General features: G+C 69.8%; 55 protein-coding genes and 2 tRNA genes (2 of these 57 only partly in view). 43 read left to right on the plus strand and 14 right to left on the minus strand.

All coding sequences use genetic code 11. From position 1 onward, the window contains the following. Together H8N03_RS10000 and H8N03_RS10005 are read left to right on the plus strand one after the other, a co-directional pair. Positions 1–822: the 3' portion of a DUF4382 domain-containing protein gene (locus tag H8N03_RS10000; protein ID WP_187076016.1), read on the plus strand. It extends 396 nt beyond the left edge of the window; only the last 822 of its 1218 coding nucleotides appear in the window; its start codon lies beyond the left edge, outside the window; it ends in the stop codon at positions 820–822. 101 nt (positions 823–923) lie between these two features. Next, positions 924–1244 (plus strand): hypothetical protein, encoded by a 321-nt coding sequence (locus H8N03_RS10005; RefSeq protein ID WP_187076017.1) that lies wholly within the window; start codon positions 924–926, stop codon positions 1242–1244. Here the strand turns inward: H8N03_RS10005 and thpR are convergent. Beyond that, positions 1229–1750 (minus strand): RNA 2',3'-cyclic phosphodiesterase, encoded by a 522-nt coding sequence (gene thpR, locus H8N03_RS10010; protein ID WP_187076018.1) that lies wholly within the window; start codon positions 1748–1750, stop codon positions 1229–1231. The genes H8N03_RS10005 and thpR overlap by 16 nt on opposite strands. 76 nt (positions 1751–1826) lie before the next feature. Here thpR and H8N03_RS10015 point away from each other — a divergent pair, with 76 nt between their 5' ends. The 3 genes from H8N03_RS10015 to H8N03_RS10025 are packed head-to-tail and all read left to right on the plus strand — an operon-like array spanning position 1827 to position 2725. After that, the gene (locus tag H8N03_RS10015; RefSeq protein ID WP_187076019.1) at positions 1827–2198 is read left to right on the plus strand and encodes a hypothetical protein; all 372 of its coding nucleotides are present in this window, start codon (positions 1827–1829) and stop codon (positions 2196–2198) included. Positions 2199–2206: 8 nt separating this feature from the next. Continuing rightward, a complete protein-coding gene (locus H8N03_RS10020; protein ID WP_187076020.1) occupies positions 2207–2467 on the plus strand; it encodes a DUF5985 family protein in 261 nt (86 codons plus the stop codon). After that, on the plus strand, positions 2468–2725 hold the full coding sequence (locus H8N03_RS10025; RefSeq protein WP_187076021.1) for a DUF5985 family protein: 258 nt from the start codon (positions 2468–2470) through the stop codon (positions 2723–2725). It begins immediately after the preceding gene. A gap of 4 nt (positions 2726–2729) precedes the next feature. On the opposite strand, the gene H8N03_RS10030 is transcribed toward H8N03_RS10025, so the two are convergent. Then, entirely contained in the window at positions 2730–3362 is a 633-nt protein-coding gene (locus H8N03_RS10030; RefSeq protein ID WP_187076022.1) for a CDP-alcohol phosphatidyltransferase family protein, read from the minus strand. Between the two features lie 150 nt (positions 3363–3512). Between H8N03_RS10030 and H8N03_RS10035 the strand changes: the two genes are divergently transcribed. After that, on the plus strand, positions 3513–4784 hold the full coding sequence (locus tag H8N03_RS10035) for an MFS transporter (RefSeq protein WP_187076023.1): 1272 nt from the start codon (positions 3513–3515) through the stop codon (positions 4782–4784). Positions 4785–4805: 21 nt separating this feature from the next. Beyond that, positions 4806–7604 (plus strand): 7TM diverse intracellular signaling domain-containing protein, encoded by a 2799-nt coding sequence (locus H8N03_RS10040; protein WP_187076024.1) that lies wholly within the window; start codon positions 4806–4808, stop codon positions 7602–7604. Here H8N03_RS10040 and serB read toward each other — a convergent pair. From serB to mfd, 4 genes are all read right to left on the minus strand, one after another. After that, a complete protein-coding gene (serB, locus tag H8N03_RS10045; protein ID WP_187076025.1) occupies positions 7561–8283 on the minus strand; it encodes a phosphoserine phosphatase SerB in 723 nt (240 codons plus the stop codon). The genes H8N03_RS10040 and serB overlap by 44 nt on opposite strands. Before the next feature lie 105 nt (positions 8284–8388). Then, a complete protein-coding gene (locus tag H8N03_RS10050; RefSeq protein ID WP_187076026.1) occupies positions 8389–8724 on the minus strand; it encodes a TfoX/Sxy family protein in 336 nt (111 codons plus the stop codon). 8 nt (positions 8725–8732) lie between these two features. Next, on the minus strand, positions 8733–9356 hold the full coding sequence (locus H8N03_RS10055) for a hypothetical protein (RefSeq protein WP_187076027.1): 624 nt from the start codon (positions 9354–9356) through the stop codon (positions 8733–8735). A gap of 100 nt (positions 9357–9456) precedes the next feature. Next, positions 9457–12900, minus strand: a complete 3444-nt coding sequence (gene mfd / locus H8N03_RS10060) for a transcription-repair coupling factor (RefSeq protein WP_187076028.1) — start codon at positions 12898–12900, stop codon at positions 9457–9459. A gap of 167 nt (positions 12901–13067) precedes the next feature. Between mfd and ispD the strand changes: the two genes are divergently transcribed. Further along, positions 13068–13763: a 2-C-methyl-D-erythritol 4-phosphate cytidylyltransferase gene (gene ispD, locus H8N03_RS10065; protein WP_255428154.1), complete on the plus strand. Its 696-nt coding sequence runs from the start codon at positions 13068–13070 to the stop codon at positions 13761–13763. Then, on the plus strand, positions 13763–14242 hold the full coding sequence (gene ispF / locus H8N03_RS10070) for a 2-C-methyl-D-erythritol 2,4-cyclodiphosphate synthase (RefSeq protein ID WP_187076030.1): 480 nt from the start codon (positions 13763–13765) through the stop codon (positions 14240–14242). Before ispD ends, ispF begins: the two co-directional genes overlap by 1 nt. A gap of 157 nt (positions 14243–14399) precedes the next feature. Here the strand turns inward: ispF and H8N03_RS10075 are convergent, their stop codons facing one another. Together H8N03_RS10075 and ompR are read right to left on the minus strand one after the other, a co-directional pair. Continuing rightward, entirely contained in the window at positions 14400–15878 is a 1479-nt protein-coding gene (locus tag H8N03_RS10075; protein ID WP_187076031.1) for a sensor histidine kinase, read from the minus strand. 85 nt (positions 15879–15963) lie between these two features. Continuing rightward, the gene (gene ompR, locus H8N03_RS10080; RefSeq protein WP_187076032.1) at positions 15964–16695 is read right to left on the minus strand and encodes an osmolarity response regulator transcription factor OmpR; all 732 of its coding nucleotides are present in this window, start codon (positions 16693–16695) and stop codon (positions 15964–15966) included. Between the two features lie 166 nt (positions 16696–16861). Between ompR and H8N03_RS10085 the strand changes: the two genes are divergently transcribed. From H8N03_RS10085 to H8N03_RS10100, 4 genes are read left to right on the plus strand one after another with little or no spacing between them, the layout of a single operon-like run. Then, positions 16862–17128 carry a hypothetical protein gene (locus H8N03_RS10085; RefSeq protein ID WP_187076033.1) on the plus strand — a complete coding sequence of 89 codons (267 nt, stop codon included), beginning with the start codon at positions 16862–16864 and terminating at the stop codon, positions 17126–17128. Next, entirely contained in the window at positions 17125–17826 is a 702-nt protein-coding gene (locus H8N03_RS10090) for an SIMPL domain-containing protein (RefSeq protein ID WP_187076034.1), read from the plus strand. Before H8N03_RS10085 ends, H8N03_RS10090 begins: the two co-directional genes overlap by 4 nt. Before the next feature lie 60 nt (positions 17827–17886). Further along, a complete protein-coding gene (locus H8N03_RS10095) occupies positions 17887–18870 on the plus strand; it encodes a diacylglycerol/lipid kinase family protein (RefSeq protein ID WP_187076035.1) in 984 nt (327 codons plus the stop codon). Then, complete coding sequence (locus H8N03_RS10100; protein WP_187076036.1) at positions 18867–19685, plus strand: metallophosphoesterase family protein; 819 nt, start codon at positions 18867–18869, stop codon at positions 19683–19685. Before H8N03_RS10095 ends, H8N03_RS10100 begins: the two co-directional genes overlap by 4 nt. Positions 19686–19824: 139 nt before the next feature. Here H8N03_RS10100 and H8N03_RS10105 read toward each other — a convergent pair whose 3' ends face one another. Continuing rightward, on the minus strand, positions 19825–20595 hold the full coding sequence (locus H8N03_RS10105; RefSeq protein WP_187076037.1) for a 3-hydroxybutyrate dehydrogenase: 771 nt from the start codon (positions 20593–20595) through the stop codon (positions 19825–19827). A 72-nt stretch (positions 20596–20667) separates the two neighbouring features. On the opposite strand from H8N03_RS10105, the gene H8N03_RS10110 reads away from it, so the two are divergent. From H8N03_RS10110 to H8N03_RS10140, 7 genes are all read left to right on the plus strand, one after another. Next, a complete protein-coding gene (locus tag H8N03_RS10110; RefSeq protein ID WP_187076038.1) occupies positions 20668–21600 on the plus strand; it encodes an alpha/beta fold hydrolase in 933 nt (310 codons plus the stop codon). Next, complete coding sequence (locus tag H8N03_RS10115; RefSeq protein ID WP_187076039.1) at positions 21572–23776, plus strand: RelA/SpoT family protein; 2205 nt, start codon at positions 21572–21574, stop codon at positions 23774–23776. The genes H8N03_RS10110 and H8N03_RS10115 overlap by 29 nt, the downstream gene beginning before the upstream one ends. Positions 23777–23913: 137 nt before the next feature. Next, complete coding sequence (locus tag H8N03_RS10120; protein ID WP_187076040.1) at positions 23914–24465, plus strand: hypothetical protein; 552 nt, start codon at positions 23914–23916, stop codon at positions 24463–24465. A gap of 41 nt (positions 24466–24506) precedes the next feature. Then, a tRNA-Val gene (locus H8N03_RS10125) sits at positions 24507–24583 on the plus strand. 211 nt (positions 24584–24794) lie between these two features. Further along, complete coding sequence (locus tag H8N03_RS10130; RefSeq protein WP_187076041.1) at positions 24795–25172, plus strand: hypothetical protein; 378 nt, start codon at positions 24795–24797, stop codon at positions 25170–25172. Between the two features lie 132 nt (positions 25173–25304). Further along, the gene (locus H8N03_RS10135; protein ID WP_187076042.1) at positions 25305–25865 is read left to right on the plus strand and encodes a YSC84-related protein; all 561 of its coding nucleotides are present in this window, start codon (positions 25305–25307) and stop codon (positions 25863–25865) included. A 96-nt stretch (positions 25866–25961) separates the two neighbouring features. Further along, positions 25962–26207: an SHOCT domain-containing protein gene (locus tag H8N03_RS10140; RefSeq protein ID WP_222622922.1), complete on the plus strand. Its 246-nt coding sequence runs from the start codon at positions 25962–25964 to the stop codon at positions 26205–26207. A 27-nt stretch (positions 26208–26234) separates the two neighbouring features. On the opposite strand, the gene H8N03_RS10145 is transcribed toward H8N03_RS10140, so the two are convergent. Further along, a complete protein-coding gene (locus H8N03_RS10145; protein WP_187076043.1) occupies positions 26235–27368 on the minus strand; it encodes a C40 family peptidase in 1134 nt (377 codons plus the stop codon). A 186-nt stretch (positions 27369–27554) separates the two neighbouring features. Between H8N03_RS10145 and H8N03_RS10150 the strand changes: the two genes are divergently transcribed. The 4 genes from H8N03_RS10150 to rimO all read left to right on the plus strand — a co-directional run bounded on the left by H8N03_RS10150 (position 27555) and on the right by rimO (position 31667). Further along, positions 27555–29183, plus strand: a complete 1629-nt coding sequence (locus H8N03_RS10150) for a mechanosensitive ion channel family protein (protein WP_187076044.1) — start codon at positions 27555–27557, stop codon at positions 29181–29183. Positions 29184–29217: 34 nt separating this feature from the next. Beyond that, positions 29218–29616: a hypothetical protein gene (locus H8N03_RS10155; RefSeq protein ID WP_187076045.1), complete on the plus strand. Its 399-nt coding sequence runs from the start codon at positions 29218–29220 to the stop codon at positions 29614–29616. Between the two features lie 121 nt (positions 29617–29737). Continuing rightward, a complete protein-coding gene (gene phaR, locus H8N03_RS10160; RefSeq protein ID WP_187076046.1) occupies positions 29738–30247 on the plus strand; it encodes a polyhydroxyalkanoate synthesis repressor PhaR in 510 nt (169 codons plus the stop codon). Between the two features lie 28 nt (positions 30248–30275). After that, the gene (gene rimO / locus H8N03_RS10165; RefSeq protein WP_187076047.1) at positions 30276–31667 is read left to right on the plus strand and encodes a 30S ribosomal protein S12 methylthiotransferase RimO; all 1392 of its coding nucleotides are present in this window, start codon (positions 30276–30278) and stop codon (positions 31665–31667) included. Positions 31668–31870: 203 nt separating this feature from the next. On the opposite strand, the gene H8N03_RS10170 is transcribed toward rimO, so the two are convergent. After that, a tRNA-Leu gene (locus H8N03_RS10170) sits at positions 31871–31955 on the minus strand. Positions 31956–31973: 18 nt separating this feature from the next. Between H8N03_RS10170 and rnr the strand changes: the two genes are divergently transcribed. Together rnr and H8N03_RS10180 are read left to right on the plus strand one after the other, a co-directional pair. Continuing rightward, positions 31974–34235 (plus strand): ribonuclease R, encoded by a 2262-nt coding sequence (gene rnr, locus H8N03_RS10175; protein WP_187076048.1) that lies wholly within the window; start codon positions 31974–31976, stop codon positions 34233–34235. A 28-nt stretch (positions 34236–34263) separates the two neighbouring features. After that, entirely contained in the window at positions 34264–35025 is a 762-nt protein-coding gene (locus tag H8N03_RS10180; RefSeq protein ID WP_187076049.1) for an SDR family oxidoreductase, read from the plus strand. A 70-nt stretch (positions 35026–35095) separates the two neighbouring features. Here H8N03_RS10180 and H8N03_RS10185 read toward each other — a convergent pair whose 3' ends face one another. The 3 genes from H8N03_RS10185 to H8N03_RS10195 form a co-directional block, all read right to left on the minus strand. Then, a complete protein-coding gene (locus tag H8N03_RS10185; RefSeq protein ID WP_187076050.1) occupies positions 35096–36529 on the minus strand; it encodes an NAD(P)H-hydrate dehydratase in 1434 nt (477 codons plus the stop codon). A 158-nt stretch (positions 36530–36687) separates the two neighbouring features. After that, on the minus strand, positions 36688–37962 hold the full coding sequence (locus tag H8N03_RS10190; RefSeq protein WP_187076051.1) for a D-amino acid dehydrogenase: 1275 nt from the start codon (positions 37960–37962) through the stop codon (positions 36688–36690). Beyond that, positions 37962–39302, minus strand: a complete 1341-nt coding sequence (locus H8N03_RS10195) for an amidase (RefSeq protein WP_187076052.1) — start codon at positions 39300–39302, stop codon at positions 37962–37964. Before H8N03_RS10195 ends, H8N03_RS10190 begins: the two co-directional genes overlap by 1 nt. A 179-nt stretch (positions 39303–39481) precedes the next feature. On the opposite strand from H8N03_RS10195, the gene rpsB reads away from it, so the two are divergent. The 17 genes from rpsB to carA all read left to right on the plus strand — a co-directional run. Next, on the plus strand, positions 39482–40234 hold the full coding sequence (gene rpsB / locus H8N03_RS10200) for a 30S ribosomal protein S2 (protein WP_187076053.1): 753 nt from the start codon (positions 39482–39484) through the stop codon (positions 40232–40234). 87 nt (positions 40235–40321) lie between these two features. Beyond that, positions 40322–41215, plus strand: a complete 894-nt coding sequence (gene tsf / locus H8N03_RS10205; RefSeq protein WP_187076054.1) for a translation elongation factor Ts — start codon at positions 40322–40324, stop codon at positions 41213–41215. A gap of 102 nt (positions 41216–41317) precedes the next feature. After that, entirely contained in the window at positions 41318–42037 is a 720-nt protein-coding gene (gene pyrH, locus H8N03_RS10210) for a UMP kinase (RefSeq protein WP_187076055.1), read from the plus strand. Positions 42038–42063: 26 nt separating this feature from the next. Continuing rightward, positions 42064–42627, plus strand: coding sequence for a ribosome recycling factor (frr, locus tag H8N03_RS10215; RefSeq protein WP_187076056.1), 564 nt, complete (start codon positions 42064–42066; stop codon positions 42625–42627). Between the two features lie 91 nt (positions 42628–42718). Continuing rightward, positions 42719–43459 (plus strand): polyprenyl diphosphate synthase, encoded by a 741-nt coding sequence (gene uppS, locus H8N03_RS10220; protein WP_187076057.1) that lies wholly within the window; start codon positions 42719–42721, stop codon positions 43457–43459. 11 nt (positions 43460–43470) lie between these two features. Continuing rightward, positions 43471–44325: a phosphatidate cytidylyltransferase gene (locus H8N03_RS10225; protein ID WP_187076058.1), complete on the plus strand. Its 855-nt coding sequence runs from the start codon at positions 43471–43473 to the stop codon at positions 44323–44325. Continuing rightward, positions 44322–45512 carry a 1-deoxy-D-xylulose-5-phosphate reductoisomerase gene (gene ispC / locus H8N03_RS10230; protein WP_187076059.1) on the plus strand — a complete coding sequence of 397 codons (1191 nt, stop codon included), beginning with the start codon at positions 44322–44324 and terminating at the stop codon, positions 45510–45512. Before H8N03_RS10225 ends, ispC begins: the two co-directional genes overlap by 4 nt. A gap of 16 nt (positions 45513–45528) precedes the next feature. Then, complete coding sequence (gene rseP / locus H8N03_RS10235; protein ID WP_187076060.1) at positions 45529–46908, plus strand: RIP metalloprotease RseP; 1380 nt, start codon at positions 45529–45531, stop codon at positions 46906–46908. 67 nt (positions 46909–46975) lie between these two features. Then, positions 46976–49270 carry an outer membrane protein assembly factor BamA gene (gene bamA / locus H8N03_RS10240; protein WP_187076061.1) on the plus strand — a complete coding sequence of 765 codons (2295 nt, stop codon included), beginning with the start codon at positions 46976–46978 and terminating at the stop codon, positions 49268–49270. Beyond that, complete coding sequence (locus H8N03_RS10245) at positions 49270–49779, plus strand: OmpH/Skp family outer membrane protein (RefSeq protein WP_187076062.1); 510 nt, start codon at positions 49270–49272, stop codon at positions 49777–49779. Before bamA ends, H8N03_RS10245 begins: the two co-directional genes overlap by 1 nt. Positions 49780–49793: 14 nt before the next feature. Beyond that, complete coding sequence (lpxD, locus tag H8N03_RS10250) at positions 49794–50762, plus strand: UDP-3-O-(3-hydroxymyristoyl)glucosamine N-acyltransferase (RefSeq protein WP_187076063.1); 969 nt, start codon at positions 49794–49796, stop codon at positions 50760–50762. Positions 50763–50770: 8 nt separating this feature from the next. Beyond that, complete coding sequence (gene fabZ / locus H8N03_RS10255; RefSeq protein WP_187076064.1) at positions 50771–51208, plus strand: 3-hydroxyacyl-ACP dehydratase FabZ; 438 nt, start codon at positions 50771–50773, stop codon at positions 51206–51208. An 8-nt stretch (positions 51209–51216) separates the two neighbouring features. Further along, on the plus strand, positions 51217–52005 hold the full coding sequence (lpxA, locus tag H8N03_RS10260; protein ID WP_187076065.1) for an acyl-ACP--UDP-N-acetylglucosamine O-acyltransferase: 789 nt from the start codon (positions 51217–51219) through the stop codon (positions 52003–52005). Continuing rightward, positions 52005–53153, plus strand: a complete 1149-nt coding sequence (gene lpxB / locus H8N03_RS10265; RefSeq protein WP_354005101.1) for a lipid-A-disaccharide synthase — start codon at positions 52005–52007, stop codon at positions 53151–53153. The genes lpxA and lpxB overlap by 1 nt, the downstream gene beginning before the upstream one ends. Further along, on the plus strand, positions 53125–53784 hold the full coding sequence (rnhB, locus tag H8N03_RS10270; RefSeq protein ID WP_187076066.1) for a ribonuclease HII: 660 nt from the start codon (positions 53125–53127) through the stop codon (positions 53782–53784). Before lpxB ends, rnhB begins: the two co-directional genes overlap by 29 nt. Further along, positions 53781–54554, plus strand: a complete 774-nt coding sequence (locus H8N03_RS10275) for a TrmH family RNA methyltransferase (RefSeq protein ID WP_187076067.1) — start codon at positions 53781–53783, stop codon at positions 54552–54554. Before rnhB ends, H8N03_RS10275 begins: the two co-directional genes overlap by 4 nt. A 153-nt stretch (positions 54555–54707) precedes the next feature. Beyond that, positions 54708–55553 carry the 5' portion of a glutamine-hydrolyzing carbamoyl-phosphate synthase small subunit gene (gene carA, locus H8N03_RS10280; protein WP_187076068.1) on the plus strand. The gene runs 327 nt beyond the window's last position, so only the first 846 of its 1173 coding nucleotides appear in the window; the start codon lies at positions 54708–54710; its stop codon lies beyond the right edge, outside the window.

Consider the following 55553-nt stretch of genomic DNA (forward strand, 5'->3'; position numbering starts at 1 on the left):
GCGCAGCCGCTGACCACGCCGAGTGGCCAGCAGAGCGGCCTGAAGATCAAGGCGGACTTCGAGGTGGCCGAGGACGAGGTCAGCGACCTCCTCCTGGACTTCGATGCGTGCAAGTCGATCGTGCTCACCGGCAACGGCAAGTACATCCTCAAGCCCGTCGTGCGCCTCTCGTCCAAGCCCGCCGGCGCGATCCAGGGCTTCGTGAGCAGCAGCGTCGCGCAGGGCACGGCCACCGCCACCCTGAGCAGCATCAACGTGTCCGCGCAGCAGAACGGCGCCGTGGTGCGTTCCACGATCCCGGACGCGACCGGCAAGTTCGTGCTGTCCTACCTGCCCACCGGCACCTACACCGTGGTGATCACGGGCAGCGGCCTCGCGGCCGACACGACCCAGGGCGCCGCCACCCGCGTGGTGGACAGCGTGCCGGTCGGCACGTCCACGGTGAGCCTGAACACGAGCACCAGCACGATCGCGCTGAGCGCCTCGGCCCTGGGCACCGTCACCGGCACGATCAGCGCGAGCACCGCCGTCGGCACCTCCACGATCGCGGACAACGCGTTCGTCGCCGCGCGCCAGACCGTGGGGACCCGCCTGGTGGAAGTGAACAGCACCCGTCCGGACGATGCGCAGAAGTACACGATGCTGCTGCCGCTGGCCGCGCCGGAGTTCCAGCTGTTCTCGGCCTCCGGCCTGCCGGCGCCGACCGCGGATGCCGCCAACGCCGGCAAGTACAAGATCCGCGTCACGGGTTCCGGCCTCGCCACGAAGGAGTCGGCGGCGGACCTGACCTCCGGCTCGAAGACGGTGGACTTCGCCTACTGAGCGTCGCGCACGCCACGCGCGAGGGCCTGCCATCCGGCAGGCCCTTTTTCATGGCGTTCCTGCCTCTTGCAATGGCGGCCGCGCATCCCCAAGTGCCAGCCATGAACACGACTGCCACCAAGAACCTGGTCATGCTCGCCCGCATGCTGGAGCGCCTGGACCGCAGCGCCGAAGCGGTGGACGCGCAGCAGTACCGCGGGGTGGTGGAGCACCTGGCCGAAGCCCTGCGCAGCGCGCCGCACGACGCGGCACTGGACGCCGTGCTGGAAGCATCGCCGGCCACCGCCGAGCTCTACGAGAACCTGCAGTACGGCCACGCCGGCCTGTGCCGCTCGCCACTGGAGCGGGCGCTGAACGCGGAACTCGCGGCCCGCGCCGCGATCGACGCCGCGCGCAAGTCCGCGGCTCAGCCGAAGGCCTGAACGGTCTCGTAGCCGCGGCCGCCGCCCAGGGTGCGCACCAGCGCGTACCCCGGTGCGCCGCTCCATGGCAACGGCGCGAAGGCGAGCGGCCGCGCCCCGGAAGCCTTGCGCGCCAGCGTCACGTGCGGCCGCCAGGGGCGTGATTCCACCGGCAGCTGCAGCGCTTGCAGCCGCTCCGCCAGCCTCCCGTGCAGGTCCGCCAGGGCCGCCGGAACGCGGCTCGCCTCCAGCACCGCGATGCCGCCGTGCCACACCTTCGCCTCGTCCAGCACCAGGCCCGCGCCGTCGGCCGGCCCCACGTCCAGTCCCTCGCGCAGCTCGGGCAAGCGTGCCGCCGCCACGTTCCCGATGAAATGCAGCGTCACGTGCAGCCGCTCGGGGCGCGTGCGGCGCGCGCGCTCCGGCCACGACCAGCCGTCCGCATGGGCGACCAGCTGCTCCCGGCAGCCGGGCGCCGGCCAGAGCGCGAGGAACAGGCGCAGGTCGGCGGCTTCGACAGCAGGCATGCCGCCGATTCTGGGACAGGCGTGCCGCGCGCGGGCCCCAAAGCAGCCGGCAACCGCTACAGTGGCGGCCAGAACAATGAGCGTCCCCGAGTTGAGCGCGGACCTGCGCCGCTACATCCTGAGCAGCGTGCCTTCGGTCCCGTACCTGGAGGCCCTGCTGCTGCTGCGCGCCGAAGCGTCCCGCGAGTGGGACGCGGGACAGCTGGCGCGCCGCCTGTACGTGCCCGAGCGCAGCGCGGCCGAGCTCATTGCGCAGCTGCGTGAAAGCGGGGTGGCCGCGGGCGAGGGCTGGGTGCGCTACGCTCCCACGGCCGAGCTTGCAGAGCTGCTCGACCGCCTCGCGCACGCCTACGCGGCCGACCTGGTCACCGTCTCCAGCCTCATCCACTCCCGTATCGACCGACGCGCGCGCCAGTTCGCCGACGCGTTCCGTTTCCGCAAGGACTGAAGCGAAGCATGGCAGCGCTCATCTACACACTCTGTGCCTTCACCTCCATCCTCTGCGCCGTCCTGCTGTGGCGCAGCTGGTGGGCCAGCCGGGCCCGGCTGCTGTTCTGGAGCGCCCTGTGCTTCGGGTGCCTCAGCGTCAACAACGTCCTGCTGGTCCTGGACCGCGTGGTCTTCCCGACGTCCGTGGACCTGGGTCTGTGGCGCCTGGCGTGGGCGCTCGCGGCGGTGCTCCTGCTGCTGTTCGGCCTGATCTGGGAGGAAGACTGAATGGAGCAGATGATCATGGGCGCGATCGCGGCCGGCTGGGTCGTCGCCGGCCTGTTCTTCTTCCGCTTCTGGCGGCAGACGCGCGACCGCTTCTTCCTCTGGTTCGCGCTGTCGTTCTGGCTGGAGGCCTGCGACCGCGTGGCCATCGGCCTTTTCCTGGACACGCAGGAAGACAGCCCCGAAATCTATGGCCTGCGCCTCATCTCCTACGGCCTGATCCTGTTCGCGATCTGGCAGAAGAACCGGCCGCGCACCTAGGGCTCTAGAGCTTGGGGATCCGCAAGGTCTTGCTGATCATCAGGCTGCCGGAGAGCACGAAGAGCAGGGCGAGCGGGTGCAGGTCCCAGGGGCCGAGGTCCATCACGCCGCCCCAGAGGCGCTCGCCGATGCGGCCTTCCCAGGCGGCCCACGCGAGCAGGCCGGTCAGCACCACGCTGGTCGGGATCGGCGTGCCTTCGAAGTACTTGACCTTGCCCGATTCGTCGCCCGCGAGCTGTTCCGCGGTGACGTTGTAGCGGGCGAGGCGGCTCACGCCGCAGCACACGAAGTAGATCAGCGCCGCGGCGTCCCAGCCGCCTTGCAGGCCGGCGGCGAAACCCAGGGCGGCGGGCGCCATGCCGAAGGAGATCACGTCGGACAGCGAGTCCAGCTCGCGCCCGAGCGGCGAGTGCTGGTGCCGCGCGCGGGCGATGCGGCCATCGAGCACGTCGAGGATGAAGGCAGCCGGCGCCAGGGCGGCGGCGACCAGGAAGTGCGCGCGTTCGCCCGTGGCCATGAAGAGCATCGCGAGCAGGATGGCGCCCACGCCGCAGGCGGCGTTGCCCAGGGTGAAGAAGTCGGCCAGGTGGAATTCCCGGACCATCGAGAAGTGGCGGCGCGTGCCGGTGCGTTGCATGGATCTGTCCTCGTTCTCCACCGAACTTAAGCTCCAGCATGGGCGCGGCCCGTCGGTGGCGGGCCGCTTGGCGCTGTAGTCGCCCGACTACGGTCCGGGCTTTCCTCAGGCTGACGCCGCGCTGCCCGGCGGCTACGATGCCCCGCGCCCATGCCTGTCGACGAACGCCACCTCATCGAGTCCCCCTACGCCTGGGCGCGCCTGGCCATGTCGCTGCTGCTCATGACGATCGGCGGCTCCGGCATGTACGCCATCACGGTGGTGCTGCCGCGCATGCAGGAAGACTTCGCCGTGGCGCGCGGCGACGCCTCGCTGGCGTACACGCTGACCATGCTGGGGTTCGGTGTGGGCGGCATCGTCATGGGCCGGGTGGCGGATCGCTTCGGCGTGATGGTGGTCGTGATGATAGGGGCGGTCGGCCTGGGCACGGGCTTCATCGCCGCGGGCCTGGCGCCGGGGCTCGCGCTGTTCGGCATCGCGCAGGGATTGCTGGTGGGCATGCTCGGCACCTCCGCCACGTTCGCGCCGCTGGTGGCGGACACCTCGCGCTGGTTCGACCGGCGCCGCGGGCTCGCGCTGGCCATCTGCATGAGCGGCAACTACACCGCCGGCGCGTTCTGGCCGCCGGTGCTGCAGTACTTCATCGAGGGCTACGGCTGGCGGCACGCGTACATCGGGCTGGGCGTGTTCTGCATCGCCAGCATGGTGCCGCTGGCGCTCGTGCTCCGGCGCCGGCCGCCGTCGCAGCCGCTCGCTGCGGCGGCGCCGGGCGGAAGCGCCGCACCGGCGCTCGCGTCGTCGCGCCCCCTCGGGCTCTCGCCGAACCTGCTGCTCGCGCTGCTGTGCGTGGCGGGCGTGTCGTGCTGCGTGGCCATGTCGATGCCGCAGGTCCACATCGTCGCCTACTGCGGCGACCTGGGCTTCGGGCCGGCGCGCGGCGCGGAGATGCTGTCGCTGATGCTCGGCATGGGCGTGGTCAGCCGCCTGGTCTCGGGCTGGATCTCCGACCGCATCGGCGGCCTGCGCACGCTGCTGCTCGGGTCGGTGCTGCAAGGCATCGCGCTGCTGCTGTTCCTGCCTTCCGACGCGCTGGTGTCGCTGTACCTCGTGTCCGGCCTCTTCGGCCTGTTCCAGGGCGGCATCGTGCCGGCCTATGCACTGATCGTGCGCGAGTACTTTCCGCCCGAGCAGGCCGGCGCGCGCGTGGGCACGGTGCTGATGGCGACGCTCCTGGGCATGGCGCTGGGCGGCTGGATGTCGGGCGCCGTGTTCGACCTGACCGGCTCGTACCGCGCCGCCTTCCTGAACGGCATCGCCTGGAACCTGCTGAACGTGAGCATCGTTGCTTTCCTGCTCTGGCGCGCCAGCGCGCTGGGGCTGGTCGTGCCGTGGACCCGCGCGGGAGGACGCGCCGCCGCCTGAGCTCGCTATAGTCGAGCTGCCATGCGCCGGCGCCACGTCCTGCTCCTCCGCTTCGTCCTGCTCTGGATGCTCGCCCTGCCGGTGGCCTGGGCGCAGGGCGGGCCGCTCGTGCTCGGCGCGGAAGGCCGCTACAACCTCGGCCCGCACGTCAACGTGCTGGAGGACCACGAAGGCGACCTCGACCTGGCCGGCATCCTGCAGCCCGCGCAGCAGGCCCGCTTCCACGCGGTGCAAGGCAGCGGGCCTTCGGCCAACTTCGGCATGACGCGCGGCGCCATCTGGCTGCGCATCGTCCTGCAGGCTCCCGCCGGCAGCGACCCGGACTGGCTGCTGGAACTCGCGTACCCGCCGCTGGACCGCCTGGAGCTGTTCACGCGCGACGCCAAGGGGGCCTGGCAGCGGCAGGTGGGCGGCGACCAGGAGCCTTTCACGCGCCGCCCCATGGCGCACCGCAACCACGTGCTGCCGGTGCGCATCGCGCCGGGGCAGGCCACGACCTTGTACCTGCGGCTGGCCAGCGAGGGCGTCGTGGCCGCGCCGCTGCGCCTGTGGCGGCCGCAGGCCCTGTGGCACCAGGACCAGCTGGCGTACGCCGCGCTGGCGCTCTATTTCGGCTTGCTCGTCGGCCTGCTCCTCTACAACCTGCTGCTGTGGGTGTCGGCGCGCGACCTCTCCTTCCTGCTGTACGTGCTGTTCGTCGCCTCGCTGGGGCTGGCACAAGGCGCGCTGACCGGGCTGGGCTCGCAGTTCCTGTGGCCGGGGCTGGTGTGGTGGAACGGCGTGGTGCCGCACGTGGGCGTCGCGCTGGCCGGCGTGTTCGCGCTGCTCTTCGCGCGCCGCTTCCTGGAGAGCGCCACGTCGCTGCCGCGGATGGACCGCGTGCTGCGCGTGCTGGCCTGGCTCTGGGCACTGACGGCGGTCGCGGCCGCCGCGCTGCCCTACGTGTTCTCCGCGTGGATGCTGATGGTCCTGTCGCCGGTGGGCATCGCGGCGCTCGTCGCGACCGGCGTGCTGGCGATGCGGCGCGGCCACGGCGGCGCGCGCCAGTACCTCGCCGCGTGGGCGGTGCTGCTGCTCGGCGTGTTCACGCTGCTGCTGCACAACTCGGGCTTCATCCCGTCGAACGCCTTCACCTCGAATTCGCTGCTGCTCGGGTCCGCCGTGGAGATGGTGCTGCTGTCCTTCGCGCTGGGCGACCGCATCAACGTGGCGCAGCGCCAGCGCGAGCAGGCGAACGCGCGGCTCGCGGCGGAGCAGGCGCTGGTGGAGGCCTTGTCGGACTCGCAGCAGAAGCTGCAGACGGCGCTGCAGGAACGCGAGCTGATCCTGGAGAACTCCATCGTCGGCATCTGCTTCCTCACCGGCGACGGGCGGCTGCGCTGGGCCAACCGGGCAATGCTGGAGATGTTCGGCGCGGCCGACGGCGAGCAGGTGGAGTCGATGGAGCCCTTCTACCTCTCGCGCGAGCACTACCTGGAAGTGGGCGGCGAAGTCATCGCCGCCGCCGCGCGCGGCGAGGTGTACGAGCGCGAGCTGCAGGTGCAGCGGCTCGATGGCACGCGCCTGTGGATCCAGCTCTCGGGCAAGGCCGTCGGCCACGACGCGCGCAACCAGGGCACCGTGTGGATCATCCGGGACATCTCCCGCCGCAAGGACCTGGAGGAGCAGCTGCAGCGCACGATGCGCGAACGCGAGGCCATCCTGAACAACGCGGTGGTGGGCATCGTGCTGTCGGTGAAGCGCCGCCACGAGTGGGTGAACCAGAAGTTCGCGGACATGCTCGGCTACCCACGCCAGGTGCTCACGGGGCAGAGCTCGGATTACCTCCACCCCGACACGCAGACCTGGCAACGCTTCGGCGTGGAGGCGCGCGCGACGCTCATCGCGACCAACTCCTACACCTGCGAGATGCAGCTGCGCCGGCGCACCGGCGAGCTGTTCTGGGTGGAGATGGGCGGCAGCTGCGTGCGCCCGCACGACCCGGACTCGGGTGTGATCTGGACCTTCCTGGACATCACGCGGCGCAAGCACTCCGAAGCGCGGATGCGCGAGGCGCTGGAGCAGCAGCAGGCGCTCAACGAGATGCGGTCACGCTTCGTCGCGATGACCAGCCACGAGTTCCGCACGCCGCTGGCGGCGATCCTCTCGGCGGGCGAGCTGCTGCGGCACTACGGCGACCGCCTGCCGCCGGAGGAACGCGACGAGACGCTGGACGGGATCGCGCAAGGCGTGCAGCGCATGTCGCGCATGCTGGACCGCGTGCTGCTGCTCGGGCGCGCCGACGCGCAGATGCTGGAATTCAAGCCGGCGCGCATCGACCTGCGCGTGCTGTGCCCGCGCCTGGTGGACGAGGCGGGGCTGCAGCACCCGGGCGCAACGAGCCGCGTGGTGTGCGACGTGGCGCCCGACCTCGCGCCGAGCCTCTACGACGAGAAGCTGCTGCGCCACATCTTCGTCAACCTGCTGTCCAACGCGATCAAGTATTCGCCCGGCGGCGGGGAGGTGCGCTTCGAGGTGCGGCGCGACGAGGACGACACGGTGTTCCGCGTGCGCGACCAGGGCATCGGCGTCCCGCCGGCGGAGATGGACCACCTGTTCGAGTCCTTCCACCGGGCGAGCAACGTCGGCGACATCCAAGGCACGGGCCTGGGGCTCGCGATCGTGAAGAACGCGGTGGACATGCACGGCGGGACGATCGCCGTGGAGAGCGCGGTGGGCGAGGGCACGACCTTCATCGTGCGGCTGCCGGGTTACCTGCCGGCGCGGCGGGGGCCGGTTACCGCAGCACTTCCAGCAGGCGATCGAGCCCGCCCGAGTTGATCGCCACCATCGCCTGCTCGCGCACCTTCGGCTTCGCGTGGTAGGCGACGGAGAGGCCCGCTTCACCCATCATCGGCAGGTCGTTGGCGCCGTCGCCCATCGCGATGGCCTGCTTGGGCGAGATGCCGAGATTGGCGCAGGTCTCGAGGAACATCCTGCGCTTCTCCTCGCCGTCGCAGATGTCGCCCCAGGGCTGGTCGACCATCCGGCCGGTGAGCTCGCCGCAGTTCGGGCCGGAGCGGATCTCCAGCACGTTGGAGCGGGTGTAGTCGATGCCCAACTTGTCGCGGATGCGGTCGGTGAAGAAGGTGAAGCCGCCGGAGACCAGCAGCACCTTCATGCCCGCGGCCTTGCAGGCCTGCACCAGGCGCTCGGCGCCGGGGTTCAGCTGCAGCCGCTCGGTGTAGATCATCTCCATGTCCGCCACGGTCACGCCTTCGAGCAGGGCGACGCGGCGGCGCAGGCTCTCCTTGTAGTCGGCGATCTCGCCGCGCATCGCGGCCTCGGTGATCGCGGCCACTTCCTCCTTCCTGCCGACCGCATCCGCGATCTCGTCCACGCACTCGATGTTGATGAGCGTGGAGTCCATGTCGAAGGCGATGAGCTTGAAGTCCTTCAGGTGCAGGGGCGGGGTGAAGCCCTGGATTTGCAGGCCGGGGGAGAATTCTTGGGCAGGCATGGCTGGATTGTCGCAAAGAGCGCCATGGCCCCGTAGGCTGGGTTGCGCGGATGCGCACCCCAGCGATGCGCCACGGCGCTGGGGTTCGCTCGCGCGAAACCCAGCCTACCGGGAGCGCAGCGCCGCATCCACCGCCAGCTGCGCCCACGGCCGCATCAGCGCCGGCGAATCCATCGCCTCCGCCGGCGCCGCCCGGTACCCGAGCGACACCTGCCGCTTCCCCTTCGCCGTGTACGTGAAGGGCGCGCATCCCTCGGCCTCGAACCGCGGCAGCGTCTTCTCGTCCGCCTTCAGGTACAGCGTCTCCCCCACCACGATCGCGACGAACAGGTCGTCGACGTAGATCCCGTGCCCGCCGAACATGCGCCTCACGCGCACGGTGCCGTTGGCCGACAGCAGTTCGGCGCAGTAGCTGGCGAAGGCGTCTTTCGGTGCAGCCATGCGGCAGTCTACGGCGCCTTGCGCAGGTAGCGCGCATCCGACCACGTCAGCAGCCACTCCGGCTTGAAGGCGACGAAGATCGCCGTGAGCATGCCGGTGACGAAGGCGTCGCCCCACGCCATCAGCCAGCGCGCGACGCGGCTCAGGTCGGAGGACACGCCCGGCAGCGCCGCGCCGAAATGCTGCGCGAGGAGGCCCGAGGCGAACAGGCACAGCACGGCGCCGAGGAAACCGCGGCCGAGGATGTAGATGAATGCGTGGTCCGGCGTCCAGCGGCGCAGCAGGGCGCCCACGAGGACGGCCAAGCTTGCCGGGACAACGCCGAGCCACACGGTGAGGGACACGGCCTGTTCGACGGTGAGCGGCGAGATCGTCCACGCAACGGCGCCCACCGCCGCCAGGACGGGGACGGCGAGCGGCCAACCGAGCATCAGGAGCACGAGGACTGCGCCGGACCACTGGAGGGGGAGGGCGGAGTGCTGGAGGGCGGGAAGAGCCCAGAGCCAGGGCAGCACGACGAGGGTCGCGAGGGCGGGCGTGAGGAGCGCCGGGGCGCGGAGGAGGATGCCCCAGGGGCGGAACCAGAGGGCGAGCGCCAGTGCGAAGGAGGCAAGGGCGAGTTCGGCGGGCACGCCTCGATTGTGCTGGCCCGGCAGGAGCAGGCACTTGATGGGGCGCAAGCGACGCGCGTGCCCCCACCCCGACCCTCCCCCGGAGGGGAGGGAGGAAGACCTAAGCGGGTTCGGTCACCTTCGGCTGCCCCAGGGCCCGCAGCACGTCCCGCACCATCTGCGCCCGTTCCTTCGCGTCCACCAGCGACTTCTCGATGCGCAGCTTGTCGTTGCCGGCCAGCTTGATGTGCTTGTTCTTCTGCACCAGCTGGATGATGGCCAGCGGCTCCACCGGCGGGTTGGCCTTGAAGGTGATGTGGATCACGGTCGGCGCCGCATCGACCTTCACCACGCCATAGGGCCGCGCCAGCACGCGCAGGCGGTGCACGTCGATCAGCGTCTGCGCCTGCGGCGGCAGCTTGCCGAAGCGGTCCACGATCTCCTCCAGCAGGCGGTCGATCTGGTCCACGTTCTTCGCCGTCGCGAGCTTCTTGTAGAAGGAAAGCCGCAGGTGCACGTCGCCGCAGTAGTCGTCCGGCAGCAGCGCCGGGGCATGCAGGTTGATCTCGGTCGTGACCGACAGCGGCGCCAGCAGGTCCGGCTCCTTGCCGGCCTTCAGCGACTTCACGGCTTCGGAGAGCATCTCGTTGTACAGCTGGAAGCCGACCTCCAGCATGTTGCCGCTCTGGTTCTCGCCCAGCACCTCGCCGGCGCCGCGGATCTCCAGGTCGTGCATCGCGAGGTAGAAGCCCGAGCCCAGTTCCTCCATCTGCTGGATCGCGTCCAGCCGCTGCGCCGCCTGCTTGGTCAGGCTCTCGATGTCCGGGACCATCAGGTACGCATACGCCTGGTGGTGGCTGCGGCCCACGCGGCCGCGCAACTGGTGCAGCTGCGCGAGGCCGAACTTGTCGGCGCGCGAGATCACGATGGTGTTCGCCGTCGGCACGTCGATGCCGGTCTCGATGATGGTGGAGCACAGCAGCACGTTGAAGCGCTGTTGCACGAAGTCGCGCATCACGCGCTCCAGCTCGCGCTCCGGCATCTGGCCGTGCGCCACGGCGATGCGCGCTTCCGGCAACAGCCGCTCCAGCGCCTCGCGCCGGTTCTGGATGGTCTCCACCTCGTTGTGCAGGAAGTAGACCTGGCCTCCGCGCTTCAATTCGCGCAGCACCGCCTCGCGGATCACGCCGTTGCCTTCGTTGCGCACGAAGGTCTTGATCGCCAGGCGGCGCTGCGGCGCGGTGGCGATGACCGAGAGGTCGCGCAGGCCTTCGAGCGCCATGCCCAGCGTGCGGGGAATGGGCGTCGCGGTGAGCGTCAGCACGTCGACTTCGGCGCGCAAGGCCTTGATCGCCTCCTTGTGGCGCACGCCGAAGCGGTGCTCCTCGTCGATGATCAGCAGGCCCAGGTTCTTGTACTTGATCGAACCCGAGAGCAGCTTGTGCGTGCCGACCACGATGTCGATGCTGCCGTCCTCCAGGCCCTTCGCCGCGGCGTTGATCTCCTTCGTGGAGCGGAAGCGGCTCATCTCCGCCACCTTCACCGGCCACTTGCTGAAGCGGTCCACCAGCGTCTGGTAGTGCTGCTCCGCCAGCAGCGTCGTCGGTGCGAGGAAGGCGACCTGCCGCCCGCCCGTGACCGCGATGAATGCGGCGCGCAGCGCGACTTCCGTCTTGCCGAAGCCCACGTCGCCGCACACGAGGCGGTCCATGGGCCGCGGCGAGACCATGTCCTGGATCACGGCGTGGATCGCCGCGTTCTGGTCCGCCGTCTCGTCGAAGCCGAAGTCGTTGGCGAACTGCTCGTAGTCCTGCGCCGAGAAGCGGAAGGCGTGGCCCTGCCGCGCCGCGCGCCGCGCGTAGATGTTCAGCAGTTCGGCCGCGCTGTCGCGCACCTGTTCGGCCGCCTTGCGCCTGGCCTTGTCCCACTGGCCGGAGCCCAGCTTGTGCAGCGGCGCCTCGTCCGAGCCCACGCCCGTGTAGCGGCTGATCAGGTGGAGCTGGCTCACGGGGACGTACAGCGTCGCGTCGCCCGCGTACTCCAGGTGCAGGAACTCGGTGCTGCCCTGGCCGAGGTCCATGCTCGTGAGCCCGCGGTAGCGGCCGATGCCGTGCTGCGCATGCACGACGGGGTCGCCCACGTTCAGCTCCGACAGGTCCTTGATCAGCGCGTCGACGTCGCTGACCTGCTCCTGCTTCTTGCGGCGGCGCGTCGTGGCGCCGGTGGCGAAGAGCTCGGTTTCGGTGACGAGGTCGATCGCCTCCTCGACCCAGGAGAAGCCGCTCGCCAGCGCCCCGGTGGCGATGCCCAGCTTCTCCTGGCTGGCCTGGAACTCGGCAAGCGATTCGAAGGCGGGCAGCGTGAGCTGGCTCGCGCGCAGGAAATCCAGCAGGCTCTCGCGCCGGCCCGCACTTTCGGCCAGGACCAGCACGCGATGCGAGCTGCGCCCGACGTGGTACTTGAACTCCTTGAGCGGGTCTTCGGCCCCGCGCACCACGGACATGTTCGGCAGCCGCCGGAACTCGGCATAGCCTTCTTCCTGCGGCACCGACTTCAGCGCCAGCTGCGCGTGCTCGTTCGCGCGCACGAAGAACTGCTCGCTGCTCAGGAACAGGGCCTCGGGCGGCAGCACCGGCCGCTCCGGGTCGCCCTGCACCAGCCGGTAGCGGTCGCGCGTGTCCTGCCAGAAGCGCTGGAACGCGGGCTCCAGGTCGCCGTGCAGCACCACGCTGGACTGCGCGCCCAGGTAGTCGAAGACGGTGGCCGTCTCCTCGAAGAAGAGGGGCAGGTAGTACTCGATGCCGGCCGTGGCGACGCCGTTGCCCATGTCCTTGTAGATGCGGCTCTTGGTCGGGTCGCCTTCCAGCAGCTCGCGCCAGCGGCTGCGGAAGCGCGCCCGCGCCTCGTCGTCCATGGGGAACTCGCGGCCGGGCAGCAGGCGCACCTCGGGCACGGGATAGAGGCTGCGCTGCGAGTCCGGGTCGAAGGTGCGGATCGAGTCGACCTCGTCGTCGAACAGGTCGACGCGGTAGGGCACCGGCGAACCCATGGGGAACAGGTCGATCAGGCCGCCGCGCACCGCGTACTCGCCGGGGCTCACCACCTGCGTGACGTGGTTGTAGCCCGCCAGCGTCAGCTGCGCCTTGAGCTTTGCCTCGTCGAGCTTCTGCTGCACGCGGAAGTGGAAGGTGTAGCCCGCCAGGAAGGCCGGCGGCGCCAGGCGGTACAAGGCCGTGCTCGCGGGCACCAGCACCACGTCGGCTTCGCGCTGCAGGATGCGCCACAGCGTCGCCAGGCGCTCGCTGATCAGGTCCTGGTGCGGGGAGAAGGTGTCGTAGGGCAGCGTCTCCCAGTCCGGGAAGAGCGCGCAGCGCAGCTGGGGGGCGAAGAAGGCGATCTCTTCCAGCAGGCGCTGGGCATCGTTGGCGTCGGCCGTGACGATGGCGGTGAGCTTGCCCTCGCCGAGCTCGCGCTGGCCCAGCCGGGCGAGCAGCAGCGCATCGGCCGAGCCGACGGGACGCGGCAGCGTCATGCGGCGGCCGGATTGAAGCTTGGGTAAATCCATCGGGAGGAAGCGGAAATGCAAAACACCCCCGCGTCGCGAACGAGGGGGTGCGGGAAGATATTACCCCACCCGCAAAGTCCCTTGGGGGCCCTTGCAAGGCGTCAGGAGAGCACAAATTTCCTCATGGCGCCGCCCGTGGTGGCAGGCATAGAATGGACTCGACGGACATGAACGCGAACGCAACTCCTCCCCGTTTCTTCGCACTGATCCCCTGCGCCGGGCACGGCAGCCGCGCCGGCACGGCGGGACCCAAGCAGTACGAGCGTGTCGGCGGCCAGCCCATGGTGTGGCACACGCTGTCGGCCTTTGCCGGCGTGAAGCGCATCGCGCGCACGCTGGTGGTCGTGGCCGAGGGCGACGGCTTCTTCGAACGCAATCCCACCACCTCGGCGCTGGTCGTCCCGTGCGGCGGGCCGACGCGCGCCGCGAGCGTGGCCAATGGCCTGCGCGAGCTGCGCCGTGTCGGTGCGACGGACAACGACTGGGTGCTGGTGCACGATGCGGCGCGCTGCCTCATCACGCCGGAGCTCATCGACCGCCTCATCGACGCCTGCGTGGGCGACGAGGTCGGCGGCCTGCTGGCGCATCCGCTGGCGGACACGCTGAAGATCGCCGAGAACGGCCGGGTCGCCGGCACGATCAACCGCGGCGACAAGTGGCAGGCGCAGACGCCCCAGATGTTCCGCGTCGGCATGCTGCGCCAGGCGCTCGAAGCCGCCGGCGACAAGGTCACGGACGAGGCCAGCGCGATCGAGCACATGGGCCTCAAGCCGCTGCTGGTGGAAGCCGGCGGGCAGAACTTCAAGGTCACGTACCCCGAGGACTTCGCGATGGCCGAAGCGGTCCTCCGCGGCCGCCGCTGATGCAGCTGCGCATCGGCGAAGGCTGGGACACGCACGCCCTGGTGCCCGGCCGCAAGCTGGTGCTGGGCGGCGTCGAGATTCCCCATAAGCGCGGCCTGCTCGGTCACTCCGACGCGGACGCGCTGCTGCACGCCATCACCGACGCGCTCTTCGGCGCGGCGGGGCTCGGCGACATCGGCCGGCACTTCCCCGACACCGACGAACGCTTCCGCGGCGCGGATTCCATGGCGCTGCTGAAGGAGGCTGCGGTGCGCGTGCGGGCGCAAGGCTGGCAGGTCGTCAACGTGGACAGCACGATCGTGGCGCAGGCGCCGAAAATGGCGCCGCACATCGAAGCCATGCGCGCGCGCATCGCGCAGGCGCTGGAGATCGCGCCCGGCCAGGTGAACGTGAAGGCGAAGACCGCCGAGAAGCTCGGCCCCGTCGGCATGGGCCACAGCATCGAGGCGCGCGCCGTCGTGCTGCTGTCGGCTCAGTAGCTGATCACCAGCTGCAGCGCGTCGGAATAGCTGCCCACGCGCAGGTCCTGCCGTGGCGGGATGCGCGCGTAGATCGTGGTTGGTACGGAGGCGCGGCGGTGGTCGCTGGGGTTCGCTGGCGCGAAACCCAGCCTACGGGAACCGCGGAGCGCGGCGCTCAGGCCGCGGGCGTCTCGGACGCTTCCGGCGCGCGCGTGGGCCGGTGCTCGGAGCCGCCCGGCACGGGCGGCATCATCCGCGGCCGCTGCAGCTTGATGTGCGCCGCGAGCCCGCCCGACGTGGTGTTCGCGAGGGCGAAGATGCCGCCCATGCGCTGCACCGTCTTGTCCACGATGGCGAGGCCCAGGCCCGCACCCGTGGCCGCCGTGCGCGCCGCATCGCCGCGGAAGAAGGGCTTCACCAGGTTCGGCAGCGCGTCGGGCGACACGCCCATGCCGTGGTCGCGCACCTTCAGCAGCACCCACTCGTTGCGGGCGCGCGCGGCGATGTCCACCGTGGCCACGCCGGTCTCGGGCGTCTTGCCGTAGCGGCGCGCGTTCTCCAGCAGGTTGGAGACGACGCGCGCAAGTTCCACTTCGTCGGCCAGCACCTGCAGGTTCTTGGGCATGTCCACGGTGACCTTGATGTCGCCGTGGTCCTCGATGGCGTACATGCACGCCTCGATCACGTCGTTCAGCACCACGGGCTTGAGCTCCGCGTGGTCCGGCCGCGCGTAGTCGAGGAACTTGTCGATGATGGCGTCGAGCTGGTCGATGTCGGCGGCCATGTGCTCGCGCGCATCCGGGTCCACCACGCTCATCTCGGTTTCCAGGCGCAGGCGCGCGAGCGGCGTGCGCAGGTCGTGCGAGATGCCGGCGAGCATGACGGCGCGGTCCTGCTCGATCTTGGCGAGCTGCTGCGCCATGCGGTTGAAGCCGATGTTGACCTCGCGGATCTCGCTGGTCACCGCCTTCTCGTCGAGGCGGCTCGCATCGAAGTCGCCGTCGCGCACGCGGCTCGCGGCGAAGGACAGCTGCTTCAGCGGCCGGTTGATCAGCCGCGCGATCACCGCCGCCCCGGCCAGCGACAGCGCCGCCGCCGTGATCAGCCACACCAGCCAGGTCTTGCCGCCCACCTGGGAGAACTTGGTGCGGTCCATCAGCATCCAGTAGTCGTCGCGGTCGATCTTGAATCCGATCCACAAGCCCTCGTCGCCGTTCACGGAACTCGCCATGACCGTGCCGCTGCCCAGCCGGCTGACCAGTTCGTCGACGATGCGCCGGTCCATCGCGCTGCCGGCGAGCGGCGCGTAGCGGTCCTTGGGTTCGCGCGGCAGGATGCGCACGCCTTCCTGGTCGGCGAGGGTCTTGATCAGGGACACGCGGGCGATCGGGTCCGCATGCACCAGCGCCGCGCGACTGAGGTTCACGAGCGAGGCGATCTGCTGCGCCGTCTGCACCGCGCGCGGCTCGAACTCCAGCGCGCGGAAGGTCTGCAGCCAGGCGACGATGGAGCCGATCAGCAGCAGCGAGAGCAGGAAGAAGGTGCGCCAGAACAGCGACAGGCCCAGGCGGGGGCGCATCTCCAGTGGCGCCGGCGCCGTCTCGAGCGGCGCCGGGCTGGTCTGTTCGAGCTGGGTCACGACGGAACGGATCATGACGGGAATGACGGGTACTGCAGGGTCATTGCGTCATTGGAGCGCAGCGCGACCGTTTTGTCATGCGCCGCGCCCCGCAGGCACGTCAACCCGCGCCGTCCGGGACGAACACGTAGCCCACGCCCCACACCGTCTGGATGTAGCGCGGGGACGCCGGGTCGGCTTCGATCAGCTTGCGCAGGCGCGAGACCTGCACGTCCAGGCTGCGGTCGAAGGGCTCGAACTCGCGGCCGCGCGCCAGCTGCGCCAGCTTCTCGCGGGACAGCGGCTGGCGCGGGTGGCGCACCAGCGCCTTGAGCATGGCGAATTCGCCGGTGGTGAGCGGCAGTTCCTCGCCGTTCTTGCGCAGCGTGCGGGCGCCGAGGTCGAACGCGAAGGGACCGAAGCTCACGACCTCGTTCTCGGAGGAGGGCGCGCCGGGCGCTTCCTGCGCGGGGCGGCGGCGCAGCACCGCGTGCACGCGGGCCAGCAGCTCGCGCGGGTTGAAGGGCTTGCCCAGGTAATCGTCGGCGCCGACTTCGAGGCCCACGATGCGGTCCACGTCCTCGCCCTTGGCGGTGAGCATGATGATCGGCGTGCGGTCGTTGGCCGCGCGCAGGCGCCGGCAGATCGACAGGCCGTCCTCGCCCGGCATCATCAGGTCCAGGACGATCAGGTCCGCGGTCTCGCGAAGCATCAGCCGGTTCAGTGCCTTGCCGTCCTCGGCCAGGATCACCTCGAAGCCTTCCTGGGTGAGGTAGCGGCGAAGCAGGTCGCGGATGCGCGCGTCGTCGTCCACCACCAGGATCTTGTCGGTCCGTGCTGCAGCTTGGGTCATGGGTCTCCAGTCAGCCAATTTGTAACAGCGCCGATTCTGAACGGCGAAATCGCGATTTCCGGGTTTTCCCCCGTCCTTTTTCCCCGTGTTACAAATGTTGCCCCGACCGTGGCCCGTTGACAAGGGGGGCGGTGAACGAGGGGACGGCCGGGCCGTTCTACTCTGCATGAAGTACCTTGCGGCCGTGTTCGCCCTGGCGGGCGCCGCGGCATCCGCGGCCCCGCCGCCGCCCCATCCGGCCCTGGTGGCGCCCGACCTGCGGCAGGCGCTGCAGCAATACCATCGCGATGGGGCCTCCGGGCCCCGGCAGCTGACGCCCGTGGAGCGGGCGCAGCTGCGCCGCCAGCTGTCCGAGTACGGGCCGCCGCCCCGGCCCGAGGACGGCCCCGGCCGCGGCCGCAACGCTGATCCCCCGAGAAGAAAGGAACCATGACGAGAACGAAAACGATGCTGGCCGGCTGCGCGCTGGCCGCCGCCGCCCTGGCCGCCCCGGCGCAGGTGCTGCCCCCGCCCCAGAACGTGCTGCAGCTGCAGACGACCGGCACGGTGGAAGTGCAGCAGGACCTGCTGCAGATCACGCTCAGCACCGCGCGCGACGGCACCGACCCGGCGCTGGTGCAGTCCCAGCTGCGGACGGCGCTCGACGCCGCGCTCGCCGAGGCGAAGCGCAACGCGCAGCCCGGGCAGATGGACGTGCGCACCGGCAATTTCGCGATCTACCCGCGCAACAACCGCGAAGGGCGCATCAGCGGCTGGACCGGCACGGCGGAACTGGTCCTCGAAGGGCGCGACTTCCCCCGCATCACGCAGACGGCCGGGAAGATCCAGACCATGACGCTCGCCGGCGTGAGCTTCGGCCTGAGCCGCGAGCAGCGGGCGAAGGTGGAGACGGAGGCGCAGGCGCAGGCCATCGAGCGCTTCAAGGCCAAGGCCGGCGAGCTGGCCAAGGCCTTCGGCTTCTCGGGCTACACGCTGCGCGAAGTGTCGGTGAACACGAACGAGCCGGGCTTCCAGCCGCGCATGCGCATGCAGGCCATGGATGCGAAGGTCGCGTCGGCCGAAGCGGTGCCGGTGGAGCCCGGCAAGAGCGCGGTGACGGTGATGGTCTCGGGCTCGGTGCAGCTGCGCTGACGCGCATCGCTGGGTTCAGTCCGACAGGCCGCGGTGCGGCGCGCGGCTAAGCTGCTCCGCATGCCAGCGCTCCTGACCGAAGCCGAACAGGATCCGGCCGCCGCGCATGGCGCGGCGCCGGAGTGGTTCATCGTCATGAACCGCGGCTCCGGCGCCGCCGAGAAGGACGAAGTGCGGCGCACGATCGAGGCCGAACTCGAAGCCGCCGGCCGTCCCCATCGCTTCGTGCCCGTCGCCCCCGGGGAGATCGTCGCCGCGTGCCAGGAGGCAGCGCGGCTCGCGCAGGAGCACGGCGGCATCCTCGTCGCCGCCGGTGGCGACGGCACGATCAATTGCGCGGCGCAGGCGGCACTGACCGTGGGTTGCCCGCTGGGGCTCATCGCGCAAGGCACCTTCAACCTGTTCGCTCGCCAGCTGGGCCTGCCGCTCGACGCCGCGGAGGCCACGCGCGCGCTGCTGCGCGCTTCGGCCGAGAACGTGCAGGTGGGCTGGGCGAACCAGCGCGTCTTCCTCGTGAATGCGTCGCTGGGGCTCTATCCCAAGCTGCTCGCCGACCGCGAGGCGGTCAAGCAGAAGCTGGGGCGCCGCCGCTGGATCGCGATGCTCGCCGCGCTCAAGAGCCTGCTGGACTGGCGGCTGAAGCTCGTGCTCGACGTGGAGATGGATGGCGAGCTGCGCCAGCTGCGGACGGCAAGTGTCTTCATCGGCAACAACCGCCTGCAACTGCAACGCGTCGGCATCGAGGACGAGGTGGTGCAGCAGGTGGGGGACGGGCGCCTGGCGTGCGTGATCGTGCAGCCGCTGTCCACCTGGGCCAAGCTGCGGATGGCGGCGGCGGCGCTGGTCGGCAAGCTCGGCGAGGACCACCAGGTGCACAGCTTCGCCCTGCGCTCGCTCACCGTCGGCACGCGCAACGCGAAGCGCCTGAAGGTGGCCACCGACGGCGAGGTGCAATGGATGCAGCTGCCGATCCGCATCACGGTCGCGCCGAGGCCTTTGCGCGTGATGCTCCCTCCCGAAGAAGAAAGGCTGCCGCCGCGATGACCGTCCTGCTGCACATCTCCGACACGCATTTCGGCACGGAGGAGCCGCCCGTCGTGGCGGCCCTGCAGGCCCTGGTGCGCGAGCAGCAGCCGGACGCGGTGATCCTGAGCGGCGACATCACGCAGCGCGCGCGCAGCGCGCAGTTCGCCGCGGCGCGCCAGTTCTGCGATTCGCTCGGCGTGCAGCGGCTGCTCACGCTGCCGGGCAACCACGACATCCCGCTCTACAACGTGGTGGCGCGCCTGTTCTCTCCGTACGGCGGCTACAAGGCCTGCTTCGGCGACGAGCTGGAGCCCGAGCTGGAGTTCGGCGACGTGCTGGTGATCGGCGTGAACACCACGCGGCCCGAGCGGCACAAGGACGGCGAGGTGTCGGCGGCGCAGATCAACCGCGTGGTGAAGCGCCTGCACGGCGCCCGGCCCGAGCAGCTGCGCGTGGTGGTGACGCACCAGCCGGCCTGCGTGATGCGGCCGGAGGACGAGAAGGACCGCCTGCACGGCGGCGAGGCGGCCGTGCAGGCCTGGGCGCGCGCGGGCGCCGACCTCGTGCTGGGCGGGCACATCCACCTGCCGTTCGTGAGCGACCTGTGCGCGCGGGCCGAGACGGCGACCACGCGCCCGCTCTATTGCGTGCAGGCGGGCACGGCCCTGTCGCACCGCGTGCGGCACGGCTCGCCGAACTCGGTGAACGTCATCCGCTGGTCACCCCCGGCCAACGGCGATGCGCGCCAGGTGCGCGTGGAGCGCTGGGACTACGACCTGGCGGACAGCCGCTTCGAGCTGACGCATCCGTACGAGCTTGCGCTTGGGGAATGAACGCCGTTCGCGGCTGGCTTCGTAGGCTGGGTTGCGCGTATGCGCACCCCAGCGATGCGCCCGACCGCTGGGGTTCGCTGGCGCGAAACCCAGCCTACGGTTCGGCGCGTCATGATTGCGCCGCGCCCCGAGCCGCGGCTTACTGCGCGGCCCAGCCCCCGTCCATGTTCCACGCCACCCCGCGTACGTTCTTCCCCGCCTCCGAGCAGAAGAACACCGCGAGCTCGCCCAGCTCCTCGGGCGTGGTGAACTGCAGCGACGGCTCCTTCTCGGCCAGCAGCTGCTTCTTCGCTTCCTCGTTGGAGATGCCGGCCGCCGCCGCACGCGCGTCCACCTGCTTCTGCACCAGCGGCGTCAGCACCCAGCCGGGGCAGATCGCGTTGCAGGTGATGCCGGTGGGCGCCGTCTCCAGCGCCGTGACCTTGGTGAGGCCCACGATGCCGTGCTTGGCCGCGACATAGGCCGACTTCTCCGCCGAAGCGACCAGGCCGTGCACCGAGGCCACGTTGATGATGCGGCCCCAGTTGGCCTTCTTCATCGCCGGCAGCGCCAGGCGCGTGGTGTGGAAGGCGCTGGTGAGGTTGATGGCGATGATGGCGTCCCAGCGCTCGGGCGGGAAGTCCTCCACCTTGGCGACGTGCTGGATGCCGGCGTTGTTGACGAGGATGTCGACGCGGCCGAAGGTCTCGGCGGCGTAGTGCATCATGGCCTCGATGTCCGCGGGCTTGCTCATGTCGGCGCCGTGGTAGCCGACCTTCACGCCCAGCGCGGCCACTTCGGCCTTGGGCCCTTCGGCATCGCCGAAGCCATTGAGCACGATGTTGGCGCCCTGGCGGGCGAGGGACTTGGCGATGCCGAGGCCGATGCCGCTGGTGGAGCCTGTGACGAGGGCGGTCTTGCCTTTCAGCATGTTCTCTCTCCGGGATGATTTAGGATGACGTGAAACACCGAGCGTAATCGCCCGGACCCCGCGCGCGCATCCATGACCGTCCCTACGCTGAACTACGTAACGTGTCCCGACACGGCCGGCAGCCACCGCATGGCGTACTGGCTGTGGGGCGCCGCGGATGCGCCGCACGCCATTGTGTGCGTGCACGGCCTCTCGCGCCAGGGACGCGACTTCGACGTGCTGGCACGCTCGCTGGTGGAGGCGAGCCCGCATCCGCTGCGCGTCGTCTGCCCCGACGTGGTGGGCCGCGGCCGCAGCGACTGGCTGGCCGATGCCATGGGGTACGGCCAGCCGACCTACGTCTCCGACATGCTGCACCTGCTGCAGGACCTGCAGGCCACCGCGCCCGTCGCCACCCTGGACTGGGTGGGCACGAGCATGGGCGGCCTGATCGGCATGGGCATCGCGGCGGTGCCCCGCGCGCCGCTGCGCCGGCTGGTGCTGAACGACGTCGGTCCCGCCATCGAGTGGAGCGCCCTGCAGCGCATCGGCACGTATCTCGGGAAGACGGGCAAGTTCGAGTCGGTGCAGCAGGCAGCGGACGCCATGTGGGCGGTGTCGCAGGGCTTCGGGCCGCACACGCCCGGGCAGTGGCTGGCGCTGTCGCAGGCCATGGTGAAGCCGCTGCCCGCCGGCGGCTTCACGCTGCACTACGACCCGGCCATCGCCGTGCCTTTCCGGGCGCTCGACGAGAAGATGGCCATCGCGGGCCAGGCCGCCCTCTGGCAGCTGTACGACGCGATCCGCGCCGAGACGCTGCTGCTGCGCGGCGCCACGTCGGACCTGCTGTCGCGCGCCACCGCCCAGGAGATGCAGCGCCGCGGCCCGAAGGCGCGGCTGGTCGAATTCGCCGGGGTCGGCCACGCGCCGACCCTCATCGCACAGGAGCAGGTGGACGCCGTGGCGTCCTTCCTGCTCGCCAAGGATTCCGCTTCCCATGAAAAGCCACGCAGCGGAACAGGGTGACACCGCCACGGCGCTTCCGGACCTGGTCGCCGCCGTCGAGCAGGCGCTGCCGCAGCAGGCCAACGCGCTCGCGCGCGCCCGCGCCTTCGCCGAGCCGCTGATCGCGGCCGAGACGCTGGAGACGGGCGAGAACACGCTGGCCCACGCCGACGCCGTCGCCGCCATCCTCAAGTCCATGGGCGGCTCGGAGGCCATGCAGGCCGCGAGCTACCTGGTGTACGCCTGGGCGCACCTGAACAAGCCGCAGGAAGTCATCACCAAGGCTTTCGGCGAGAGCTACGCCGCGCTCGCGGCCGAGACGACGAAGCTGGTGCACGTGCAGCGGCAGGCGCGCGACGCGGACGACACGCTGCCCCTGCAGGACCACCGCCGCGAGCAGACGGAGAACGTGCGCAAGATGCTGCTCGCGTTCTCGCGCGACCTGCGCGTCGTGATGCTCCGGCTCGCGTCGCGGCTGCAGACCCTGCGCTACTACGCCGCGACCAAGCAACCCGTGGCAGCCGCCGTGGCACGCGAGGCGCTGCAGGTGTTCGCGCCCCTGGCCAACCGGCTGGGCATCTGGCAGGTGAAGTGGGAGATGGAGGACCTGGCCTTCCGCTTCCTCGAGCCGGACACGTACAAGCAGGTCGCGCGCTGGCTGGACGAGAAGCGCGTGGAGCGCGAGCAGTACGTGGAGCAGCTGCGCAGCCAGCTCGAAGCGGACCTGCGCGCGCAAGGCATCCAGGCGCAGGTGCACGGGCGCCCGAAGCACATCTACAGCATCGTCAAGAAGATGCGCGGCAAGTCGCTGGACTTCGAACAGGTGCTGGACGTGCGCGCGCTGCGGGTGATCGTGCCCGACGTGAAGGATTGCTACGCGGCGCTCGCGTGGGTGCACGAGCGCTTCTCGCCGATCCTCGAGGAATTCGACGACTACATCGCCAGGCCCAAGCCCAACGGCTACCAGTCGCTGCACACCGTGGTGCGCGACGCGGCGGGTCGACCCATCGAGATCCAGATCCGCACGCAGAAGATGCACGAGCACGCCGAGCACGGCGTCGCCGCGCACTGGGCGTACAAGGAAGCCGGCCACAAGGGCTATGCGGGCGTGAGCGCCAGCGCGGTGTACGACACCAAGATCGCCGTGCTGCGGCAGCTGCTCGCCTGGGAGCGCGACCTGGCCGGCTCGGTGGAAGGCCTGTTCGAGGACCGCATCTACGTGCTCACGCCGCAGGCCGCGATCGTGGAGCTGCCGCAGGGCGCGACGCCGGTGGACTTCGCGTACACGGTGCACACGAGCCTGGGGCACCGCTGCCGCGGCGCGCGCGTCGACGGCGCGATGGTGCCGCTGAACACGCAGCTGAAGAACGGGCAGACGGTGGAGATCGTCGCGGCCAAGGAGGGCGGCCCGTCCCGCGACTGGCTGAACCCGGAGCTGGGGTTCCTGGCCAGCAACCGCGCGCGCGCCAAGGTGCGCTCGTGGTTCAACGAGCAGCTGCGCCACGAGACGGAAGGCCGCGGGCGCGAGCTGGTGGAAAAGCTGTTGCAGCGCGAAGGCAGGACGGCGATCAAGCTGGAGGAACTCGCGTCGCAGCTCGGGTTCAAGTCCGCCGAGGACCTGTTCTTCGTCGTGGGCAAGGACGAATTCTCGCTGCGCACCATCGAGCAGCTGCTGCATCCGCACGCGCCCCTGCCCAGCGAGGACGAGGTGCTGGCGAAGAAGCTGCGCGGCACGCCGTCGAAGTCGCCCAAGGGCGGCGTGCTGGTGGTGGGCGTCGACTCGCTCATGACGCAGCTCGCCAAGTGCTGCAAGCCGGCGCCGCCGGACGCGATCAGCGGCTTCGTCACGCGCGGCAAGGGCGTGAGCATCCACCGGCGGGACTGCTCCAGCTTCCGCGAGATCGCCGCGCGCAGCCCGGAGCGCGTGATCGAGGTGGAGTGGGGCAAGTCCAAGGGCGAGGCGGCCGTCTACCCGGTGGACGTGGCGATCGAGGCGCTGGACCGGCAGGGGCTGCTGCGCGACATCTCCGAAGTGTTCGCCAAGGAGAAGATGAACGTCGTCGGCGTGCAGTCGCAGACCGTGAAGGGCATCGCCTGGATGACGTTCACCGTGGAGATCGCGGACTCGCAGCGCCTGGCCAGGGTGCTGGGCACGGTGCGCGAGGTGGGCGGGGTGCGATCCGCAAGGCGCCGCTGAGGGCGGGCGCATGGCGAGGCTGTGGCCGCTGCCGCTGCTCGCCGGGCTGCTGCCGGTGGTGGCCGACCGCGGTTGCCTGGGTCCTCTCGGTGCGCGAGGGGACCATCCCCGACTGCAATCCTTTCCTGGAAGGCTGCGTGTCCATCAGCCGCTCGGCGCGCCACGGGCTCGCGAACGTGCTGTTCCGCGCGATCGTGATGCCGGCTGCGCCGCTGCAGGCGGTTTGCTGGATGCTGGCGCCGGCCTGGCTGGCTTCGCTGGGCGTGCCGCGCGACCGCTGGCTGCGCGCGCTGCCGGCGCTGGGCATCGCGGCAGGCAGCGCGCTGGTGCTGTACGCCAGCTTCCTGGGCGTGGAAGGCGAGGGCTACCGCAACGTGCGGCGGTATGCGACCCCGCTGTATTTCGGCATCACCTGCATCTGCATGCTGGTGGTGGCGCAGCACGCCAGGCACGCGCACGCGCGCGGCGTCGGGCGCGCGTTGCTGCTGGTGTGCCTGTGCCTGCCCCTGCTGGGGCTGGTGCACGTGTTCGTGCCGCTGGTGCTTTCCACCGAGGCGCAGCGCGACGCCCTGGAGAACGTGACCGAGTGGTGGGGCGGCGCGATCTTCACCACCTTCTTCCTCGCGCTCGGCTGGGGCTGGCGGCGCACCGGCACACGCCTGCGGATCGAAATCGATGCGAGCCGCTGAGGACGGCGCAAAAGTGCTGCTAGAATAGCGGGCTCAACGACAGGCGCGTAGCTCAGCTGGTTAGAGCACCACCTTGACATGGTGGGGGTCGTTGGTTCGAGTCCAATCGCGCCTACCAATTCGAAGGCCCGGAAAGTCCAGTGAATGCTGGGTTTTCCGGGCCTTTCTTCCTGGGGCCCACGCATGCCTCAGCCGCGGCACCTTTACGAAGGAGAGACCGCTTCTTCACCGTCGGGACCTAGCATCGGCCTCGCATGCCATGCAGCCGTCAGGCGCCTCCTGACCTGCGAAGTCCCGTGCAGTGCGTGCGACCGTTCCAGGAGGTACCCGTGGCCAAGCGCGATCGCGACGCAGCGGCGTCCGTCCTGGTCGTCTACCGGCTCGTGGCCAGCCCCGTCCTGCGCGACGAGCATCGGTCCGCGAAGATCCTCGGAGCCCTCGCGCGGATGGAGCTGGGCCCGGTGAGTTGCGCGTGGTTCTCCCGGCGCACCGGGCTCGCGCCGGACGCAGCGCGTGCGCTGCTCGAGGACATCTGCCGGCAACGGTGCGCGCAGCGCATCGAGGTGGCGTGGATGGACTCCGCGCCGGCAGGCGAGGAACCCTCCCGTTCCAGCTGGTTCGACCTGCTCGAGCTGGAGGGTGGCGAGACGCACCGCAGCGGCCGCTTGCAGCGTGTCTTCCAGTTCATCCGTCGAACGCTGGGGTAACGACCCACTTGCGCCACCGAGGTGTCCGCCGCGGCGGGGAGGGACGGCCGCGCCAGTAGGACCTAGGTCCAATGGGGCGGTGCACCCCTGCCTCCGAATAATGCGGACGTCACCTCTTCCGCGGAGAACCCCATGCAAAGACGCCAGATCCTCTTCGTCGTCCCGGCACTCCTCGTGGCCAGCGCCGGCGCCCTCGCCCAGGGTGACAAGGGCACCAAGCAGATGGAGATCAAGACGAAGTCCATGCAGGCGCTGGAGGACTTCTACAAGGCCGATCCCAAGCTGAAGGACGCGGTCGCCAGGGCGCCGGGCTATGCGGTCTTCACCACCTACGGCATCAGCTTCGGCCTCGGCGGGGCCGGGGGCCGGGGCGTCGCCCACGACAACGCCTCGAAGAAGGACACGTACATGAGCATCGCGCAGGCAAGCGCCGGCGTGCAGCTGGGCGCGTCCGACACGCGCTACCTGTTCGTCTTCGACAGCCCCAAGGCCGTGAACGACTTCATCGACAAGGGCTGGGACGCCTCGGCCAGTGCCGCCGCAGGCGCGGGCGCGGGCGGCAGTGCCGCCAACGTCGGCGCGGGCGCGGGCAACGTGCAGGGCGGCAAGTTCTATGCGCTCACCAAGGGCGGCCTGCAGGCCGGGGCCGCGGTGTCGGGGCTCAAGGCGTGGAAGGACAAGGACCTGAACTGAGGTCCGGCGCCTGGCGCATGGCCCGCCGCCCTTGACCTTCGTCAATGGCGGCGAGGCGCAAGCGGTCGATGCTCGGAGTTCTCGGAGGAGCACGCCATGATGTGGGACGGCTGGGGTGGTGGATACGGCTACGGCATGGCCTGGTTCGGGCTGATGCATCTCTTCTGGTGGCTGCTGCTCATTGCGGGCGGTGCGGCGCTGGTGCGCTGGATCTTCCGTGCCGGCGGCGGCGCCCACCATCGCGGGCACGATCGTGCCGTGGCGATCCTGCGCGAGCGCTATGCCCGCGGCGAGATCGACAAGGGCGAGTTCGATGACCGGCTGCGCAACCTGAAGGACTGACGCTCGGGCGGGCTTCCCCGTGCTGCGCTACTCGCCTGCCAGCCAGCGGTAGGTCTGCAACACCCGTCCCTGGTCGCCGAGCAGCCACAACAGCGTTCCCGTCAGTGAGTCGAGGGCAGTCTCGCTGCGCTGCTGATCCAGCTCATCGATCGTGTCCTGCCACTCCGCCTCGTCCCAGGAGCGGCCCGCCAGCAGTTCGGCGTGCAGGCGCCGGATTTCCTCGGCTTCGTCCTCGGTCGCGGCCTGGAAGATGCGCGGCAGGTGCGGGTCCGGCGTGGAGAAGACGATGCCCGGGATGGTGGAGCGGGGTTCCACGCCGAGCCCCAGAGGCACCCGGAATTTCTGCAATGCGGCCATCAACGCTTCGTCCACGGAACGTGCTGCCTGCCTGTCGGAGTGGAACACGCTCGTCATCTGCCTGACGGCGTCGAAGTAGTGGTACGGCGGCCGGAAGCAGGCGTGCTGCTCCATCGCTGCCTCTGCGAGGGCAAGCGCTTCACGCTCGAAGGTTTCCGCGGAAACCTGCGGCAACCCACCGGCTGGTGCGCTGGGGATGCTCCACGCCGGCTGCATCTCTGCCAAGGCATGGTGGATCGCGCGCTTCGCCGCCAGCCGCTTTGCCTCTGGCACAGGCTCGAGTGCCCGGGACTTCAGGAGATCGCCGGGCGTGATGGCTTGCGCCGGCCTTGCGCGGCTCATGAGTCCCGCTGCGCCGAGCGCCTCCGCGACGAGCTGCGAGCAAAAGCGTCCTGGATCGTCCGAGGCCCTGCAGAACGGTGCAACCGCTCCCAACGCGCCCCGAACGGAATACGGCCGGTACACGAGGGAGCGGGCGACCTTCGACGCGTGCAGCAGTTGGTCGTGCGCAGCGGCAATGGGGCGGCGGACCTCCACCGCCGAATCCGCCGCATACACGAAGGAGCGCACGTGAAGCCTGCGAACTCCCTGGTCGACCGCCTCGACGATGAAGCCCCCTCCCACGTGGATCGCAGCATGGCTTGCGGAGCTGAGGGTGAAGGCCCGTATGCCGAGGCTGACCAGGCTCCTGCCCCTGGTGACGACCACGTCGCCTGGTTGAAGCTTCGTCGGATCCAGCACGCATGCGGTTCCGGTGTCGCCCGGAAGAACCGAGGAACGAAGGAACCTGCTTGCGGCACGCATGGGGAGGTTCTCCAGTGTCCAGGGGGACATGTTCGCGCCCCCAGCCCAGTCGCGGTCGTACGCCACTCGTCCTGCCCGGTCAATCCTCGGGATTTGCTGTTCACGGGCGCGGCGCGGCGCTTCCCCTCGTCCCGATTGGCCGCCGGGGCGCGCAGCGGCAAAGTCGGCTCAGCACCGATCTGCCCCATGCGTTCCCTGCTGGCCGTCCTCCTCTTCCTGCTGGCGCGCGCCGCGCTCGCGGCCGACGCCGCGCCGCCGCAGGAGGCGGTGCTGAGCGTGTGGAACCGGACGGTCGCCGTGTTCCGTTCCGATTTCCTCGGCGTCCCGCCGGCCGATCGCGCGCGGCGGGCGCAGCGCGCGATCGAGGAAACGCTGGCGGGCGGCGGTCCCGGCGAGGTGGGCGTGCAGCAGGTGCCGCAAGGGCGCGTGGTCTCGATCGACGGCAGCATGGTCCTGGTCCTCACCCCGCAGGACGTCGACGTGCTGCGCGGCGAATCGCTGGACCAGGCGACGCGCGGCACGGTGGCCGCGCTCACCCGCGTGATCGCCGAGACGCGCGAGGCCCGCGACCGCGGGCGGCTGCTGCGCGCCGCGGGCTACGCGCTGGTGGCGACCGCGCTCTACGCGCTGGCGATCTGGGGCGTGGTGCGGGTGCGCAGTGCGATGACCGCACGTGCCGCCGCCTGGGTGGAATCCGCCGCCCAGCGCAGCGCGGGGGCGCGCATGTCCCTGTTGCAGGGCCCGCGCGTGCAGCTGGCCCTGCGCTGGTTGCTGCGTGCCGCTTCCTGGGTGCTGCTGCTGGCCCTGACGTACAACTGGCTGGTGTACGTGCTGCAGCAGTTCCCGCGCACGCGCGCGGCCGGCGAGCAGCTCGGCTCCTTCGTGCTGGGCATCGGCGAGCAGATCGGCGGCGGCGTCGTGCACGCCTTGCCGGACCTCGCGGTCGCCGGCGTCATCTTCCTGCTGGCGCGCGGCGCGGTCGGACTGCTCAAGCCCGTGTTCGACCGCGCGGAGCAGGGCACCGGCCAGTTCGGCTGGCTGGACCGCGACCTCGCGCGGCCCACGCGCCGGCTGGTCAACCTGTCGCTGTGGCTGTTCGCGATCGTGATGGCCTATCCCTACCTGCCCGGATCGCAGACGGAAGCGTTCAAGGGCGTCTCGGTCCTCGTGGGCCTGATGGTCACGCTGGGCGGCTCCAGCCTGTTCGGCCAGGCCGCGAGCGGCATGATCCTGATGTACACGCGGACCATGCGCATCGGCGAGTACGTCCGCGTGGGCACCACGGAGGGCACCGTGGTGGGCCTCGGCACCTTCACCACCCGCATCCGCACCGGGCTCGGCGACGAGGTCACGCTGCCCAACGCGCTGGTCATGGGCAGCGTCATCTCGAACTACTCGCGCGCCGCGCAGGGGGCGGGCTACATGGTCGAGACGGGCGTGACCATCGGCTACGACACGGCCTGGCGCGAAGTGGAGGCGATGCTGCTCGAGGCGGCCCGGCGCACGCCCGGCGTGCTGGCGCAGCCCGCGGCGCGCGTGCTGCAGCGGGCGCTGGGAGATTTCTACGTGGACTACCGGCTGGTGTGCCAGGCGATGCCGGAAAACCCGCGCGAGCGCGCCGAGGTGCTGCACACGCTGCATGCCAACGTGCTGGACGTGTTCAACGAACGCGGCGTGCAGATCATGTCGCCGCACTACATGGTGGACCCGGCCGAGCCGAAGATCGTGCCGCCCACGCATGCTGCCGGCCGGCCTCGACCGGCGGTGCATGGATCGTCGGAAAGGAGTATCGCGACGCGCCCTGCCGGTTCGTAGAGTGCCCGGCACACATCGTCGACCCTATCCGTTCATGAAGCACCTCGCCTGCGGCCTCGCCGCGCTCGCCCTCCTGTCTTCCGTCGCTGACGCCGCGATCCAGCCCCTCAGCGTGCTCACGAAGCGCGGCGGCCCCCTGGAGACGGGGACCTACTCCTGCCGCCAGCAGTACAACCAGGCCGGCTACACGTACAAGGTCGTGGAGTTCAACAGCCCCACGCAGTACGCGTGGGTGCATGGCGGCAAGAAGGCCGGCAGCATGAAATACGACACGGGCAGCGGCAAGATCACCTTCACCGGCGGGCCGCTGGGCAAGGGCTTCGAGGCGCACGCCGGGCATCGCGCCGACGGCCAGCCGGTGATCATCCTCGTGGACACCGACCTCGCGCCCAAGGCCGACGCTTACGATTACTGCACGCGCAGGAAGTCCTGAAGCACGCGCGGCGGGCCGGGGAACCGTAAGGGTTCCCCCCCGGCCCGGCCGTGGGGCACCTCCCTAGAATCTGCTGCAACGCAACAGCGTGGGCCGAGATCCGCGCAGAGGAGCCCCGTTCGTGACCAGCAAGAAAGCCAACGGCCAGGCCAAGCCGGCCCAGCGCGTGATCAAGAAGTACCCGAACCGGCGGCTGTACGACACCGACACGTCCACCTACATCACGCTCGCCGAGGTGAAGCAGCTCGTGCTGGACGCCGAGCCCTTCGTGGTGCGCGACGCGAAGACCAACGAGGACCTCACGCGCAGCATCCTGCTGCAGATCATCCTGGAGGAAGAGGCGGGCGGCGCGCCCATGTTCAGCGAGGCCGCGCTGGCCAACATCATCCGCTTCTACGGCCATGCGATGCAGGGCTTCATGGGCAGCTACCTGGAGAAGAACGTCCAGGCCTTCACGGACATGCAGGCGCAGCTCGCCGAGCAGACGAAGAACTTCACGCCCGAGATGTGGATGCAGTTCATGAACATGCCCAACCCGATGACGGGCGGCATGGGGATGTTCGAGAAGATGCAGGAGCAGATGCAGAAGAACACCGAGCAGATGCTCGGCGCATTCGGCATCAAGAAATAGGTCTTTCCGCTTCGGGGACAATACGGGGATGAGCGACCTCCTCGCCCCGGACACCCCTGCCTCTGCCGTGCCCAAGGTGGGCTTCGTCAGCCTCGGCTGTCCCAAGGCCCTGACCGATTCCGAACTGATCCTCACGCAACTGAGCGCCGAGGGCTATGCCACGTCCAAGACCTTCGAGGGCGCGGACCTGGTGATCGTCAACACCTGCGGTTTCATCGACGACGCGGTCAAGGAAAGCCTGGACACCATCGGCGAGGCGCTGTCGGCCAACGGCAAGGTCATCGTCACGGGCTGCCTGGGCGCGCGCGCGGGCGACAAGACCGACAACATGGTCCGCGAGATCCATCCGTCCGTGCTGGCCGTGACCGGCCCGCATGCGACGCAGGAAGTGATGGACGCGGTGCACGCCCACCTGCCCAAGCCGCACGATCCCTTCGTGGACCTCGTGCCGGCCGCGGGCATCAAGCTCACGCCGAAGCACTACGCGTACCTGAAGATCAGCGAGGGTTGCAACCACCGCTGCACCTTCTGCATCATCCCCTCGATGCGGGGCGACCTGGTGAGCCGCCCCATCGGCGACGTGCTGAAGGAAGCGAAGGCGCTGTTCGAAGGCGGCGTGAAGGAACTGCTGGTGGTGAGCCAGGACACGTCTGCCTACGGCGTGGACGTGAAGTACCGCACCGGCTTCTTCGACGGCCGCCCGGTGCGCACGCGCATGCTGGAACTGGTGCAGGCGCTCGGCGAGCTGGCGGAACCGCACGGCGCGTGGGTGCGCTTGCATTACGTGTACCCGTACCCACATGTCGACGAGGTGATCCCGCTGATGGCACGCGGCCTCGTGCTGCCGTACCTGGACGTCCCCTTCCAGCACAGCCACCCCGAGGTGCTGCGCCGGATGAAGCGTCCCGCGAGCGGCGAGAAGAACCTGGAGCGCATCGCGCGCTGGCGCGAGATGTGCCCCGAGCTCGTGGTGCGCAGCACCTTCATCGCCGGCTTCCCCGGCGAGACGGGGGAGGAGTTCCAGCACCTGCTGGACTTCGTGCGCGAGGCGCAGATCGACCGCGCGGGCTGCTTCGCGTACAGCCCCGTGGAAGGCGCCGCCGCCAACGAGCTGCCCGGCATGCTGCCGCAGGAAGTGCGCGAGGAGCGCCGTGCGCGCTTCATGGCCGTGGCGGAGCAGGTCTCGGCCGAGCGCCTGAAGCGCCGCGTGGGCGCGACCATGCAGGTGCTGGTGGACTCGGCCCCGGCGCTCGGCCGCAAGGGCGGTCTGGGGCGCAGCTACGCGGATGCGCCGGAGATCGACGGCACCGTGCGCCTGCTGCCGCCCGCGAAGCTCAGCAAGCGGCTCGCCGTGGGCGAGTTCACGAAGGCGCGGATCGTGGCGACCGAAGGCCACGACCTGATTGCCGAGCCGATCTGACCGCGCTCCCCCGCTCGTCATCCCCGCGGAGGCGGGGACCCAGGGCGTCCATGAAACGGCCCGCAACGCGGGCCTTCTCGAGGGAGCCCTGGGTTCCCGCCTCCGCGGGAATGACGGAAGATCGCAGCGATGCTGCGGAAAATATCTCCAGAAACAACAAAGCCGGCTTGTGCCGGCTTTATGATGCCTCTCGTTGCGAGAGTTGGTGCCCAGGAGAGGACTCGAACCTCCACGATGTTACTCGCTAGTACCTGAAACTAGTGCGTCTACCAATTCCGCCACCTGGGCATTTCAGGAAAAACAAGATTGTACATTAAAAACGTAGAGCGAAACAACGGTGCCGGACTTCTCGACGAGATCGAGGGCGTGGTCCAGGGGCACCGCGATGGCCACGGATACGTGGTCCGCGATGACGGCGAAGCCGACATCTACCTTCCCCCCAACGAGATGCGCGCGGTGCTGCACCGCGACCGCGTGCGGGCCCGCATCGTGCGGCACGACCGCAAGGGCCGGCCCGAAGGGCGCGTCGTCGAGATCATCGAGCGGCCGCCGCATCCCATCATCGGCCGCCTGCTGCACGAAAGCGGCGTCTGGCTCGTCGCGCCCGAAGACAAGCGCTACGGCCAGGACGTGCTGATCCCCAAGGGCGCCACGGGCCTCGCGAAGGCGGGCCAGGTGGTGGTCGTGGAACTCACCGAGCCGCCGAGCCTGTACGGGCAACCCGTGGGGCGCGTGAAGGAAGTGCTGGGCGAGGTCGACGACCCCGGCATGGAGATCGAGATCGCCGTGCGCAAGTACGGCGTGCCGCACGAGTTCTCCGAGGCCTGCATCGCGCAGGCGCGCTCGTTGCCGGACAAGGTGCGCCCGCAGGACCACCGCAAGCGCGTGGACCTCACCGACGTGCCCCTGGTCACCATCGACGGCGAGGACGCGCGCGACTTCGACGACGCGGTGTACTGCGAACCCGCCAAGGTGGGCCGCGGCAAGGGCTGGCGCCTGCTGGTCGCGATCGCGGACGTCAGCAACTACGTGGAGACGGGCAGCCCGCTGGACGTGGACGCCTACGAGCGCGCGACCAGCGTGTACTTCCCGCGCCGCGTGATCCCCATGCTGCCGGAGAAGCTGTCCAACGGGCTGTGCTCGCTCAACCCCGAGGTCGAGCGCCTGTGCATGGTCTGCGACATGCTGATCACGGCCGCGGGCGAGATCCACGCGTACCAGTTCTATCCCGCCGTCATGTACAGCCATGCGCGCATGACGTACACGGAGGTGGCGGCCATCCTGGCGAACACGCGCGGCCCCGAGGCCAACCGCCGCAAGGACCTGGTGCCGCACTTCCTGAACCTGTCGGACGTGTACCGGGCGCTGCTGAAGGCGCGCAACGCCCGCGGCGCGGTGGACTTCGACACGGTGGAAACGCAGATCATCTGCGACGAGAACGGCCGCATCGAGCAGATCGTGCCGCGCGTGCGGAACGACGCGCACAAGCTGATCGAGGAGGCGATGCTCGCCGCCAACGTCTGCTCCGCGGACTTCATCCTGCAGGCGGAGACGCCCGGCCTGTACCGTGTGCACGAAGGGCCGACGCCGGAGAAGAAGGAGATCCTGCGCAACTACCTGAAGGCCATGGGCGTCGGCATGACGATCTCCGACGACCCGTCGCCGGGCGAGTTCCAGAAGATCGCGCTGGCCACCAAGGACCGGCCGGACGCGCAGCAGATCAGCACGATGCTGCTGCGCTCCATGCAGCAGGCGATCTACAGCCCGCACAACAGCGGCCACTTCGGCCTGGCCTACGAGGCCTACACGCACTTCACCAGCCCGATCCGCCGTTATCCGGACCTGCTGGTGCACCGCGTGATCAAGGCGATCCTGGCGAAGGACCGCTACCAGCTGCCGACGCTGCCGACCCCGGGCGAGGCGCACGAGAAGCTGGCGCGGCGCCTCGCCGCGCGCGCGTCGCCGCCCACGCAGCGCCTGCAGCAGAAGGTGAAGGCTTCGCCGCGCGAGATGCAGGCCTGGGAAGCCGCGGGCTTCCACTGCAGCGCCAACGAACGCCGCGCCGACGAGGCCAGCCGCGACGTCGAGGCCTGGCTCAAGTGCAAGTACATGCGCGACCACCTCGGCGAGGAGTACTCCGGCGTCGTGACCGCGGCCACGTCCTTCGGCATCTTCGTCACGCTCGATGCGATGTACGTCGAGGGGCTGGTGCACATCACCGAACTCGGGGGCGAGTACTTCAAGTTCGACGAGGCGCGGCAGGAGCTGCGCGGCGAGCGCACCGGCATCCGCTACGCCATCGGCACGCGCCTGCGCGTGCAGGTGAGCCGCGTGGACCTGGACGGCCGCAAGATCGACTTCCGCCTGGTGCGCGAGGACGAGGAGTTCCTCGCCCGCGCCATGAAGGAGAAGGGCGTCGCGGCCCGCGACGGCGAACCGGCCAAGGCGACCGCCAAGCGCGCCGCCAAGAAGGCGGCCGGGAAGGTCGCGAAGGCGCCCAAGCAGGTGGTGCGCGCCGCCAAGAAGGCGGCCGCGAAGGCCAAGGCGCCGCGCAAGACGCGGCGCTGATCCAACGAGACGAAGAGGAGACACCCCCATGGCAGTCCATTCCGCGGCGACCGGCAAGGTCGCGATCGTCACCGGCGGTGGCACGGGCATCGGCAAGGCGGCCGCATTGGCGCTGCTGGGCGCGGGCTGGCGCGTGGCCCTGGCCGGGCGCCGGGCCGAGCCGCTGCAGGAGGTGGCGAAAGGCTTTCCGAACCAGGCGCTGCCGGTGCCGACCGACATGACCGACCCGGACGCGGTGCGCGCCTTGTTCGACGAGACGGTGAAGGCCTTCGGCCGGGTGGACCTGCTGTTCAACAACGCGGGCCGCGGCCTGCCGGCGAACCCGCTGGAGGACATGTCCGTCGCCGACTGGAAGGCGGTGGTGGATACCAACCTCAACGGCATGTTCTACGGCATCCAGAACGCCTTTCGCGTGATGAAGGCGCAGGACCCCAAGGGCGGCCGCATCATCAACAACGGCTCGATCTCCGCGCATGCGCCGCGGCCGCATTCGATCGCCTACACGGCGACCAAGCACGCAGTCACGGGGCTCACGAAGGCGGCATCGCTGGACGGCCGCCGCTACGACATCGCCGTGGGGCAGATCGACATCGGCAACGCGCTGACGGACCTCGCCGCGCGCATGGCCAAGGGCGTGCCGCAGGCCAATGGCGAGATCGCCGTGGAGCCGCTGATGGACGTGGACATCGTCGGGCAGTCGGTGCTGTACATGGCGAGCCTGCCGCTGGAGGCGAACATCCTGTTCCACACCGTGATGGCGACGAAGATGCCGTTCGTGGGGCGCGGGTAGGGCGCGGTTGTGGCGGATACGAAGACCGCCGTCACGTAGGCTGGGTTGCGCGAAGCGCACCCCAGCAACGTCACGCCACGCGTGACGCCAACCCCGCCGCGGTCAGCGCCTCCCCTACCGGCCACGCATCCGCCGCGGCCCCATGCTGGTACGCCGCGCCGCTGGCGGCATCGAAGCTTCCTTCGCCATTCGCCAGCCGCGCGGCGACCATCCCCGCGAGCACGTCCCCCGTGCCCGCGATCGCGAGCCGCGCATTCCCCGTCGGGTTGATGCGCACGTTCCCGTCCGGCGCGGCGATCACGCTCCCCGACCCCTTCAGCAGCACCACGCATCCGAAGCGCCGCGCCAGGTCTCGCGCGGCAGCGAGGCGGTTCGCCTGCACGTCCGCGGTGCTCAGCTCCAGCAACCGCGCCGCTTCGAGCGGATGCGGCGTGAGCACGGTCTTCGCCCCCCGCCCGCCGCGAGCGGCGAGCTGCGCCTGGAACGACGTGTCGGCCGCGACGGCGTTGAGCGCATCGGCGTCCAGCACCAGCGCATCCGCCGCGAGGGCCCGCGGCATCGCGGCACGCACCGCCTCGCCGCCGCCGCACCCGCAGGCCACGGTCCTGTCCGCGAGATCGAGACTGTCCCACGGACGCACCATCAGGTCCGGCTGCTGCAAATCGAGCGCGGGCGCATCCGCATCGAGGAAACCCACGAACACGCGTCCCGCGCCGTGGTGCAGGGCGGCGCGCGCGCAGAGCAGGGCGGCGCCCGCCATGCCGGGCGCGCCGCCGATCACGGCGACGTCCCCGTAGCTTCCCTTGTGCGTGGCGTGCAGGCGCGCAGTGACCGCGGGCGGCGGGGACAGGTGCGCTGCGGGCGCGCTGCCGTCCCCGCCCACCTGCAGGTCGTCGAACCACACCTGTCCCGCGGCGTCGCGGCCCTTCGCCGTGAACAGGCCCGGCTTCAGCGCGAGCAGCGCCAGCGTGTGGGTGGCGCGCACGCAGGTGGTGGCATCGCCGGTGTCCGCGTTCAGGGCGGAGGGCACGTCGACCGCGAGCACGGGCGCGGGGCCGGCATTCATGCGCGCGATCCACTGCAGCAGCATGCCTTCGGGCTTGCGGGTGGCGCCTATGCCCAGCAGGGCGTCGATGGCCAGGTCGAAGTGTTCCGGCGGCTGCGGGGACGAGGCGACGCCCGCGGCGCGCGCGCGTTGCAGCGAGGCGCGGGCGTCCTCGGGTGCGCGTGCTTCCTCGCCGAGCCAGGTGACGATCGGGTGCTTGCCCCACTGCTTCAGGTGCAACGCGGCTTCGAAGCCGTCGCCGCCGTTGTTGCCGGGGCCGCAGGCGATCCAGATCGTGCGTGCATGCGGCGCCACGGCGAGCGCGAGGCGCGCGACGGCGAGGCCGGCGCGTTGCATGAGGGTGTGCGGGGGGAGCGCCGCGGCGGCGCGCTGTTCGAGGCGGCGGATGGCCGCGACGTCGTGGAGGGGCCAGGGGCGGTCGGGGAGGACGCGCTGCATGGGGGGATTGTGCACGGTGGGGTTCGTTTCACTCACCTTCCGTGGCTTCGCCACGCCACCCTACGAAGAGGGCGCCGCCCGAGAAGAGGGCGCCGCCCGAGAAGAGGGCGCCCGCCCGAGAAGAGGGCGCCCGCCCGAGAAGAGGGCGCCCGCCCGGGTCACGCCGTGAGGCGCTCGACGCCCAGCCCTTCGAGGTCCACCTCCGGCGCCCTGGCTCCCATCAGGTCCGCCACCGCGCGGGCGCTGCCGCAGGCAAGCGCCCAGCCGCTGGAGCCGTGGCCGATGTTGATCCACACGCCGGGGATGCCCGTGGCTCCCAGAACGGGCGGGCCGTCGGGCAGCATGGGCCGCGCGCCTTTCCACTCCTGCACCGCGGCGCCGGTGTTGGCCAGCTGCGCGGCGCCGGGGAACCAGTCGTGCAGCACCTTGTACAGGGTCTGGATGGCCGCCGGCCGCTTGTGGTTCGGCTGGCCGCCGATCTCGGCGCTGCCCGCCACGCGCACGCGGTTGCCCAGGCGCGAGATCGCCACCTTGTAGCGGTCGTCCATGACGCCGCTGCGCGGGGCATTCAGCGGCTCGCGGATCGGGGCGCTGATGGAGTAGCCGTGCACGGCCGCGAGCGGCACGCGCAGGCCGACCGGCCTGAGCAATTGCGCGGACGCCATGCCGCTGCACACCACCACCGCGTCGAAGCGCTGCGTGACGGGCACGGCATCGTCGCCGCGCGTGATGCGCAGCACCGTCGGTTGCGCGGTGTCCAGCGGCGCCACCGAGCAGTTGAACTCGAAGCGCGCGCCGAGCGCCTGCGTCTGGTTCTTCAGCAGCAGCGCGAACTGGCGGCAGTTGCCGACCTCGTCGTCGGGCAGGTGGATCGCCCCGGCGAAGTCCGTGTCGGGATTCAGCGCGGGCTCCAGCGTGCGCGCCGTCGCGGCGTCGACCTCCTGGAACTTGACGCCCGCGTCGCGCAGCACCTGCAGCCCGGGCTGCACCAGCTTGCGGTCCTTCTCCGAGCGCAGCAGCACCATGTAGCCCTGCGAGCGGTCGTATTCGAGCTGCAGGTCCTCGGTAAGGCGCCCGAGGCGCATGCGGCTGTAGAAGGCCAGGCGCTGCAGGCGGGAGCGGTTGGCGAGGTAGGTCTCGAGGTCGCACGCGCGGCGCCAGCGCATCATCCAGCGCACCTCGTGCGCGGCGAGCGGCCAGCACACGCGCACCGGCGCATGGCGGCTGAACAGGTAGCGGGCGACCTTGCCGGTCATGCCGGGAGCGGCCCAGGGCGTGACGTAGCCGGGCGCGACCACGCCGGCGTTGGCAAAGCTGGTTTCGAGCGCGGCGGCGCCGTGTCTTTCGAACACGGTCACCTCATGGCCGTCGGCGGTCAGCTCGTACGCTGTGGTCACGCCGATGATGCCGGCGCCCACGATGGCGATTTTCATCAGTTCGGGGAAGCGGAAGACAGCAGATGTTCGATCTGCAGCGAGAGGTTCAGGATCGTATCGTCGCGCATTGCACCATGCCACGCCATGAGGCCCACCGGCAATTCGTCCGGCGCGTGGCAGGGCAGCGACAGCGCGCAGCCGTCCAGCATGTTGACGACGCTGGTGTTGCGCAGCAGGAGGGCGTTCGTCCGGAAGAAGGCCTCGTCGCGTTCGGCGCCGGGGGCGACGTCCGCGATCGCGGGCGCGACCATGGGAACCGTGGGCGACAGCACGGCGTCGTAGCCCGCCAGCGCGGACTCGACCTCGGCGATCCAGGCGGTGCGCGCCTGGTGCAGCTCCACGTACTCCCAGGCCTTCATGTTCGCGCCGCGCTCGATGCGCAGGCGCACGCGCGGGTCGTAGCGGCTGCCCTGCTGCTCCAGCAGGCGGCGATGCCAGGCATAGCTCTCCGCCGCGGTGAAGCCGCCGGTGGACTGGATGGTGCCCAGGTCCTGGATCTGCGTGAGGGCGACTTCGGTGATCTTCGCACCGGCGTGCGCCAGGCGCGAGAGCGTGCGCTCGAAGGCGCGGGCGACGGTCGCGTCCAGGTGGTCCTGCATCTGCGTGCGGGCGATCGCGAGGCGGTAGCCGGAGAGGGGCTTGTCGCTGCGCGCCACCTGGCGGCCGGCGAGGATCTCGTGCGCCAGCACCGCGTCGCGCACGCTGCGCGTCATGGCGCAGACGGTGTCGAGCGTGGAGGACAGCGGGTACGCGCCTTGCAGCGGCGTCAGGCGCGCCGTGTTCTTGAAGCCGACGATGCCGCACAGCGCGGCGGGGATGCGGATCGAGCCGCCCGTGTCCGAGCCCATGCCGATGAAGGCCGCGCCGGTCGCGACCGACACCGCGGCGCCGGACGACGAGCCGCCGGGGATGCGGGGCGTCTTCGGATCGGCCGGGTTGGCCGGCGTGCCGTAGTGCGGGTTGATGCCCACGCCGGAGAACGCGAACTCCGTCATGTTGGTCCGGCCGACCACCACGCCGCCCGCGGCGCGCAGGCGGGCGATGGCCACCGCATCCGACTTCGCGACGGGGGCGTCCTTCAGCGCAACGGACCCCGCCCGCGTGGCCTCGCCCTCGAAGTCGAACAGGTCCTTGATCGACACCGGCAGGCCGTCGAGCGGCGTGCCGGGCGCGGTGCGCTGCGCCTCGGCCAGCGCCGCGTCCCAGCGGGTAGAGACGAAGACGTGCGCGTTCTCGGGTGCCTCGGCCGCGGCCCGGGCGGCCTGCAGCGCGTCGGCCGCGGTGGCGTGGCCCTGGCGGATGCGCTCTCGGGTGCTGTGCAGGTCGGGGCGGGGCATGGATGAGGCAGGGTGGGGAAGAGGGGCCTGTGCTAGAATCTCGCGGTTTTGCTGGACGGCACATGCAAGGTGCGGTGCCATTGTCAGCAAGACAAATCGCGAATCCCGCCCCTCAAAGGTGTCGCATACGAACCGTTGCGATTCAGGCCGGGATTCTAGACCCAACCTTCGGAGCTCCCATGACCGTATCCATGCGTGAAATGCTGGAAGCCGGTGTCCATTTCGGACACCAGACGCGCTTCTGGAACCCCAAGATGGCCCCGTTCATCTTCGGCCATCGCAACAAGATCCACATCATCAACCTCGAAAAGACGTTGCCGATGTTCGAGGAGGCGACCAAGTTCGCCCGGCAACTCGCCGCCAACCGCGGCACGATCCTGATGGTGGGCACCAAGCGCCAGGCGCGCGAGCTCGTCGCGACGGAAGCGGGCCGTGCCGGCATGCCCTTCGTGAACCAGCGCTGGCTGGGCGGCATGCTGACCAACTTCAAGACGGTCAAGACGTCGCTCAAGCGCCTGAAGGACATGAAGGCCCAGCAGGAAGCCGGCCTCGAGTCCATGTCCAAGAAGGAACAGCTGATGTTCCAGCGCGAGCTGGACAAGCTGGAGAAGGACATCGGCGGCATCCAGGACATGAACACCCTGCCGGACGCCCTGTTCATCGTCGACGTCGGCTACCACAAGATCGCCGTCGCCGAAGCGCAGAAGCTGGGCATCCCGATCATCGCGGTGGTGGACTCCAACCACTCGCCCGAGGGCATCGACTACGTCATCCCCGGCAACGACGACTCGGCCAAGGCCGTGACGCTGTACGTCCGCGAGATGGCCGACGCCATCCTCGAAGGCAAGAACAACGCCGTGACCGACGTGCAGCGCGCCGTGTCCGAGGGCGGTGACGAGTTCGTCGAGGTCAAGGAAGGCGCCGCCGCCTGACCTGCCGGCTCCAAGCCGCGACAAGGGGGGCTTTCGGGCCCCCTTTGCTATCGAGAACCAACTGAACTGAACCGAGTAGAGGACAAGATGGCCGCAATCACCGCAAGCATGGTCGCCGAACTGCGCGCGAAGACCGACGCTCCCATGATGGAGTGCAAGAAGGCCCTCACCGAGGCCGGTGGCGACATGGCCAAGGCCGAGGAAATCCTGCGCGTGAAGCTGGGCAGCAAGGCTGCCAAGGCCGGCTCCCGCGTGACCGCCGAAGGCGTGGTCGCCGCTTCCATCGAGGGCACCACCGGCGCCCTGCTGGAAGTCAACTGCGAGACCGACTTCGTCACCAAGAACGACAGCTTCCTGGCGATGGCCAGGGCAGCCGCCGAACTGATCGCGAAGAACAACCCGGCGGACATCGCCGCGCTGGGCGCGCTGCCGTACAGCCAGGACGGCTTCGGCCCCACCCTGGAAGACGTGCGCAAGGGCCTGATCGGCAAGATCGGCGAGAACATGAGCTTCCGCCGCTTCAAGCGCTTCGAAGGCGGCAACAAGCTGGTGAGCTACCTGCACGGCACGCGCATCGGCGTGGTCGTCGAGTACACCGGTGACGAAGTGGCCGCCAAGGACGTCGCCATGCACGTCGCCGCCATGAAGCCGGTCGCCCTGTCGTCCGCCGACGTGCCCGCCGACCTGATCGAGAAGGAGCGCAACGTCGCCACCGCCAAGGCTGCCGAATCCGGCAAGCCGGCCGACATCGCCGCCAAGATGATCGAGGGTTCCGTCCAGAAGTACCTGAAGGAAGTCTCGCTGCTGAACCAGCCGTTCGTGAAGAACGACAAGCAGACCGTCGAGGCGATGCTCAAGGCCGCCAACACCACGATCAAGGGCTTCACCCTGTACGTGGTCGGCGAGGGCATCGAGAAGAAGGCCGACGACTTCGCCGCCGAAGTGGCCGCCCAGGTCGCCGCCGCCAAGCAGGCCGCCTAAGCTGCCCGCAGACAACGGCCGTCCGGGGGGATGCTCCCGGGCGGCCGTTTCCCAATCCGCCCCGTTACACTCACCCCGTTCGCACCCAGGAGACCCGTTCCCATGCCCGCCCAGCCAGCCCACAAGCGCATCCTGCTCAAGCTGTCCGGCGAGGCGCTGATGGGGGACGACGCCTTCGGCATCAACCGCGCGACCATCGTGCGCATGGTGCAGGAGATCGCCGAGGTGGTGAACATGGGCGTGGAAGTGGCCGTCGTCATCGGCGGCGGCAACATCTTCCGCGGCGTCGCGGGCGGCTCGGTCGGCATGGACCGCGCCACCGCCGACTACATGGGCATGCTGGCCACCGTGATGAACGCGCTGGCGCTGTCCGACACCATGAACAAGCAGGGCCTGATCTCCCGCGTGATGTCCGCCATCGCGATCGAGCAGGTGGTCGAGCCCTACGTGCGCCCCAAGGCGCTGCAGTACCTGGAAGAAGGCAAGGTCGTGATCTTCGCGGCCGGCACGGGCAACCCCTTCTTCACGACGGACACGGCCGCCGCCCTGCGCGGCGCCGAGATCGGCGCCGAGATGGTGCTGAAGGCCACCAAGGTCGACGGCGTGTACTCCGCCGACCCGCAGAAGGTGCCGTCCGCCGAGCGTTATTCCCGCATCAGCTTCGACGAGGCGATGGCGCAGAACCTGGGCATCATGGACGCGACGGCCTTCGCGCTGTGCCGCGACCAGAAGCTGCCGATCAAGGTGTTCTCGATCTTCAAGCACGGCGCGCTCAAGCGCGTGGTGCTCGGCGAAGACGAAGGCACCCTGGTGTACGCCTGAACGGCCCGACAAGAGGAGCAGAGCACATGGCAACGATCCCCGAAATCAAGCAGACCACGCAGGGCAAGATGGACCAGACCATCGCTGCCTTCAAGACGACCCTGTCCAAGATCCGTACCGGCCGCGCCAACCCCGGCATCCTGGACACCGTGCACGTCGACTACTACGGCTCCTCCGTGCCGATCTCGCAGGTGGCGAACGTGTCCCTGCTGGACGCGCGCACGATCTCCGTGCAACCCTGGGAAAAGGGCCTGGGCCCCAAGATCGAGAAGGCCATCCGCGACAGCGACCTGGGCCTGAACCCCGCATCCATGGGCGACCTGATCCGCGTGCCGATGCCGCCGATGTCCGAGGAGCGCCGCAAGGAGATGACGAAGCTGGTGCGCCACGAGGGCGAGAACGCCAAGATCGCCATCCGCAACCTGCGCCGCGACGCGAACGAGCACGTGAAGAAGCTCGTGAAGGACAAGACGGCCACCGAGGACGACCTCAAGCGCGCCGAAGGCGACGTGCAGAAGGCGACGGACAAGCACATCAACGAGATCGATGCGCTGGTGGCCGCCAAGGAAAAGGAGATCATGGAGGTCTGAGGACCAGGGGTTAGGGGCTAGGGGCTAGGGGCTAGGGAAACAGCCACCAGCCGTCAGTCCCTAGTCCCTAGCCCCTCACCCCTAGCCCCTCATGAGCAAGCAGCCGCGCGCCGTCCCCCACCACATCGCCATCGTCATGGATGGCAACGGCCGCTGGGCCACGAAGCGCTTCCTGCCGCGCGTCGCCGGCCACAAGCGCGGCGTCGATGCGCTGCGCGCCTGCGTGCGCCACTGCGGCGACGTGGGCGTGAAGGTGCTCACCGTGTTCGCGTTCTCCTCCGAGAACTGGAACCGCCCCGCCGACGAAGTCTCCGGCCTGATGGAACTGCTGGCCGCCGCGCTCTCGCGCGAGGTGCCGCAGCTGCAGGCGGAAGGCGTGCGCATCCACTTCGTGGGCGACCGCACGGCGCTGTCCGAGAAGGTGCGCAACGGGCTCGCGCTGGCCGAGGCCTCGACCGCCGGCAACGAACGCCTGGTGCTGAACATCTGCTTCAACTACGGCGGCCGCTGGGACATCGCGCAGGCCGCCGCGAAGCTTGCCGCGCGCGGCGAAGCGATCACCGAGGCGAACCTCGATCGCGCCATGGCCCTCGCGCACGTGCCCGACCCGGACCTCGTGATCCGCACGGGCGGCGAGCTGCGCATCAGCAACTTCCTGCTCTGGCAGGCCGCGTACAGCGAGCTGTACTTCACCGACAAGCTCTGGCCCGAGTTCGACGCCGCGGCGCTGGACGCCGCGATCGCCGACTACGGCCAGCGCGAGCGCCGCTTCGGCAAGACCTCCGAGCAGGTGTCCCCCCCGGCCAAGCCGGCGAGCCGCAAGGCGGCCTGAGAGGGTCCGCGATGCTGAAGCAGCGCGTCATCACCGCCATCGTCCTGCTGGCCATCCTGCTGCCGGCCCTGTTCTGGCGCACGCCCGAGCCCTTCCTCGCCATCACGCTGCTGATGATCGCGGCGGGCGGCTGGGAGTGGGGACGGCTGAACGGACTGGGGCAGGGCACGAACGTCGTGCTCGGCGTGGTCACGCTGGCGCTGTGCGCCGGCACCTGGGCCCTGGGCTGGCCGGAGCGGCCGTCGGCGATGCTGTGGCTCGCCGTGGGCGCGCTGTGGGTCCTTGCGGGCGCCGCGCTCGTGAAGGCCGGCGTGGACGGCTGGCCGCGCATCCCGCGGGGCCTGCGCGTCGTCGGCGGCGTGCTCGCGCTCGTGCTCGCGTGGCTGGCCATGGCGCAGGCGCGCGTCATCGGCGTCAACTTCCTGCTGTCCGTGCTCGTGCTCGTGTGGGTCGCGGACATCTTTGCCTACTTCGCCGGCCGCGCCTTCGGCGGCAAGTTCACGCAGCGCAAGCTCGCCCCCGTCATCAGCCCGAAGAAGAGCTGGGAGGGCGTGTGGGGCGGCATGGCGGGCGTCGTGGTGCTCGCCATCGCGTGGGCACTCGCCGACCAGGCCGCGCAGGCCGCCGTGCCTTCGCTGTACTCCCGCCTCGCGTCCCTGAACTGGCTGGTGCTGGTGCTGGGGGCGCTCTTCCTCGGTGCCATGAGCATCGTCGGCGACCTCACCGAGTCGCTGGTGAAGCGCAGCGCCGGGATCAAGGATTCCAGCCAGCTCCTGCCGGGACACGGCGGCGTGCTGGACCGCGTCGACGCGCTGCTGCCGACGCTGCCCCTCGCGATGATGCTGGCCACTTTGGCCCAGAAATGAAGCAAAGACTCGCCGTCCTCGGCTCCACCGGATCGATCGGGGCCAACACGCTGGACGTGGTCGCCCGCCATCCGGACCGCTTCGAGGTGTTCGCGCTCAGCGCCTCCTCGCAGGTGGACCCCATGCTGCAGCAGTGCCTGCAGTTCCGCCCCGCCTTCGCGGTCATGGCGCAGGAGGAGGCCGGCCGCGCGCTCGCGGCCCGCATCGAGTCCAGCGGCCTGCCCACGCGCGTGCTGTGGGGCGCCTCCGCGCTCGACACCGTCGCCGCGCACGAGCAGGTGGACACCGTGATGGCCTCCATCGTCGGCGCCGCCGGCCTCGCGTCCTGCATCGCCGCGGCACGTGCCGGCAAGAAGCTGCTGCTCGCGAACAAGGAAGCGCTGGTCGTCGGTGGCGAACTCTTCATGACGGCCGTGCGGGAGGGCGGGGCGACGCTGCTGCCGATCGACAGCGAGCACTCGGCCATCTTCCAGTCGCTGCCGGAAGACCCGGCGACCTGGGACGCGCGGGTCGAGAAGATCATCCTCACGGCCTCGGGCGGCCCGTTCCGCACCCGCGCGCCGGCGAGCCTGCGCGACGTCACCCCCGAGGAGGCCTGTGCCCATCCCAACTGGGTGATGGGCCGCAAGATCTCCGTCGACTCGGCCACCATGATGAACAAGGCGCTGGAGGTGATCGAGGCGCGCTGGCTGTTCGGGCTCGCGCCCGAGCGGCTGCAGGTCGTGATCCATCCCCAGAGCGTGATCCACTCGATGGTGCAGTACCGGGACACCTCGGTCGTCGCGCAGCTCGGGACGCCCGACATGCGCGTGCCCATCGCCTACGGCCTGGCCTGGCCGGAGCGCGTGGCCTCCGGCGCGCAGCCGCTGGACTTCGCCGCGCTCGCCGACATGAGCTTCGAGTCCTTCGATACCCGCGGCCACCGCGAACGCTTCCCAGGCCTGCAGCTCGCCTGGGACGCGCTCGCCGGCGCCCCCGGCACGACGGCGGTGCTGAACGCCGCCAACGAGATCGCGGTGGCGGCCTTCCTCGAGCGCCGCATCCGCTTCGACCAGATCCATTCGGTAAACCTGGCAACTTTGGATGGGCTGCTGCCCTCCAAGCCGCAGACCCTGCAGGACCTGCTGGCGCTCGACGCCCAGGCCCGCCGCGAGGCGGACCAGGCGATCCGGCGCCTCGCGGCCTGAGGGCAGGAGGGGAACCATGCTGACCGTCGTCGCCTTCATCGTCGCCCTGGGGCTGCTGATCGCCGTGCACGAGTACGGCCACTACCGCGTCGCGGTGGCGTGCAACGTCAAGGTGCTGCGCTTCTCCATCGGCTTCGGCAAGGTCCTGTACCGCTGGAAGCCGCGCCGCCCGCGCGCCGGCCAGGACACCGAGTTCGTGATCGGCGCCTTCCCCCTCGGCGGCTACGTCAAGATGCTCGACGAGCGCGAGGGCCCCGTCGATCCCGCCGAACGCGAGCGCGCCTTCAACACGCAGCCGCTGAAATCGCGCGCCGCCATCGTGGCCGCGGGCCCGATCGCCAACCTGCTGCTCGCCATCCTGCTCTATGCCACCGTCAACTGGATGGGCGTGGAGGAGCCGCAGCCCGTGCTGGGCACGCCGGTGGCCGGCTCCATCGCCGCCGAGGCGGGCCTGCACGGCGGCGAGCGCGTGCAGTCCGCCGGCTTCGAGGGCGAGGCCATGCAGCCCCTGCGCTCCTTCGAGGAACTGCGCTGGATGCTCACCCGCGGCGCCCTGGACGGCCGCGACCTGCGGCTGGTGCTCTCCCGCGAGGGCGGGGGCCGCGGCGGCGAGGTGCTGCTGCCCCTGTCCCGCCTGGATGCCCGCGACGCCGACGCGCAGCTGCTGCGCAAGGTGGGCATCGTCTCGCCGTGGAGCCCGCCGGTGCTGGGCGACGTGATGTCCGGCGGCGCCGCCGAACGTGCCGGCCTGCGCAAGGGCGACACGGTGCTGCGCGTGGACGGCAAGGAGGTCGGCGACGCGCAGCAGCTGCGCGACCTGATCCGCGGCCAGGTGCAGGGCGGGCGCGGCATCGCCTCCACCTGGGACATCGAGCGCGCGGGCCAGCGCCTGCAGCTGCCCGTGACGCCGGACTTCGTGGCCGACCCGGCCGGCGGCAACGGCGTGGGCCGCATCGCCGCCTACGTCGGCGCGCCGCCCGCGATGGTCACGGTGCGCTACGGGGTGTTCGAAGGCCTGTGGAACGGCGCGGTGCGCACCTGGGAAGTCTCGGCGCTCACGCTCAAGATGATGGGCCGCATGGTGATCGGCGAAGCCTCGGTGAAGAACCTGAGCGGGCCGCTGACGATCGCCGACTACGCGGGCAAGTCCGCGAGCCTCGGGCTCACGCAGTACCTGCTGTTCCTCGCCCTCATCAGCGTGAGCCTCGGGGTGCTGAACCTCCTCCCTTTGCCCGTCTTGGACGGTGGGCACCTGATGTATTATCTTTGGGAGGCCGTCACGGGCCGGAGCATCTCCGACGCCTGGATGGAGCGCCTGCAGCGCGGTGGCGTGGCGGTGCTGCTGGTGATGATGTCGATCGCCCTGTTCAACGACGTCGCCCGGCTCTTCGGATAGACAACAAAGATGGCAGCAGCCGCCCCGCGGTGACCGCATCCGTCCCGCCGGCGCCTTTCCAGAATCAATGAAGAAACATTTCAAGCGCTTCCGCGTGCGTACCGTCTCGGCTGTCGCGGCCCTGGCTTTCGCCGCGAACTCCTGGGCCGTCGATCCCTTCACGGTGCGCGACATCCGGGTCGAGGGCCTGCAGCGGGTGGAGCCCGGCACGATCTTCGGCTCGCTGCCCTTCCGGGTGGGCGACCAGTACACCGACGACAAGGGCTCGGCCGCGATCCGGGCCCTCTTCGCATTGGGCCTGTTCAAGGACGTGCGCCTGGAAGTGCAGGGCGACGTGCTGATCGTCGTGGTGGAAGAGCGCCCCACGGTGGCGGACGTCGACTTCTCCGGCACCAAGGAATTCGACAAGGACACGCTGAAGAAGGCCCTGCGCGACATCGGCCTGACCGAAGGCCGTCCGTTCGACCAGGCCCTGGCCGACCGCGCGGAGCAGGAGCTCAAGCGCCAGTACATCAACCGCAGCCTCTATGGCGCGGAGGTCGTGACCACGGTGACGCCGATCGAGCGCAACCGCGTGAACCTGACCTTCACGGTGACCGAGGGCGAGCCGACCAAGATCAAGGACATCACGATCGTCGGCAACAAGTCCTTCAGCACCTCCACGCTCAAGGACCTGATGGACCTGAGCACCGGCGGCTGGCTGACCTGGTACACCAAGTCCGACCGCTACTCGCGCACCAAGCTCAATGCGGACCTGGAGGCGCTGCGCTCCTTCTACCTGCAGCGCGGCTTCCTGGAGTTCCGCATCGACTCCACCCAGGTCGCGATCTCGCCGGACAAGCAGGACATCAGCATCACCATCAACGTCACCGAGGGCGACCGCTACGTCGTCTCGGGCGTGCGGCTGGAAGGCGACTACCTGGGCAAGGACGAGGAGTTCAAGACCCTGGTGAAGATCAAGCCGGGCGAGCCGTACAACGCGGACCAGGTCGCCGAGACCACCAAGGCCTTCACCGAGTACTTCGGCAACTTCGGCTACGCCTTCGCGCAGGTCGAGGCGCGCCCGGAGATCGACCGCGCCAACAACCGCGTGGCCTTCGTGCTCGTGGCCGAACCCTCGCGCCGCGCCTACGTGCGCCGCATCAACGTCGCGGGCAACAACCGCACGCGCGACGAAGTGATCCGCCGCGAGTTCCGCCAGTTCGAGTCGAGCTGGTACGACGCCGAGAAGATCAAGGTGTCCCGCGACCGCGTGGACCGCCTGGGCTACTTCAAGGAAGTGAACATCGAGACCACCGACGTGCCCGGGGCGCCGGACCAGGTGGACCTGAACATCAGCGTGACCGAGCGGCCCACGGGCAGCCTGCAGCTGGGCGCCGGCTTCTCCAGCGCGGAAAAGCTGGGCCTGTCCTTCGCCGTGAAGCAGGAGAACGCCTTCGGCACCGGCAACTACCTGGCGGTGGAAGTCAACACCAGCAAGTACAACCGGACGATCGCGTTCAACACGGTCAACCCGTACTTCACGCCCGACGGCATCTCGCGCACCTTCGACCTGTACCACCGCTCCTCGCGCCCGTACGAGAACCAGGGCGGCGACTACCGGCTGGTCACTTCCGGCGTGGGCCTGCGCTTCGGCGTGCCCTTCAGCGAGGTCGACACGGTCTTCTTCGGCGCGGGCCTGGAACGCACCGAGATCGTGGAAGGCACCAACATCCCGGCCGCCTACCTCGCGTACGCCGCGCAGTTCGGCGCCAAGAGCAACACCGTGCCGCTGACGATCGGCTGGTCGCGCGACGACCGCGACAGCACCCTGGTGCCCACCACCGGCCGCTTCCAGCGCTTCGGCGGGGAGTGGGGCGTGGCCGGCGATGCCCGGTACATCCGCGCGAACTACCAGTACCAGCAGTTCGTGCCCCTCGCCAAGGCCTACACCCTCGCCTTCAATGGCGAGCTGGGCCTGGGCAAGGGCCTCAACGGCCAGCCCTTCCCGGTGTTCAAGAACTTCTATTCGGGCGGCCTGGGTTCGGTGCGAGGCTTCGAGCAGGGCACCCTGGGCCCGCGCGACGTCACCGGCGCGTCGATCGGCGGCCCGCGCAAGATCACGCTGAACACCGAGGTGCTGACGCCCTTCCCGGGGGCGGGCAACGACCGCACGCTGCGCATGTTCGGCTTCGTCGACATCGGCAACGTGTTCGGCGAGAACGAGAAGTTCACCTTCAGCGACATGCGGGCTTCCGCGGGCCTGGGCCTGTCCTGGCTGTCGCCCATCGGGCCGCTGCGCATCGCCTTCGCCCAGCCGATCAAGAAGCAGCCTGGCGATAGAATCCAGAAATTGCAATTCCAGATCGGGACCTCGTTCTGATGAAGTATCTGACCCGTCCATGGCTGGTGGTCCTGCTGGGCGCACTGGCGTTCGGCAGCCAGGCCCGGGCGGACGACTTCCGCGTGGGCTTCGTCAACACCGACCGGATCTTCCGCGAGGCCAACACCGCCAAGGCGGCCCAGGCGAAGCTGGAACAGGAGTTCTCCCGGCGCGAGAAGGAGCTGAACGACCTCGGGGCCGGCCTCAAGTCCGCCTCCGAGCGCTTCGAGCGCGAAGCCCCCACGCTGGCGGAGTCGCAGCGCGCGCAGCGCCAGAAGGCGCTGATCGACCAGGACCGCGAGTTCCAGCGCAAGCGCCGCGAGTTCCAGGAAGACCTCAACGCCCGCAAGAACGAGGAGCTGCAGCAGGTCCTCGACCGCGCCAACCGCGTGGTGCGGCAGGTCGCCGAGCAGGAGAAGTACGACCTGATCCTGCAGGAAGCCGTGTACATCAACCCCAAGCACGACATCACCGACAAGGTGATCAAGGCGCTCAACGCCGTCAAGTGAGGCCGGGAGCGCACATGGCGCTGCAGCTCGGCGATTTCGTCGCGGCCCTCGGGGGCGAACTGCACGGTGACGCCACGCTGGCCATCGAAGGGCTGGCGCCGCTCGAATCCGCCGGGCCCAGCCACCTCAGTTTCCTCAGCAACCCGCGCTACCAGCCGCAGCTGCAGGCTTCGCAGGCTGGCTGCGTGATCGTGGCGCCCGCCATGCGCGACGCCGCGCTGGCCCGCGGTGCCTGCATCGTCGCCGACGACCCCTACGTGTACTTCGCGCGCAGCACCCAGCTGTGGAAGCGCGCGCATGCCCGCCCGCCTGGGCCCGCCATCCATCCCAGCGCCGTCATCGATCCCGAGGCGGTGCTCGGGGAGGACGTCCGCATCGGCCCGCACTGCGTGGTGGAGCGGGGGGCGCGCATCGGCGCCGGCACGGTGCTCAAGGCCCGCGTGCACGTGGCCGAGGACTGCAGCATAGGCGCGCGCTGCGTGCTGCACCCCGGCGTCGTGATCGGCGCCGACGGCTTCGGCTTCGCGCCCTCGCCGCAGGGCTTCGTCAAGATCGAGCAGCTCGGCGCCGTGCGCATAGCCGACGACGTGGAGATCGGGGCCAATACCTGCATCGACCGCGGGGCGCTGGCCGACACGGTGGTGGAGGAGGGCGTCAAGATCGACAACCTCGTGCAGATCGGGCACAACTGCCGCATCGGGCGGCACACCGTCATCTCCGGCTGCACGGGCATCGCCGGCAGCGCGACCATCGGGGCGCACTGCATGATCGGCGGGGCGGCCATGATCCTCGGCCACCTCACCATCGCCGACCGGGTGAGCATCTCGGCCGGTTCCTTCGTGGCGCGCTCGATCGGCAAGCCCGGGCTGTACACCGGCATCTTCCCCATCGACGACAATGCGTCCTGGGAGAAGAACGCGGCCACGCTGAAGCAGCTGCACACCTTGCGCGAGCGCCTCAAGGCGCTGGAAAAGAAACTCTGATAGCCCCCATGGACATCCACCAGATCCTGAAGAAGCTGCCGCACCGCTACCCCATCCTGCTGGTGGACCGCGTGCTGTCGGTCGACCCCGGCAAGTCGATCCGGGCGCTGAAGAACGTCACGATCAACGAGCCGTACTTCGTCGGCCACTTCCCGCACCGCCCGGTGATGCCGGGCGTGCTCATGCTCGAAGCCATGGCCCAGACCGCGGGCCTGCTCGCGTTCGCGGACGAGTCCAAGGGCAGCGACACCAACTCGGTCATCTACTTCGCCGGCATCGACGGTGCGCGCTTCAAGCGTCCCGTGGAGCCGGGCGACCAGCTCGTGATGGACGTGGAGATCCTGCGGCACAAGGCCGGCATCTACAAGTTCAAGGGCACGGCGCGCGTGGGCGAGGAGATCGCCTGCGAGGCCGAGCTGATGTGCACGATGCGCTCGGTGGCCTGAACGGGACCATGGCCAACATCCACCCGACGGCGATCGTCGACCCGAAGGCGCAGCTGGACGCCGACGTCACCGTCGGCCCGTACACGCTGATCGGACCGCACGTGAAGGTCGGGGCCGGCACGACCATCGCCGGCCACGTGGTGCTCGAAGGCCACACCAGCATCGGGCGCGACAACCGGATCTTCCAGTTCAATTCCATCGGCGCGGCCAACCAGGACAAGAAGTACAAGGGCGAGCCCACCGAACTGGTGATCGGCGACCGCAATACCATCCGCGAGTTCTGTACGCTGCAGGTCGGCACGGTGCAGGACAAGGCCGTCACGCGCATCGGCAACGACAACTGGATCATGGCCTACTGCCACGTCGCGCACGACTGCATCGTGGGCAGCAACGTCACGATGGCCAACAACTCCACACTCGCGGGCCACATCGAGATCGGCGACTGGGTGACCATCGGCGGCCTCGTGGGCATCCACCAGTTCGTGAAGGTGGGCGCGCATGTGATGGTCGGCTTTGCGACCGCCGTGTCGCAGGATGTCCCGCCCTTCATGCTCGTGGACGGGAATCCGATGGCGGTCCGCGGCTTCAACGCCGTAGGCCTGAAGCGCCGCGATTTTTCCGCCGCGCGTATCGCGGCCGTGAAGCAGATGCACAAGCTGCTGTACCGCGAAGGCCGCACGCTCGAGGACGCCAAGGCGGCCATCGCCGCGCTGGCGCAGTCCGAGCCCGAGGCGGCGGCGGACGCCGCCATGATGGGCGCCTTCCTGGCTGCCGCCACGCGCGGCATCGCCCGCTAGTGTCCACCCCCGGCGCGCCCCGCTTCGCGCTGGTCGCGGGCGAGGCGTCCGGCGACCTGCTCGCCAGCCTCGTGCTCAAGGCCATGCGCGAACGCTGGCCGCAGCTGCAGGCGCAGGGCATCGGCGGGCCGCAGATGGCGGAGCAGGGCTTCGAGGCCTGGTGGCCGGCGCAGAAGCTCTCGGTCAGCGGCTACGTCGAGGTGCTGCGGCACCTGCGCGAGATCCTCGGCATCCGCGACGCGCTGCGCGAGCGGCTGCTGCGGGAGCGGCCGGACGTCTTCATCGGCGTCGACGCGCCCGACTTCAACCTCGGCCTGGAGGCGCAGCTGCGCGCCGGCGGGGTCAAGACCGTCCACTTCGTCTGCCCGTCCATCTGGGCCTGGCGCATGAAGCGCGTGGAGAAGCTGCAGCGCGGCTGCGACCACGTGCTGTGCATCTTTCCCTTCGAGCCGGAGCTGCTGGCGAAGCACGGCGTGGCCGCGACGTACGTCGGCCACCCGCTGGCGAACGTCATTCCCATGGAGCCGGACCAGGCGGGCGCGCGCGCGACGCTGGGCCTGCCCGCGGAGGGCGAGGTGGTTGCCGTGCTGCCCGGCAGCCGGGCGTCCGAAGTCGAGGGCCTGCTGCCCCGTTTCCTCGCCGCGGCGGCGCTGCTGGAGCGCCGCCGGCCGGGCACCACCTTCGTCGTGCCCGCCGTTCCCGTGCTGCAGGAGCGCATCGAGCGGCTGGCGGCTTCCGGGCCGGCCCCCCGCAACCTGGTGATCGTGCGCGGCCAGTCGCATGCGGTGCTCGCCGCGTGCGACGTGGCGCTGGTTGCCAGCGGCACGGCGACGCTGGAAACGGCGCTGTTCAAGCGGCCGATGGTCATCTCGTACGCGACCCACTGGCTCACGTACGCGCTCATGAAGCCGCGGCACCTGCAGCCCTGGATCGGGCTGCCGAACATCCTCTGCCGTGACTTCGTCGTGCCGGAGTTGCTGCAGTCCAACGCAAAACCCGAGTTGCTCTGCGGGGCGCTGGCGGATTGGCTCGAAGCGCCTGAGAGAATGCGCGCCGTGCAGGAGAAATTCCGGGACCTCCACGTCCTGCTCCGGCGCGACACCGCGACCCTTGCCACCGATGCCATCGCCCAAGTCCTCTCGTCCTAAGACCCGTCAGCACCGCCTGGACTGGGACCCGGTGGGGCTGATGGCGGGCGTCGACGAAGCCGGCCGCGGCCCCTTGGCCGGCCCGGTGGTGGCTGCCGCGGTGATCCTCGACGACGGCAAGCGCATCCTGGGCCTGAACGACTCCAAGGTCCTCACGGCCCTGCAGCGCGACAAGCTGTACGACAAGATCCGCGAGAAGGCGCTGTGCTGCTCGGTCGGCATGGCCAGCGTGCAGGAGATCGACACGCTGAACATCTACCACGCGACCATGCTGGCGATGAAGCGCGCGGTGGAAGGGCTGCGGCTGAAGCCGGTGAAGGTGCTCGTGGACGGCAATGCGCTGCCCAAGCTGGAGATCCTGTCCGAGGCCATCGTCGGCGGCGACGCCAAGGTGAAATCGATCTCGGCGGCTTCGATCATCGCCAAGGTCACGCGCGACCGCATGCTCGCGCAGCTGCATGAAGAATTCCCGCAGTACGGCTTTGCTGCGCACAAGGGCTACAGCACGCCGGAGCATCTCGAGGCCCTGCGCCTGCACGGGCCGTGCGTGCACCACCGCCGCCACTTCGCGCCGGTGGCGGCGACCTTCATGACGCCCGAAGGCGACGTCATCACCCTGAAGGCCGCGTGACCTCCGGCCCGCAGACGATCAGCTCGCGCGACAACGCGCTGCTGAAGGATTTGCGCAAGCTGGCGCAGGACAGCCATGCCTACCGCAAGCAGGGACGCATCTGGCTCGAAGGGGACCACCTGTGCCGCGCTGCGCTGCAGAGAGGGCTGCAGCCGGCGATGGCGGTGTTCCAGATGTCCTGGTTCGACCGGGTCGGCCACGACTGGACCGACGCCGGCGGCAAGGTGGTGATCGTCGAGGACGCCCTGTTCGACACGATCAGCTCCCTCGAATCGCCGGGACGCATGGGGTTCGTGCTGCCGCTACCTGCGTCGCCGGCACTGGAGCCGCAGGCCCCGACGGTGGTCCTCGACGGCCTGCAGGACGCGGGCAACGTGGGCACGATCCTGCGCAGCGCGGGCGCCTTCGGCTTCCCGCAGGTGCTCGCGATGAAGGGCACTGCGGCGCTGTGGAGCCCGAAGGTGCTGCGCGCCGGCATGGGCGCGCATTTCGGCCTGCGCCTCATCGAGGGCGTGCTTCCGGAGCAGCTGGACGCACTGCAGGTCCCGCTGCTCGCGACGAGTTCGCACCAGGGCGACTACCTGCACCGGGCGAAGCTGCCCTGGCCCTGCGCCTGGGTGCTGGGCCACGAAGGGCAGGGCGTCAGCGCGGGGCTGGCCCAGCGGGCCAGCCAGTTCGTGCGCATCGTGCAGCCGGGCGGGGAGGAGTCCCTCAACGTCGGCGCCGCGGCGGCGATCTGCCTTCACGCGAGCGCAGCGGCACGTTCCTGAGGATGGGGGTTTTCCCTCTCGGGCTATAATGAGCGGCTTTCCCGCAAACCCCCGCGTACGCCTAGCGCATCCAGCCACTCCCCCGACAAAAGCAACATCGAGAGCCGTGCTTTCGATCGCGTCTAGGGCGTACCCGCATCCACGGAGAACCCAGTGCTTTCGTCGCTTCAGGGAGCTTTCCCGCCCGCCATCCTGGCGCTCGCAGACGGCACGGTCTTTATCGGCAGCTCGATCGGTGCCCCCGGCACCACCACCGGCGAAGTCGTGTTCAACACGGCGCTCACCGGTTACCAGGAAATCCTGACGGACCCGAGCTACGCCCACCAGATCGTCACGCTCACCTATCCCCACATCGGCAACTACGGCGTCAATGCCGAGGACGTCGAGGCGACGAAGGTGTACGCCGCCGGCCTGATCATCCGCGACCTGCCGCTGATCGCCTCCAGCTTCCGCGCCGACATGACCCTGCAGCAGTACCTGCAGCGCGAGAAGACCGTCGGCATCGCGAACATCGACACCCGCAAGCTCACCCGCATCCTGCGCACCAAGGGCGCGCAGAACGGCGCGATCCTCGCGCTGAAGCAGGGCCAGGAAGTGACGCCGGCACTGGTCGACGAAGCGGTCGCCAAGGCGCGCGCCGAGAAGTCCATGGCGGGCCTGGACCTCGCCAAGGAAGTGACCGTCACGAAGCCCTACGACTGGGACCAGACCGAGTGGCAGCTGGGCACCGGCTACGGCCAGCTCGAGAACGCGAAGTACCACGTCGTCGCCTTCGACTACGGCGTGAAGAAGAACATCCTGCGCATGCTCGCCGAGCGCGGCTGCAAGGTGACCGTCGTGCCGGCGAAGACGCCCGCCGCGGAAGTGAAGAAGCTCAACCCCGACGGCGTGTTCCTGTCCAACGGCCCGGGCGACCCGGAGCCCTGCGACTACGCCATCGACGCCACGCGCGAGCTGATCGAGGAGGGCTACCCCACCTTCGGCATCTGCCTCGGCCAC

Source organism: Ramlibacter cellulosilyticus (assembly GCF_014297465.1).
Lineage (GTDB): Bacteria > Pseudomonadota > Gammaproteobacteria > Burkholderiales > Burkholderiaceae_C > Ramlibacter > Ramlibacter cellulosilyticus.

Coding starts and splice junctions, on each gene's coding strand:
- H8N03_RS10005 (WP_187076017.1), top strand. CDS start 924: ATGAACACGACTGCCACCAAGAACCTGGTCATGCTCGCCCGCATGCTG.
- thpR (WP_187076018.1), bottom strand. CDS start 1,750: ATGCCTGCTGTCGAAGCCGCCGACCTGCGCCTGTTCCTCGCGCTCTGG.
- H8N03_RS10015 (WP_187076019.1), top strand. CDS start 1,827: ATGAGCGTCCCCGAGTTGAGCGCGGACCTGCGCCGCTACATCCTGAGC.
- H8N03_RS10020 (WP_187076020.1), top strand. CDS start 2,207: ATGGCAGCGCTCATCTACACACTCTGTGCCTTCACCTCCATCCTCTGC.
- H8N03_RS10025 (WP_187076021.1), top strand. CDS start 2,468: ATGGAGCAGATGATCATGGGCGCGATCGCGGCCGGCTGGGTCGTCGCC.
- H8N03_RS10030 (WP_187076022.1), bottom strand. CDS start 3,362: ATGCAACGCACCGGCACGCGCCGCCACTTCTCGATGGTCCGGGAATTC.
- H8N03_RS10035 (WP_187076023.1), top strand. CDS start 3,513: ATGCCTGTCGACGAACGCCACCTCATCGAGTCCCCCTACGCCTGGGCG.
- H8N03_RS10040 (WP_187076024.1), top strand. CDS start 4,806: ATGCGCCGGCGCCACGTCCTGCTCCTCCGCTTCGTCCTGCTCTGGATG.
- serB (WP_187076025.1), bottom strand. CDS start 8,283: ATGCCTGCCCAAGAATTCTCCCCCGGCCTGCAAATCCAGGGCTTCACC.
- H8N03_RS10050 (WP_187076026.1), bottom strand. CDS start 8,724: ATGGCTGCACCGAAAGACGCCTTCGCCAGCTACTGCGCCGAACTGCTG.
- mfd (WP_187076028.1), bottom strand. CDS start 12,900: ATGGATTTACCCAAGCTTCAATCCGGCCGCCGCATGACGCTGCCGCGT.
- ispD (WP_255428154.1), top strand. CDS start 13,068: ATGAACGCGAACGCAACTCCTCCCCGTTTCTTCGCACTGATCCCCTGC.
- ispF (WP_187076030.1), top strand. CDS start 13,763: ATGCAGCTGCGCATCGGCGAAGGCTGGGACACGCACGCCCTGGTGCCC.
- H8N03_RS10075 (WP_187076031.1), bottom strand. CDS start 15,878: ATGATCCGTTCCGTCGTGACCCAGCTCGAACAGACCAGCCCGGCGCCG.
- ompR (WP_187076032.1), bottom strand. CDS start 16,695: ATGACCCAAGCTGCAGCACGGACCGACAAGATCCTGGTGGTGGACGAC.
- H8N03_RS10085 (WP_187076033.1), top strand. CDS start 16,862: ATGAAGTACCTTGCGGCCGTGTTCGCCCTGGCGGGCGCCGCGGCATCC.
- H8N03_RS10090 (WP_187076034.1), top strand. CDS start 17,125: ATGACGAGAACGAAAACGATGCTGGCCGGCTGCGCGCTGGCCGCCGCC.
- H8N03_RS10095 (WP_187076035.1), top strand. CDS start 17,887: ATGCCAGCGCTCCTGACCGAAGCCGAACAGGATCCGGCCGCCGCGCAT.
- H8N03_RS10100 (WP_187076036.1), top strand. CDS start 18,867: ATGACCGTCCTGCTGCACATCTCCGACACGCATTTCGGCACGGAGGAG.
- H8N03_RS10105 (WP_187076037.1), bottom strand. CDS start 20,595: ATGCTGAAAGGCAAGACCGCCCTCGTCACAGGCTCCACCAGCGGCATC.
- H8N03_RS10110 (WP_187076038.1), top strand. CDS start 20,668: ATGACCGTCCCTACGCTGAACTACGTAACGTGTCCCGACACGGCCGGC.
- H8N03_RS10115 (WP_187076039.1), top strand. CDS start 21,572: ATGAAAAGCCACGCAGCGGAACAGGGTGACACCGCCACGGCGCTTCCG.
- H8N03_RS10135 (WP_187076042.1), top strand. CDS start 25,305: ATGCAAAGACGCCAGATCCTCTTCGTCGTCCCGGCACTCCTCGTGGCC.
- H8N03_RS10140 (WP_222622922.1), top strand. CDS start 25,962: ATGATGTGGGACGGCTGGGGTGGTGGATACGGCTACGGCATGGCCTGG.
- H8N03_RS10145 (WP_187076043.1), bottom strand. CDS start 27,368: ATGCGTGCCGCAAGCAGGTTCCTTCGTTCCTCGGTTCTTCCGGGCGAC.
- H8N03_RS10150 (WP_187076044.1), top strand. CDS start 27,555: ATGCGTTCCCTGCTGGCCGTCCTCCTCTTCCTGCTGGCGCGCGCCGCG.
- H8N03_RS10155 (WP_187076045.1), top strand. CDS start 29,218: ATGAAGCACCTCGCCTGCGGCCTCGCCGCGCTCGCCCTCCTGTCTTCC.
- rimO (WP_187076047.1), top strand. CDS start 30,276: ATGAGCGACCTCCTCGCCCCGGACACCCCTGCCTCTGCCGTGCCCAAG.
- H8N03_RS10180 (WP_187076049.1), top strand. CDS start 34,264: ATGGCAGTCCATTCCGCGGCGACCGGCAAGGTCGCGATCGTCACCGGC.
- H8N03_RS10185 (WP_187076050.1), bottom strand. CDS start 36,529: ATGCAGCGCGTCCTCCCCGACCGCCCCTGGCCCCTCCACGACGTCGCG.
- H8N03_RS10190 (WP_187076051.1), bottom strand. CDS start 37,962: ATGAAAATCGCCATCGTGGGCGCCGGCATCATCGGCGTGACCACAGCG.
- H8N03_RS10195 (WP_187076052.1), bottom strand. CDS start 39,302: ATGCCCCGCCCCGACCTGCACAGCACCCGAGAGCGCATCCGCCAGGGC.
- rpsB (WP_187076053.1), top strand. CDS start 39,482: ATGACCGTATCCATGCGTGAAATGCTGGAAGCCGGTGTCCATTTCGGA.
- tsf (WP_187076054.1), top strand. CDS start 40,322: ATGGCCGCAATCACCGCAAGCATGGTCGCCGAACTGCGCGCGAAGACC.
- pyrH (WP_187076055.1), top strand. CDS start 41,318: ATGCCCGCCCAGCCAGCCCACAAGCGCATCCTGCTCAAGCTGTCCGGC.
- frr (WP_187076056.1), top strand. CDS start 42,064: ATGGCAACGATCCCCGAAATCAAGCAGACCACGCAGGGCAAGATGGAC.
- uppS (WP_187076057.1), top strand. CDS start 42,719: ATGAGCAAGCAGCCGCGCGCCGTCCCCCACCACATCGCCATCGTCATG.
- H8N03_RS10225 (WP_187076058.1), top strand. CDS start 43,471: ATGCTGAAGCAGCGCGTCATCACCGCCATCGTCCTGCTGGCCATCCTG.
- ispC (WP_187076059.1), top strand. CDS start 44,322: ATGAAGCAAAGACTCGCCGTCCTCGGCTCCACCGGATCGATCGGGGCC.
- rseP (WP_187076060.1), top strand. CDS start 45,529: ATGCTGACCGTCGTCGCCTTCATCGTCGCCCTGGGGCTGCTGATCGCC.
- bamA (WP_187076061.1), top strand. CDS start 46,976: ATGAAGAAACATTTCAAGCGCTTCCGCGTGCGTACCGTCTCGGCTGTC.
- H8N03_RS10245 (WP_187076062.1), top strand. CDS start 49,270: ATGAAGTATCTGACCCGTCCATGGCTGGTGGTCCTGCTGGGCGCACTG.
- lpxD (WP_187076063.1), top strand. CDS start 49,794: ATGGCGCTGCAGCTCGGCGATTTCGTCGCGGCCCTCGGGGGCGAACTG.
- fabZ (WP_187076064.1), top strand. CDS start 50,771: ATGGACATCCACCAGATCCTGAAGAAGCTGCCGCACCGCTACCCCATC.
- lpxA (WP_187076065.1), top strand. CDS start 51,217: ATGGCCAACATCCACCCGACGGCGATCGTCGACCCGAAGGCGCAGCTG.
- rnhB (WP_187076066.1), top strand. CDS start 53,125: ATGCCATCGCCCAAGTCCTCTCGTCCTAAGACCCGTCAGCACCGCCTG.